The organism is Ornithinibacillus scapharcae TW25, from assembly GCF_000190475.1.
Lineage (GTDB): Bacteria > Bacillota > Bacilli > Bacillales > Amphibacillaceae > Ornithinibacillus > Ornithinibacillus scapharcae.
This window is the reverse complement of sequence record NZ_AEWH01000012.1, coordinates 57,672-115,342: the sequence shown is the minus strand read 5'-3', so window position 1 is coordinate 115,342 and position 57,671 is coordinate 57,672. Positions and strand designations below refer to the sequence as shown.

The window sequence follows — 57,671 nt, the reverse complement described above, 5'->3', positions numbered from 1 at the left end:
TTTCAATTGGATGTTTCTCAATAAGTGATAATGCATCCCGTCCTGTGTGGGCAGTATAGATTTGGTGAAATCCTTCTTTTCGTAGCATGGTTTCTAGCATGGTGACTATTGATTTTTCATCATCTACAATTAATATCGGTGTATTATCCATCTCATTTCCCCCCACTTTATCATACCACCTGAAGTTTACGAACAGTTGAACAAATTTCCTAGAAATTAAGAAAATGGTAATGTTGTGTTCAATTTGCCGAAAGCTTTCCTTGATAATCTAGTAATAGAACATACAGGAAGGAAGCATAAAGGATGAAAAGAATAGAGACTATTGATGGTTTAAGAGGATTTAGTTTAATAGGGATATTAATGGCAAATATGCTCATATTCCAATATGGGATGTTTGGAAAGGATTCGATAGACAAGTTTTCATTATCCACGATAGATAGTTCGGCATATATTTGGCTGAAAATCTTTGTGGAATCAAGTTTTATGCCAATCTTTATGTTTCTATTTGGTTATTCGATGGTATTACTTCGAAATAAGTTAGAGTCGCGTGGGCAGAAAGTGAAACGGCACTTAGCTAGAAGGTTCTTCCTATTAATGCTATTCGGTGCTCTTCATGCTGCTTTTATTTGGGAAGGTGATATTTTACTAGCATACGGACTTATTGGCTTTCTTGCATTAGCCTTTGTCAATCGAAAGAAGAAAACTATCTTAATATGGGCAATCGTCTTCTTTACATTAACAGGCCTCTTGAGTTTGGGAGAAGTGGAATTAACATCTGAAGATATAGCAATCATGAATAATTATGTGGAAAAAGAAACTATTATCTATTCGGGAGGCAGCTACGGAGAAGTACTCGAATTTCGAAATAGTGGTGAACTTCCGTTTAACTTACCAGACTATATGTATGTAGTAATGCTACTGATGGCACCAATCATTACATGTCCGATTTTGTTGTTTGGTATGTATGCAGCGAAAAGTGGTTGGTTTACAAATCCAAATGTGGAAAGAAAGATGTATTTACGATGGGCGATTATTTTACTGCCTGTAGGTATTTTCCTAAAAACTATCTCGCAGTTATTCCCAGATTTCTCTCCAGGGGAAGGTCTTTATATTATTGGTGCACCATTACTATCTGTTGGTTATATATTTTTGTTTAGTTTGTTTTATACGAATGGAGCGCCAAAGCTATTCTTCTATTTTGAAAAGGTTGGGAAGTTATCCTTAACCAATTATTTAGTGCAGAGCATGATTTGCACTACCATTTTCTATGGATATGGATTAGGTCTATTCGGAAAAATGGGAGTGTTTTACGGAATATTACTCGCAATACTCATTTACACCATGCAATTTATCATCAGTCATTATTATTTAAAAATCTGGAGAATGGGACCATTTGAAAAAGTACTAAGGACATTCACTTACCTGTCATGGAATGGCAGGGTTAAAACGAAGGTGAACAATGGCAAGGATAACCAATTCAAAGCTGTATGATTCAGCTTGATAGATATAATATTAAAGAAATGAGGAGATTTTTTGTCAAAGCAAGCAATGAAACTGATTAATCTAAAGAAAACAATTGGAAAAAAACAAATCATTAAAGGGTTAGACTTTGAAATTAATTCTGGGGAGGTGTTTGGATTCCTTGGACCCAATGGAGCAGGGAAAACAACCACAATCCGGATGATGGTCGGTTTAATGAAAATTACCGAGGGCGATGTACAGATTCTGGGGAAAAGTATAAGAAGTAACTACAAGGAAGCAGTAAGAGAAGTAGGGGCAATTGTGGAAAACCCAGAAATGTATCCATTTATGACTGGTTTACAAAATCTAAATCATTTTGCCCGAATGATTCCTGGAATAAGTAAGGAAAGAATTCAAGAGGTGATTGCGCTAGTTGGGCTAGAAAACGCAATTAGGCAGAAAGTAGGTAAGTATTCATTAGGGATGCGACAGCGTCTAGGAATTGCTCAAGCATTATTGCATAAGCCATCTGTTTTAATTTTAGATGAACCAACGAACGGTCTAGATCCAGCAGGGATAAGAGAGATACGTCAATATATAAGAAAACTAGCTACGGAACAAAATGTGGCTGTAATTATTTCTAGTCACTTGTTATCCGAGATTGAACTAATGTGTGATCGGATTGGAATTATTAAGGATGGCGAATTAGTTGCCATACAATCTGTTAATGAAATCTCAGATACAGAGGTCGAAAAAGAGCTACTAATCCACGTTCAGATGGAAGTTAAACCACCAAAGAGTGCCATCGAACTTCTAAAAAGCGAATTCGAACTGGATGCAGAATTTGAGAGTGGTTTGGTCCGTTTTCAATGTCCAAAGGAGAGAATACCTAGTATCATTCAAACCTTTGTTCAAAACGGAATTTCTGTTTATCAGGTCGAAGTATCCAAAGCTAGATTAGAAGATAAATTTTTTGATTTGATAGGGGAGAATTCAATTGGTTAATTTCTTGAAACTAACGCAAAATGAAATAAAGAAAGTCTATATTCAAAAGTCAACTTGGGTACTGTACATGTTACTTGCTCTAATTATTATCGGTGGAGGTATCCTTACTGTTACAACAGATGTCATCACGAAGGAGTATGGTGAAGATACATGGAAAGAAGAACTACAAGAAGAGAATCAAAAACTCACCAAAGAAATGGAAGAGGAAGGACTATTTGCAGATTATAACACTAGTTTAATCGAAATAAATAATTATTATATCGAGAACGACATCCGTCCATTAGGATATAATGCTTGGCAATATGTTCAAGAGAACGCCATGCTTGTTTCATTAGTAAGTTTATTTACGATTATTATTGCTGCGGGAATTGTAGCAAATGAGTTTAGATGGGGAACTATTAAACTTTTATTAATACGCCCGATTTCTAGATTTAAAATATTACTATCAAAATTTGTAGCGGTATTGCTATTTGCTTTTTACACACTTCTATTCTTAATTATCCTTTCCTGGATTGTCGGAGCAATATTCTTCGGCATCGATAGTTTTAATCCGCATATGGTAATGGATAAACATGGTGGACTTGAATATGTGTCAGTCATCAAAGAAATTATATTCGACTATGGTTTCAAATTGGTTAATCTGTTCATGATGGCGACATTCGCCTTTATGATCTCGAGCATTTTTAGGAGTAGCCCTATTGCAATCGGTACAGCTGTCTTTTTAATGCTAGCAGGAAACTCCATTGTTATGTTTTTTGCAGAACATAGCTGGTCGAAATATATCTTATTTGCTAACACGGATTTAACTCAGTATGTCGGTGGTAATGAACCACTTATAGAAGGAATGACGTTATCCTTTTCCATTACCGTGCTAGTTGTTTATTTTGTCGTCTTTGTTTGCGCTTCATGGGGAGTATTTATGAAGCGGGATGTTGCTGGGAACTGATAATCATGCATTGCACCTGTTTATCGTATATATTGGGCATTACTGGAAATAATAATTCTTACGATATGGCGAATTTGCCTAAAGAGGACAGACTGGATGTGGGGATAACATTTCCCATATAAGGATTAATCTTTGATAAATAGGTGTGGTGATGGAAATTAAATTATTCGTGAGACTGTCTATCATATTTGGGATACTGATCGTGTTTGGAGTCCCATCTGCATTTGCAGAGGTTAAGATTTTAGAGAGGGTACCGACTACAATTGAGAAGCATAATTGGAAACAATCCAGTGTTCATTACGATGTAGTTGAAGTTGGAGAGCATGAATATACTTATTGGAAAAACTTTATTAGGCAAAGTCGTACTTGTCAGATATCCCATCGCATAAAGACCATTGTTTACTATTGTGAAGAGCATAATCACACCAAAGTAGAAACAGTAGTTGATGAGGTAATTCATAGTAATAAACATGGTGAGCATTAGTGAATGATATATGGAAATAATTAAGAGCTATAAGGATTAGTCTCCTTATAGCTTAACACATTCTCTCCCTAGCCTGATAGCGCCCATGCAAGAAATAATATAGGATCATTGTTGCAAGGATTACAAAACCTAATAAGAAATAAAGATTGCGATAACCTAATAGTGGAATAATTAGTCCAATCAGATAAGGACCAAAGCCTAGTCCGGCATCTAGAAAAATATAATAGGTTGAAGTTGCTAGGCCTACTCTCTCAGGTGGTGTTACTTTTACAGCAATTGCTTGTGAAGCGGATTGCATATTCCCATACCCTAACCCGATGAGCACACCTGCAATTAATAGCGATATACCGTGTTCAACTACGCTTAAAAGTAGTAAGCCAGCACCAAAAAGAATGAAGGTTGGATACATGACAGAATTTGCTCCTTTTATGTCCATTAACCTCCCTGTAAAAGGTCGTGATACGAGTATGGCAACAGCATAGATCACAAAGAAGAGACTAGCAGCATCTACAAGATTAACTTCTATCGCATAGAAATTAATGAAGGATAATACACTAGCATATCCTAGGGAAACAATAAATACGATCAATGCAATTGGAAATGCCTTTGGTTCAATAAAGTCGGATAGCTTTAGGTTGCTATTATGGGCTTTATTTTTTTGTCTTTGAATCGCTGGAAAAGTGGCAAATAATGTGATGACGAGACTAATCACTCCTAAAATAAGGCAAAAGGTAAAAATAGCTTGAAAGGTCGTATGTTGGCTCATGAATAATCCAATAAAAGGACCGATTGCTGTAGCTAGTGTAACACTCATACTATAGTAACTAATTCCTTCTCCTTTTCGGTCAGTGGGAATAATCTCTGCAACAATTGTACCGGTAGCCGTACTTGCCATACCGAGTGCAATACCATGTAGAAAACGGGTTACAAAGAGAAAACCTATCCCAAGATTGATGAAATACAAGAGGGATGTGAGAATAAAAAAGAGCAGTCCAATGTATAACATGCGTTTATTGCCAATTGTTGTGATCATACGTCCGATGAACAGACGACCGATCAGTGCACCGATGATAAATATACCTGTAACGAGCCCAGCTTCACTTTCAGTAACATCAAATTGTTGTACTGCATAAACCGCTATCGTTACTAACAAAAGATAAAAGACCAAGTATAAGAAAAAATTGGCGGACGAAATAATCATAAAATCTTTCGTCCATAGTTTTGTTCTGGATGTTTTCACAAATATTACTCCTTACTTCATGATGTTATTTCGTATCTCTCCTAGAATACGAATTATTTCTAGTTGTTCTTCTTCGGATACTCCACTTAAAATATCCTCTTCATATTGATCAATAGTCAAACGTACTCGTTCATAGACTTCAAGGCCAAGTGTTGTTAATTTCATCCGTTTTTCTCGTTTATCATTTCCCGTTGTTTGTTCTACATAACCTAATTCTTCCAGGCTGGCCATAGTTCTGGTAATCGTAGGTTTCTCAACACCTTGGTAAAGGGAGATTTCAACATTTGTTGCAGATTCTTGATGATATAAATAATACAATATTGTCCACTGAGCTCGGTGTAATTGATGTTTTTTTAATTCAATATTTAGCTGGTTTTCAAATGGGCGATATAGCAAAATAAGCTGATGAAAAAATCTTTGACTAGTTTTAATAGGATGACCTCCTCTATTATAGTTATCTAAGGTAATGGTTAGTGAAGGTAACTAAATAAGTATAGCAGAAAATTTTTATGAGGTGAAATTCTTAGCTAGCGTGAGGTAGTATGTTTTGGTAGTTACAGTGACGAAATATTGATGAGCGGGCCTATGATACAAGGAATTATGGACGATATTATGGGATTGGGCACAAGTTATTAGAATGCAGAACGATATTTCAGTAGATTGGGCTCATGTTATAAAAAAACGGGACTATATCTTAGTGTATCGAGCACATACTGGAAGGTCTTGTTGCTAGGAGAACGCAACCAAAAAAAATGCACTTGAATTTCCAAGCGCATTTTAGAATTTATTGTGTGGGATCCCTTCTAGGGTCCTTCTTATTGTTAGCTGGATCTGTATCCGATTCCTCTGCAAACTCCGTTTGAAAGTTACCCATTTGCCGAATCGGTGTTGGTCGGTCGTCCTTAACTGCAGAATGTCGATCTGTCATGTAAACATGCAATAATGGCTCTGTTAATGTAAGCAAAAATGCTGCAAAGAGTGAGGCTAAAACAATGGGCATATCTGTTGCAATCAGCAGCGCTCCAAGAACAGCTAAGGTTAAAAATGCTAAAAAGAAATCAGCTATACTTGCTTTGACATTGCCAAATCTTTTTAATAAATATCTGTCCCCGACTACATAAGCAACTGCAGTTGTGATAAGGCTAATTAACAATAAACTCACAAGAGAAGCATCATAAAAAATCCCAAATATAGAGAACACTACGATCAGATTAATGATTAGTTTAATTCCAATAGCTTTAACATTCACGTTCATCCACCTTAACATCCTTTCAGGGCCTTGAAGTTCTATTTTTGAATAGTATTTGGCATTTTCCCTGAAATTATGATATTTTCACAAGAGGATTAATTCCATATTCTGGAGGGGATAAAATGAAGTATTTCGCGGTTTTTTTGCCAATGAAGGATGAAGAAAAGAGTAAACAGCATAGACCGGAACACTTAGCATTCTTACAGGGAAAGTTGGAGGAAGGCTATATTTTTGCAAAAGGTCCGTTCGTTGATGGGGCAGGTGGCTTGGTCATTTATCAAGCAAACAGCCTAGAGGAAGCTGAAGCAATAGTGAAACAAGACCCGTATGTTATTATCGGAGCTAGAGGATATGAAATCCATGAATGGCAGATGACTCAGTAAACAAAGGGGCCAAAACGATCGAATAATCGATTTGGCCTCTCTTATTTTATGTTCAGAATGAATACCGACTATTCTAATATCCACGGGCAGCAACACGCTGGTTTTCTAACATGGTGTCAATAACCGATTCGGTTAACCGTTTAGCGGTTTTCGGAATTACTGTTTTTAGAACAGGATTAATGACAGGACCCATCATTCCCCTTGCCGTCACCTCTAAATTACCAGTCATTTTCGTTTGATATTCTGTAATGCTTTTCGCTTCAAAGTAACCATCACCAGAAATCTTTTCACTAATTCCGGTAAGTGTGAATTTAACAGTGGTCGGTTTTTTCCACTCGGTAATATCGATCCGCATATTGACTGTTTTTTGGATTTTACCTACATCCCCTTTGAATTTCCATGTAGATTGTCTTTCATTTAGAATCTTATGTTCGATATAACCTGGTACGAGAGGAGCCCATTTATTCATATCACTAACAAAATCCCAAATGGTCTCTATTGGTAAATCTACATCTTTTGAAAATGAACCTCCAGGCATTCAAAAACCTCCTTTAATTCATGTTAAAAAGTATATTATCAACATCGGATTTTATTCGTTAAAAAACAAACACAGGAATCTAATGAAATGAAGCAGATGTTATTTATTGAAAAAAAGATAAAAAATAAATTTTTCCTGATTTAAGCTTGAAAATAATAGGATTTCCATGAAAATAGCTTCGGAATAATGTTAGTTTCCTGCAAATAGTGTGTCGAATCGAGTCTAAAACAATGAAAATGGAAATTTGTGTTCATATTAGAAATATGATTATGTTAGTAATGAAAGGGGGCTTTCCGAATGAATTCAAAAGAACTTATGGAATTAAAAAGGAAGGTGGATCAGCATGAAAAGACGATTGTACAGTTAATGGAAATCATTGCGGCAACCAATCGTCGTCTATCTGACTTAAGTATATCCTTTCCCTAAGCGAAACCACACATAAAAATCCTCTTGTATCCTCGCTTGACCTCCACTCTCCATGGAAATAGATAAGGAATAATTCATCCCCGGATTATTCCTTATTCCTCACAAAAATAAGCAGACAAAAAAAGTGTCATATTTTGACGAAAGATATTGTCATTCCTCTTGAGATTGTACCTTGAAATTGATAAAATTAATTGGTATGAATTTAATGAGATAATAGTATAAACTACTAGTTAGATAACTTAGTAGTTGAATTTCTTTAGAACAGTGTGTATAGACTATATTTCATGCCTGAATACGATATTTATTCGCGAAGAGATAAGCGAATCTATAAATTATTTCCAATCCGAACTTAAGAGGAGAACGAGTTATGTGTGGTTTTGTTGGTTTTGCAACTAAAAATAATCAAATAGATAAAGCAAGTATCATACAAGATATGATGAATACAATTGGACACCGTGGCCCCGATAGTGATGGCTACTTTGTTGATGACGAGGTTACTTTAGGTTTTAGAAGATTACAAATCATCGACTTAACGCCAGATGGAAGCCAGCCAATGTTTAATGAAGATGATTCGATTTCTTTAATCTTTAATGGGGAAATCTATAATTATCAATCATTAATGGACGATTTAAAAGAAAAAGGTCATGTGTTCAAGAGTCAAAGTGATACTGAAGTTATTATCCATGGGTATGAAGAATATGGTGTAGACATATTACAAAAGCTTCGTGGAATGTTTGCATTCGCTCTTTGGGATAGAAAAAATGAATCAATATTTATTGCTCGTGACTTTTTTGGAATTAAACCACTGTATTATACACAAAATACTACTGATGATTCATTACTGTTTGGTTCCGAAATAAAATCTTTCTTGAAATATCCAGAATTCAAAAAAGAGCTTAATAAAGAAGCTCTAAAGCCTTATTTAACTTTTCAATACTCTGTTTTAGATGAAACATTCTTTAAAGGGGTTTATAAACTAAGACCTGGGCATTATATGATATATAAGAACGGGAAAATGGAAATAAACCAATATTGGGATGTTAAATTTGAAACCGAAGAAAACACTCTGGAATATTATGTACAACAAATTAAAGAGACGATGGAAGAATCGGTGAAGTACCATCGAATTAGTGATGTGAAAGTAGGTTCTTTCCTGTCAGGTGGGGTAGATTCTAGTTATATTACAGCACTTTTAAAACCTGATAAAACATTCTCAGTTGGTTTTGAGGACTATGAAGGTATCTTTAATGAAACGAATCTTGCTGAAGATTTATCGAAACAGCTAGGAATTGAAAATCATAAAAAAATTATTAGTGCCGATGAGTTCTTTGATGTCATTCCAACAGTTCAATATCATATGGATGAACCACAGTCTAACTTATCATCTGTACCATTATACTTTTTAGCGGAGCTAGCAAGTAAGCATGCAACTGTACTATTATCAGGTGAAGGTGCCGATGAAATCTTTGGTGGATATGCTTGGTATACTACATCAAAGGAAATGCGTGCATATGAAAAATTACCATTCTTCCTACGACGCATCGTATCCAATATGGCTAAGAAACTTCCGGAAAACCGAATTTCAACTTTCCTTGTAAAAGGTGGCCAAAAGGTTGAAGAAAAGTTTATTGGACAAGCTAAGGTTTTTGAGGAAAATGATGCATTAGCGGTATTGAAGGACGATTATAAAAATTCTCCAACACCTGTTGAAATCGTTCGTGAGTCCTATGAGAGAGTTGCTGGTAAAGATAATGTCTCTAAAATGCAGTATGTCGATATGAAGCATTGGTTACCAGGAGACATCTTGTTAAAAGCAGATAAAATGAGTTCTGCTCATTCTATTGAATTACGTGTACCTTTCCTTGATAAAGAAGTTATGGAAATGGCAGGAAAGATTCCGGCACATTTGAAAGTGAACGATATCGATACAAAATATGTGCTTAGAAAAGCAGCGAATGAAGTACTACCAGATGAATGGGCAAATCGTCCAAAAGTTGGTTTCCCAGTTCCATTCCGTGACTGGATTAAACAGGCAAAATACTATAATCAGATTCGTGAGGTATTTGAATCTGATATGGCAAAACAATTCTTCCATGTCGAAGAATTAGTGAAGTTCTTAGATGAGCATTATCATGGCCAAGCTAACCGTGCACGCTATATTTGGACAGTTTATGTATTTCTAGTTTGGTATAAACGTTTCTTTGTGGATATGGAAAACTAGAAGATTGCTACTATAAGATTCTGATGGAATCAAAATAGGGAGTAGTTCACAATGAAATTAATATTTCGTAACTCTTTCTTCTTTTTTCTAATTTTTATCGGTGTGATTCTTGTTGCAACACAAGGTGACAGGATTTATGCGTTTGTTTCCGATATGTTAGTAAAAAAGGAAGGTGTTCTCACAATTGTTAGTGTTGACGCTGAGAATGGGTATCCGATTAAGAATACCCAATTCCAGCTATTAGACATGGAAACAAATGAGGTTGTTGGCGAATATGTATCATCTAAAGATGGTCATATAAAGATTGAAAACCTTCCTCAACATAAGAGCTTCAAAGTTATTCAGACGGCTGTGAATAAGCCTTTCCAATTGAATAAAGAAACTAAAATTGTTGAGTTATTGACGGAACATACATTAGTTACGATAGAAAATGATGTATATCCTGCAGTTACGACCTATAAGCGTGCTGATAACGAGATTGTAGTAACGGAAATGAATCTTCCGATAAAAGAAGTTATGCAAATACCGGAGCTGCCAAATGGCTGTGAAGTAACTTCACTAGCATCAGTCCTTCATTATTACGGCTATGATGTTGATAAGACGGTTCTTTCAGATAAATACCTGCCAAAGGTGCCCTTCGAAGTAAAGAATGGAAACCTCTATGGTGGAGATCCATCTAAAGCATATGCAGGCGAACCAAGAAGTAAAAATCAAGGATTCTATAGTTATGTACCTCCGATTATAGAAACTGCTAATCGGTATTTTAGTAAGGTTAATGGGAGTCATCAGCCTAGAGATCTTACGGGAAGTACCCCTGAACAGTTACTGGAATATGTACGTGAAGGGATACCAGTAATTATTTGGACCACAATTAATCAAAAGGAACCATTATTTAATTACTCATGGTATGTAAGTGGTACGGATAAGAAGATTGATGTTATCAGAAACTCGCATACGGTTGTATTAAGTGGTTATAGTGAGGATAAGGTTTATGTTATGGACCCATTAAAAGGTAATGTAGCATATCCAAAGCAACGCTTTTTCGATATTTATAAAAAAGCTGGTAGCCACGCTATGATCATAAATTAGAAATTATTAGTCCCAAGAAGAATCAGATTCTTCTTGGGACTTTTTAGTTTATTAACTAGAGTATCAACGACAAAATTCCGTGAATTCAATTAAAATGCACTTGATATTGTATCTCAACACCAAAATCTAAATAAATCTACTGAAAAACACACTTTATACCAGCTTATGCAAAAGATAAGTTGAATTAAAAGAAAAAACTCACTGCTGGGTCAACATACACTCCCACAATGAGTCTCCTTGATTCGCGTATTTACCGAACGATAACGGAAGCTTTATCCTTCATAATTGCAGTAATCATTAATACGATTGCTGTAATAGAGTGCATGAGCCAGCCTAAGCCTGGAATCCAAGCTATACAGGATGTAACGATTCCTAGTATACTTCCGGCTATGGCTCCACCATCCCTGATGGTCAAAATTAATGTAATGATATGTAATACAAGCATAATAACAAGTGGAGTATAGACGAACAAGATTACGGTAAAACCACCCAGGAAAGGAATAGCAAGAAAAGCCTCCAGTCCACAAGTAACCCATTTTAAAATTCTCGAAATTGACACTGTTTCACCTCCTAACAGTAAAGATAATATGTAGTTTTATTATACCAAAGTTGAATTACTTATATTTAGCTTTTAATTGGAATAGTAATAATAGTAGTCCAATGAAGGAAGAAGGTTCCTGAGATGAAACGAAACAAAGGCTCAAAACTGTACATTCTTCTTTTCCTAAGTATTATCCTATGTTTGGTAATATATTTTATTTACTCTTTTATCCTCAAATCTCCATCCAATCAAGCAGAGGAGGCTGTGGAAGAGTTTTATTCATATGAAGCAAAAGGAGCATATGCAGAATCATGGGAAATGTTTCATCCATTTATGAAGGAACGATTTGAAAAGGGAGACTACTTACAGGATCGCCCACATGTATTTTTAAATCATTTTGGGGTGAATACATTTACCTTCCAAATTGAGGATGCTGAAAAAATAGAAGGATGGCAGATTGAAGAAGATAGTGAAACAATTGAAGTCGTATATAAAGTAACCGTCTCACAACGATTTGAAGGGAGATATGGTAACTTTGAAATTGTGCAAGATGTTTTTACAACGGATATAGATGGAGAATGGACAGTACTTTGGGATTATAAGAAATCGGAAACATCAAGTGTTTCCCAATAAAATTAGGTAATCTAGACCTTACGATTGGCTTTTTCATCGACTAAGATAGAACAAATAGCTTGTCTTCATGTTATTTGGTAAAAAGGAGGAAATGTAATGAGTCAAAAAATTGCCGTTTTGATTCTACATGGTGCAGGAACTCCAGAGGAAACATTTGCAGATAAGTTGATTGATAGATTAAAAGCTAGTTTTGCGAAGCGATTATCGATTGAGCTTGCGGAAACTGAAATTGTATTTGAACCTGTATTTTGGTCAGAGATATTTGCTCCTGAGCAGGTAAAGCTTTGGGAGCAACTTCGTGAATATCGAGATTTGGATTATGGTAGTCTTAGAAAGTTTGTCTTAGAATTTCTTGCAGATGCGGTAGCTTATCAGCCTACTCGAATTGGAAATCAAAATTATGATAACGTTCATTCCCTTGTGGCAACATCCATTCAAAACTTGCGGAGAAAAGCAGGGGATTTAGCGCCATTATGTGTCATCAGCCATAGTCTGGGAACCATTATTGCTAGTAATTATTTTTATGATTTTCAGTTTAAGCATAACAATATTGGCCCGGAAACAAAGTTATGTACGGGTAATGCTCCAATAGAGCAGTCTCAGACGCTAACTCTCTTCTATACGCTAGGTAGTCCTATCGCTATGTGGTCCCTACGCTACATTGATTTCGGATCTCCTATTAGAGTTCCATCTCCATTCTTAAAACATCATTACCCAGAGCTTCAAGGAGAATGGCTTAATTTCTATGATAAAGATGACATACTTGCATTTCCGTTAAAAGGGATTAATGATGCTTATAAGCAAGCAGTAACGAAAGATATAGAAGTAAATGCAGGAGGTTTACTGACAGGGTGGAATCCTGCTTCTCATACAAAATATGACACCGATCAGGAGGTCATTATGCCGATTGTGGACGGGCTAGTAAGAACTTGGGAGTGTATTAATAAAATAAGCTAATAGATGGTATCGGGAAATTACAATCAGACATTATCAGGAGAAAATACCCATTAAACGTTAGGATTTCTAGTAGAATCACGTGTTTTAAGAAAAAAATATACTTTGGTATACATTACATTTTTCCTACTATATGGTAGTCTAACTCTTATAAAAAAGGTTGATAGTTTTACTCTGTTACACTTAAATGTACGGTCCCAGCCAAATAATAAGGATAATGGAGGAATATTCATGGGTCATGAAGTTGAAATAAACAAGCTTGGCCAAAAAATTGAATGGAATCATCCTTTGTATCATTTTAAGCGAAAGGTATGGAATTCACATATTGATCAGTATCCTGCTATTATTTTTGACTGTAAGTGTGAAGAAGATGTTATAGCGGCAGTTCAATATGCTAAACAAAATGGTTATCATATTACGGTTCGTGGTGGTGGTTTCCACCCAGCAGGAAAGTCGGTTAAGAATGATGCTGTTTTGATTGATTTAACAAACATGAATCAAATTTCTATTGATGAAGTTAGTAAAATTGCTGTAGTTGAAGCGGGAGTAAAGACTTATGAAGTTGACGAAGTGACACAGGAATATGGATTAGCAGTTCCACTAGGTATGGTTTCGAATATTGGTGTTGCTGGTCTTGCTTTAGGTGGTGGCATAGGTTACTTAAGGGGAAAACATGGTTTGACGAGCGACAATGTAGTAGGTGTTCATCTAGTAACTGCTGATGGAAAACTTCTATATGTTAATCAGTTCGAGCATCCGGAATTGTTTTGGGCAATTCGTGGAGCAGGATCTAACTTTGGAATTGTGACTAAGTTCGAATTAAAGCTTCATCAAACTGGTCCTAATGTGCTAGCTGTTGATGTTTCTTATGATTATAACGATATACGGCAAGTATTAAATAAGGCTGATAACTATCGGAAGCAAGCACCGGATGATATAGCCTTTAACCTCATAATAACCAATATGAATCAGGAACAAAAAGTGTCTCAACCAGCTGTTCGCTTAATAGGCATGTATGATGGTCAATTGAACCTACAGGTAGAAAAGGAAATAATTCAACCACTGCTAGAGCTAGCCACACCTACGAAAGATGATACAGAAATTACGACTTATTTAGACATGCAGAAAAAGTTTGATTCGTTGGTTAGAGAGGGATTTGCAATTGAAGGAATTTCCCTATTCTTGAATCAACTCACTCAAGACCTTATTGAGATGTTATTAGAGGAACTGGAGAAAACGATGATTCCAGCTACCATTCATCTTATAGAGCTACATGGAAAAATTAATCGTATCTCGAAATTTGATACAGCATTTAATATACGAGACGCCAGTTATCTATTAGTCATTGATGCAGAAATCGCTTCACACCCGGAAGAAACAAAAGAATGGATTCATTCTATGTACGAAAAGCTGCTTCCACATTCTTATAATCAAACCTCTTATTTGAATAGCTCTCTTGTCTGTGAGGAAGTAATTCGTAATACATATCAGTGTATTCATAAGCAATTAGTAGTGTTAAAAAAGGAATATGATCCAGATAACTTATTTTGTCCGGAGCATAAGTTAATAGATTAACAGAAAAGGATGTTTCACAGGATGGTTGAATCCTTTGAGCATCCTTTTTAGGTGGAAAGGTAAGTACAGTAATCAGTTGTAAAAGCGAATCATGAAACAGCTATAGTAGTTCCATAATTCGCTTGAATAACTGTATACGATTTTTAACATTGGCTTTTTGATATATTCTGGTTAATGCCTTCTTAACCGTGATCTCGGCTAGAAATAACTCCTTTGCAATCTCTGCTGTCTGCTTTTCTTCTAATACTAGCACGATAATATCTTGTTCTCTTTTCGTTAGTGAAAATTCTTCTGCAATAATGTCAATATCATTTTTTTTCTTATATCTATTTAGAAATTGTGCTAGGTATGGGAGGAGATTGGGTCCACTAAGATCTAAGATAAATGTGGGTGATTCTACACCTGGTAAATAATCATCATGTGTCGCGCCTTCAACAACTTGAAAGCCTAACATATAAAGTAAATCTTGAAACATTTTTAATGGCGTTGAGGCAATGATTTTTCCACCATAGAACATTAAGGGAAATAAACTATATAGTAAAAATGATCGGGCAGAACGATTAGAAGGATCTTTGTAATCCAAATGTCGAATGAAATAACCTACAGGCTTGTCTGGTGGCGAACAATATAATCGCATCTCATCCTCTGATAAGGTGGAAAAATAAGCTCTGGATACTGGTTCCTCAGCTAAATGGGTCAACGTGTTTTGATGAATCGGAACAATAACGGATATCCCTATACTTTCTCCTAGGCTATTTTTTAGTAAGGTAGTCCCTTCATAACCCATTTTTTTATATATTCTGGACTTATTAACTCTATCTCACGTCGGTTGTGTTCTGCTGAAACATCGAAATGATAGGATGTATTTGTTTTACGGTTATAATAAGAGGCTGAACTAGGGATTATATGAGATAGTTGATACTCGATATACTCCTCTACCTCATGAAAATTATATGCACCAACAGGCTCTAAATACATGGAAGTGTCCATAATGGAATCCTGAAAGAATACGGATTGTAAGAAATCATTACCAATATGATAGAAAAACGATGCAATATCATCTACAGTCGGTGCCTTTTTGATGCGCTGATAATAATAATTAATTATCCGATTTGTTAAGTAATCATATCTGTCAGGGTTTCTTTGCTGTAATTCTACACGTAATGCATCCCGAATAAGCTCATGAAATGTCCATCCATTCTGGGTCTTCCGTATGAAAGACAGAGAAGTTAGTTGGAGAAATAATCTGTTCGAGACTTCTTGCTCTAAGACTTCAGAGATGTTGTTTTGATCAAACTGATGAAATAAAGCAGCAACCTCGATAATATTTAATAATGTTTCATTCCGAACTTCATTTAACCATCGACTTGTTAGAGTTCTCAATATTTCAGTGTTATTGGAAGGGCAATTTTCCTCTTCCTCATTGTATTGACTAATGGCTGCTAGTGTTAATAGCAACGGATTTCCTTTTGTAAATTCCCAAATAACTTGGGCCTTTTTCTCCTCTGAAACTAGACCGTTTTCTACTAGAAAACGATAAGTTTCAGTAAAACTAAAGGGTTCTAATTTGATTTGTTTTGTTATCGATCGCCAAGCAGGAGATTCAATCCACTCACCAGTTAATCTTTTTCTACCTGCAAGAATGACACTAATTCTGGGATGTAATTGACGAAGGAATGCATTACGAAACCATCGATCTAGATCTTCCATTTGTTCATATGTATCCATTACAATAATTATCTTTTTCCCGTAGTGATTCAGGATATTAAGGCACTCCATCAGGGTTGCTTTCGAGTCAACATTTTCTTCCAGATGGATATGCGAAATTACAATGTTATAAAGATAGTCGACGAATTCTGTTGTTGTATGTCTAAAATCCTCACTATCTAATGAAATAAATAATATATCTTGGCGTGCAGCTACCCTGGAAAATTCATGTAGTAAAAAGGTCTTTCCGATGCCGCCTTCGCCATAAAAATAAATAATTTTATGGGTAGGATTTTCTTCCTGTAAATGCTCAAGAAAAAACTTCACTTCATTATGTCTACCAACAAAATAAGATTCCTCTACTTCTGCAATAACCTCACTAATCCGAACAAGTGATTCTGAAGAATTATCACGCAACTTCAAGGACTTATCCTCCTAAATGTTAAAAAATTAAAATAGTTTAATTGTTTAAAATATAGGATAGTAATAGGCATGTGTCAAGGTGCAAAGAGAAATTTGTAGTCTAGGATAGAAATAGCAATTATTCCGTAAGATAATGGAGAACAGTATTCACTGTTCAACTTCCCACAAGGAGTGATCATTCATGGCTAGGAACAATAACAAGTTGTTAGTGCCAGGTGCAAGAAATGCAATGGAACAAATGAAAGAAGAAATTGCAAATGAACTAGGTGTTCAGCCAGGTGCTGACACGACTGCACGTGAGAACGGATCTGTGGGCGGCGAAATGGTGAAACGCATGATCCAAATCGCCGAAGAGAACATGCAAAATAAAAATCAATAGTATGTTCTTAGAGAAGGAGTCCTGTTATCAGGGCTTTTTCTTTTGTTTACTGTATGTTATTTGCTATTGACATAATCTCTAGCTTGGAATGACAAATCTTTTGCTAAATAACAACAATTTTAGCGAAGTTCATTTAAACTTTAGCAATTCTCCTGAATAATGTTTTTGGTAGTTCCAACATATCGTATAGTAACGTACCAATAAGGAGGAGTTAACGTTGAAACCATTAATCGGTGTTATAACATCAATGGAATTGGAACAAGATTCCTATTATACAACAACGGAAAATGTAAAGGCGATATTAGGTGCAGGTGGAATCCCAATCATGCTTCCGTATTTTCAGGATGAGCTTGATTTGCATACAGTCGCTGAAACAATAGATGGGCTCTATGCAACGGGCGGCTATGATATCGATCCAACTATATTTGGTGAAGAACCACATCCCATGTTAGGAACAATTATTCCAGATAGAGATTCGTTTGAGATTAAGTTAATGAAGAAGATGCTCGAGGCTGATAAACCGATATTAGGGGTTTGTCGTGGTAGCCAGACTTTGAATATTGCACTTGGTGGGGATATGTATCAGGATATATATGCCCAGAAGGAAGGAGACTTGTTGCAACACCAACAAGGGGCTCCAAAAGAACATGGTTCCCATTTTGTAGAGATAGTAGATGGCTCCCTGTTGAATGGTTTAGTTGGAAAAGCTAGACTAAAGGTTAATAGTAGACACCATCAAGCAAATCAAAAAGTTGTTGAACCACTCCAAATATGTGCCAAGGCAGCAGATGGCGTCGTAGAAGCAATTGAAAGTACGGAACATAAATTTGTATTGGCCGTTCAATGGCACCCAGAAAATATGTTGGTTACGGGAGACGAGGCTTCAAAGGCTATCTTTAGAGGGTTTATTAATGCGTGTAAATGGAATTAGAATAGCAGATTATGTTTAAGACTGACTATGGAGTGGGTTCCAAATAACCCATTTGATGCCACGCAACAGAACTGAAATCTGCCGCGAGAAGTTGTCCCAACCGCGCGTAGTTTATCTATTGTCACGCGAAGTATTAGAAAAGTTACGCGTGGAGAGTCACTTCGCGCAATAATGGCATACAGTGGCGTGATAAACTCACTGTCTCGCGTAAGAGTAGTTCTCTCTCATGGCAAGTATCAATTCCCCACGACATACCATAACAGCCACTCATCCCAATCCAAGAAAGGAAAGTTCCTATGAGAATTATCGATACACATTGTGACGCACTATATAAGTTGCAACAATCTAGAAGGAATTCTAGCAAATTTCCCCTTCGATTTAAGGATTCACCAGAACTTAATACAAACCTCGAATATCTAAAGAAAGGGAATATACAAGTACAATTCTTCGCTATATTTATCATGCCAGATGTACCATCAAATGAGAAGTGGCAGCATGCACTGGAACAAATTGATATTTTTTATCAGGAGATTCTTGCGGGAAATCCAGAGATGAGACATATCAAACAATGGAGTGATCTAAACGATTTGCAAGAGGGTGAAATTGGCGCTGTTCTTACACTTGAGGGAGCAGATGCATTTGGCAATGATTTCATGAAGCTTCGTCTTCTTTATCAGCTAGGGGTCCTGTCAATAGGGTTAACATGGAACAATGCCAATTTATGTGCAGATGGTATAGAAGAACCGCGAGGAGCTGGATTAACATCCTTTGGACACGAAGTAGTGGGCTTAAACAATATACAAGGTGTATTAACGGATGTATCTCATTTATCCATAAAAGCATTTTGGGATGTAATGGAGGTGGCTAAATATCCAATTGCCAGTCATTCCAACACATTTGCATTGTGCAGTCATCCTCGCAACCTTAGTGATGAACAATTAAGAGTAATGTTTGAAAAAGAAGCAATGGTACATGTGGTGTTCTATCCACCGTTTATTAACCACGACAAAAATCATGCGACAATTACGGACTTAATCAAGCATATTGATTATCTTTGTGGCATTGGGGGAGTCCACCATATTGGGTTTGGATCCGATTTTGATGGAATGGGCTATTTTGTAACTGGTTTGGAGAATGCATCAATGTATCAAAACCTAATAAATGAACTCCTAAAACATTTTAAAGAAAAAGAAGTAAAAGGCTTTGCCAGTCAAAATTTCCTTCGATATATACGAAAAATAAGCACTTCGTAATACCTCTTATTGGACACTATTTACATATTCATTTTTTCCAATCATATACTATTACGTTACCTGTGTTGTCCTTCTTAGTAGTTGCATATAATGATATGTAGCCTATTTTTCCTGGAATTAGCAGGGGGAATACCGGTGCAATTACTTTACACAAACTATTGTAGAAAGGAAAAAATGCGATGTGTGGAATAACCGGTATTGTGAATTGGAATAAGTTTGTCCGTGAGGAAAGAGAAACGCTTCAAACGATGACAGAGACCTTATCATTAAGAGGACCAGATGATACGAATCTTTGGTTTGATACGTTTGTAGGATTTGGTCATAAACGTTTGGCTGTTGTTGACCTTGAGGGTGGCAAACAGCCCATGCAAAAGAAAGCGAATGGAAGTGTCTATACCATTGTCTATAATGGAGAACTATATAATACAGCAGAATTGAGAAAGGAATTAATGCAAAGAGGACACGTATTTAAGACTTCCTCCGATACAGAGGTGCTTCTAACCTCCTATATCGAATGGAAAGAAAATTGTATAGATTATTTAAACGGCATATATGCTTTCGGAATCTGGGATGATGCTCGACAGCAGCTCTTTATGTCCAGAGACCGCCTAGGGGTTAAGCCATTATTTTATTTAGAAAATGCGGCAATGTTTCTATTTGGCTCTGAAATAAAAGCAATATTAGCACATGATAATGTGGAAGCGGAAGTAGATAATGAAGGGTTAGCAGAAATATTCGGGCTTGGACCTTCCAGAACGCCAGGACATGGAATATTTAAGAATATCCATGAGTTACGACCGGGGCATTCATTACGTTTTTCAAAAGACGGATTACACATATGGCGATATTGGAATGTGGAAAGTAAAGAACATAAGGACTCCGTGGAAGAAACGATAGAAAAGGTTCGTACATTATTTGTGAACGCGGTTGAACGACAATTAGTTGCAGATGTTCCGGTATCCACTTTTCTATCAGGTGGAGTGGATTCTAGCGCGATTACCGCTATTGCATCAGAATATTTCAAGCGTGAGGGAAGAGGAGCTCTTACCACATTCTCGATTGATTATGAGGGTAATGACCAACATTTTAAGGTGAGTAAATTTCAGCCATCCAATGATAAACCTTTTATTGATAAGATGGTCGAGGCATTCAACACTAATCACCATGACGAAATTATCACTGGAGATGAACTAGCACATTACCTTAAAGAGGCGGTTATTTTACGTGACCAACCAGGTATGGCAGATATTGATTCATCCTTATTATGGTTTTGTAAACAGGTAAAACAACATACGACAGTAAGTTTATCAGGAGAATGTGCTGATGAAATTTTTGGCGGATATCCATGGTTTCACGACCCTGAAGCCTCTGTTAATACATTTCCATGGGTGCGATCTCTTGAATCAAGGATAGACTTATTACGACCAGAATGGCAGAAAAGACTAGATTTAAAGACATATGTTCAAGGACGATACGAGGATACAATTGCCGAAACTCCATTACTTGAGGGAGAAAGTAAAGAGGATGCAAGAAGAAGAGAGTTATTTTATTTAAATATGCACTGGTTTATGCAACAGCTTCTTGACCGGAAGGACCGTATGAGTATGGGAGCAAGTCTTGAGGTTCGTGTTCCATTTGCAGATCATCATCTAGTAGAATATGTATGGAATATTCCTTGGGAAATGAAAATGTACGGTGGGCGAGAAAAGGGAATTCTTAGAAAAGCTTTGGAAGGAATTTTACCAGATGAAATTCTGTACCGTAAGAAGAGTCCTTATCCGAAAACGTTTCAGCCGGAATATACGAATCATGTTATCAGCTGGATGAGGGAAATTTTAGCTGATAGGAATGCACCACTATTTGAGTTTTTATCAAGAGATAAAGTGCAAGCAATTGTGGAAAGTAAGGGGAATGAACTGAGAGAACCTTGGTATGGTCAGCTCATGAAAGGCCCGCAACTAATCGCGCATCTTTGTCAAATTAATTATTGGTTAGAGACATATGATATTAAGGTGCAAAATTAATACAAATTCTATAAACAAAAGCCCGAACTCATTTTATCAATAGTTCGGGCTTTTGTTTCATTATTTATAATTCTTGTATCGAGCTACTAGCACAAGATTAATAAGGTAAGAATTCCTCTGAGTTCTCATCAAAATAATACCATAAACCATCTAGTTCATTGAAGAAGGTCCAGGCGTCTAAATCATCATCATAATAGAACCAACGGTCTGTTGCTTCATCATAATAGCTCCATTCTCCTGTTTCCTCATCAAAATATATATTATTATCTGCATTGGAATCATGGTTCTCGTAGGAATTTCCATTCTCCTCACTGTACCATTGCTCATAATAAGAATCTTCCGCCATATATTCCCATAAGGCGTCACCGAATTCCGACCAAAAATCTTCATAGCCATATTCCCAGTAGTTATAATAATCTTCATCCTCTGCATATTCCCCACCATCAAAGTATCCTTCGCCTGAAATATCAGTAGTATTCGAAAATAATGCGAGAATCTCTTCTTCATTCATTGGTTGATTAATCCAGGAATCAATAAGAGAATGAACGGTATATAACGGTATGCTAAAGCCGATTGAAGCGTCTTCTATACTTTCAGCAGAATTAATCGCGATAATTTTCTCGGAAGTTTTGGATATTAAAGGACCACCGCTACTTCCTGGAGAAATAGGTGCAGAAATTTGATACAAGTTTTCATAAACATAAGGATCAATCACAAAGTTACGGTTTTTTCCTGTGACGTATCCCATCGTGGCAGTATTTTCGAGTCCGAGTGGACTACCTAGTGCTATAATCTCTTCGCCTATTTTAGTAGAGTCTGAGAGTTCTAAGGGGAAAGGTTCTTTTCCAATAAGGTCTGGTACCTGGACTACAGCAATATCCGTTTCATTAGAGTATCCAATCACTGTTCCAGGGTATTCCACTCCACTAATGGTTTTAATAGAAACCTCAGTTGCACCTTCCACGACATGTGCATTCGTCACAACAGCACCATTTTTATTATATAGGAACCCAGAACCCTGACTGAATGGAGTGAAAACTGTATAGACTGTTTCCTGTGCTGTCGCAATAATTTCCGTTAATTCTTGTTTTTGTTCTTCTTGTAGGTTTTGTTTTTCTAGAACAGGAGAGGTCGTTTCTAGGACTTCTGGTTCTTCTTTTAGTTCGTTTGTTTCGGTGTCAGAAGCCAGCATATTAGAAACATCGGAGTAAAAATTAACCACTATTAAAATACTACCCACAATTGTCCCAACCAAAAGTAATGATAAGAACACTACTGTGAACGGGCTTAGTTTTGTATTATTTTTTTGTTTTGTCCCACAATGAGGACAATAAATTGAGTTTGGCCGTCTTTCTCCTCCACAAGAATGACAGTACATATAGGACTCCTCTTTTCACATCATCATACTACTATTATATCACGAAAGAATATGTCCTAATCTTGATAATTATAATTTTATAGTTAGATAGATGTTTGGGAGAGTGGTATTCCTGTGAAGTAACGAAAAGAAGAAGTTGCGCGAAACTCATCAGATTTCACGTGGAATCCCCAATAGTCGCGAGAGTATTATTAAACTCACGCGACCATATGATACTCGTGCGAGAAAGAATTAAGTTGGCGTAAGATGAACTGACACTAGCGTTACTTTTCATACAAGTCGAGCGCTTCGAGTACACTCTGGCACAGCATTCGACCTTCTCTGTAGAACCATTTATCCATACCACACCATTATTCTACAACTTATAGCCTGTCCGACTCTTAAATCGCTTCAAAATAACGGAGCTTTCCACTCGCGTAATACCTTCTACTGAATAAAGCTGTTCATTAATAAAGGTTTCTAGCTTTTGGAAATCCTCCACTAACACATGCATATGTAATGTACTTGGTCCTGTCATTTGATAGATACTAGCTACGTTTGGATTGTCTGCTAAATTTTGCGCAACAGTCTGTAACCGTCTTGGCTCTACATCAACTTCAAAGAATGCAGAAACCTTTTTGCCCATCTTTTCTGAATTGATTACAACAGAAAACTTCTCAATAATACCCTTGTCCTTCATAGCTTGAATTCGATCTTTTACAGCAACTCTTGATAGGCCAACCTTTTCGGCTAGCTCTACATAAGAAATACGTCCATCCTCAGACAATAGCTCTAATAATCGCTTATCAACATCATCATATTTCACTTGAAACCAGCTCCTATGATTACTTTGTGTTTATTAATTATAAAAGAAAATCAAACAAAATGAAAGTAAACGATAGCAAATAAAACTAATAGTTAAGTAATAAGAGTAAACTGCTTTATTTATGTAATTTCATTGATTGACAGATAACTAGATATTTCGTATGATGAAATAAATTTTGAAAAGACTGACTAGGGGGGAATATAAGATGCTTTCATTTAATCATCAGTCATATCCATATGCGAATACAAGACATTCTACATACGGGAAAAGAGGAATGGTTGCAACATCACAACCACTTGCTGCACAAGCAGGTTTAGAAATATTGAAAAAAGGTGGAAATGCAATTGATGCTGCCATTGCAACAGCTGCCTGTTTAACAGTTGTGGAACCAACATCAAACGGAATTGGTGGAGATGCTTTTGCCTTAGTATGGACAAAAGGAGAGTTACACGGGTTGAATGCTAGTGGTAAAGCACCAAATAATATCTCCATTGATGCCATTAAGGAAGCAGGATACGAAGAAATACCAACCCATGGTTGGATCCCAGTGACTGTACCAGGTGTTCCAGGGGCATGGGCAGAACTATCGAAGAAATTCGGAAAGCAACCACTTGAAGAAGTGTTGGAACCGGCCATTAAGTATGCAGAGGAAGGATATCCAGTATCGCCAACTCTAGGTAAGTACTGGAATTACGCTTACAAAAGCTATAAAACAAAACTAACGGATAAGGTATTTAAACCTTGGTTTGATACATTTGCACCAAATAATCGTGCACCAAAAGTAGGTGAAATTTGGTCTTCCAAAGGTCATGCAGAAACGCTTCGTTCCATTGGAAAAACTAATTCAAAATCCTTTTATCAAGGCGAATTGGCTGAAAAAATAGTGCAGTATGCGAAAGAAACTGGTGGCTATCTAACGAAAGAAGACTTAGCAGAATTCCAAGTGGAGTGGGTTAAGCCAATTAATGTTAACTACCGTGGCTATGATGTGTGGGAAATTCCACCAAATGGTCAAGGTATTATCGCTTTACAGGCTTTGAATATATTGAAGGGCTTTGAATTTCCTGAGAAAGAAAGTGTTGATACCTATCACAAACAGATAGAAGCCATAAAATTAGCATTTGCAGATGCCGAGAAATATGTAACAGACGAAGGTCATATGAAGGTTAGCTCCGAGCAATTACTTAGTGATGCATATGGTGAAAAACGTAGAAACCTAATTGGGGAAGAGGCATTACTTCCAGAAGCGGGTGACCCTTCATTAAGTGGTACAGTATATCTCGCTGCAGCGGATGGAGAAGGAAATATGATTTCTTATATACAGAGTAACTATATGGGATTCGGTTCCGGTGTTGTAATACCTGATACAGGAATTGCTTTACAAAACAGAGGACATAACTTCTCGATGGACCCTGAACATGTGAACGCGTTAGCAGGAGGAAAACGTACCTATCATACCATTATTCCGGGCTTTATGACGAAAGGCGACCAGCCTGTTGGTCCATTTGGAGTAATGGGTGGGTTTATGCAACCTCAAGGGCATGTTCAAGTGGTAATGAATACAGTTGATTTTGGATTGAATCCCCAATCTGCATTAGATGCTCCTCGTTGGCAATGGATGAAGGAAAAAATGATTGAGGTAGAAAATCGTTTTCCGCATCATCTTGCACAAGGTTTAGCGGAAAAAGGGCATCATATTAAGATAGCATTGGAACCAAATAGCTTTGGAAGGGGTCAAATTATATGGCGTGACCCCGAAACTGGCGTGTTAGTTGGAGGAACAGAATCACGAACGGACGGTTCCGTAGCAGCTTGGTAATACAACTAACAGAAAGGTGAAGTTCGAGTAATGAAAACACAGTGGCATTTATTTTTAGCTTTTTTTCGAGTGGGAATTCTGGGGTATGGTGGTGGTCCAGCCTCCATTCCACTTATTCATAAAGAAGTCGTCGAAACATATAAGTGGATGAAGGACGAAGACTTCGGTGACATGCTTGCCTTAGCAAACACCCTCCCAGGACCAATCGCAACAAAGCTCGCAGGCTATATTGGCTACCGAGTGGCAGGTGTGGTAGGGATGCTAAATGCCGTTATAGCAACCGTGCTTCCGACCATTTTATTATTAATTATTTTACTATCAACCCTTTCTTCATTTAAGGATATTGATTGGGTAAAAGGAATGACCGCAGCCGTCATTCCAGTTGTGGGAATGATGATGGCTACATTGACTTGGCAGTTCTTTGACAAGGCAAGAGAAGGAATGGGTTGGATCCCTACAGTGATTATGACGCTTGCTGTATTTATCATTATGCAACTACTAGGTGTGCATCCGGGAATTATCATTGCTATCCTAATCACGTTTGCCTTACTAATTCGAGACAAACAACGTGATAAAGGAGTGAAAGCCTGATGATGACATATTGGGAGATTTTCCTTGCCTTTTTCATTCCTGGGATATTGGGCTATGGTGGTGGTCCAGCTTCCATACCGCTAGTTGAAAATGAAGTTGTTGGTAGATATGGTTGGATGACCGTACAAGAATTTAGTGAAGTATTAGCGGTAGCTAATTCACTTCCAGGACCAATTGCAACGAAAATGGCAGGCTATATTGGATATGAGGTCGGAGGAGTACTTGGAGCTGTTATTGGTGTTTTCGCAACCGTGGCTCCTTCCCTCATCATTATGATCGCTTTATTAGGTTTATTGTATAAGTACAAAGATTCACCAAAAGTAAAACGAATCACATTATTTATTCGTCCGGTAATAGCCATTCTCTTAGGACTCATGGCATGGAGGTTTTTCTTTGAATCATATGAAGGAATAGGGATTATCCATACGATAGTATTAGGAGTCGGTAGTTATCTATTAATAGAACGAAGGAAAGTTCACCCAGCATTTGTCATACTCGGTGCCTTTGTTTATGGTGGTTTGTTGTTATAACTAAATACATGACCTTTACTCTTAAAATTTTGAGTAGAGGTCTTTTTTGTTGTAAGACAATTAAGAAAATATGCTTAGTTTATGATAAAATGATGATATAAAATGTTCGTGTAAGATAGAGGTTGGGTCAATACCATTACCTACATACCAAAAGCCTAGGAGGGGTCCTATATGAATATCGAAAATCAATATTTAAAAGTAGTGATTGAACGATTTAAAGGAATAAAAGTACTAGGTGATAAAACGATCGCGCAATTATCAGAAGCAGAGCTGCACTGGAAGTATAACAATGAATCCAATAGTATTGCTGTCATTATGAAACACATGGGTGGTAACCTAGTGTCGCGATGGACTGACTTTTTAACAACAGATGGGGAAAAAGAAGATCGAAATCGTGATGGAGAATTTATCGATGATAAACTATCGAAATCAGAGACCTTGGCCATTTGGGATAAAGGCTGGAAAATTGCATTAGATACGTTACATTCTTTACATCCTGACGACCTCTTAAAGACAGTATATATTAGAGGAGAAGCACATAATGTCATAGATGCCATTGAAAGACAACTAGCTCATGCAGCCTATCACATTGGGCAGATGGTCTATATAGGAAAACAAATAAAAGATAGTCAATGGACAAATCTAAGTATTCCAAAAGGGAAGTCACAAGAATACCTAAAATCAATGCTTGATGAGCAAAAAGAAAACTAGGTTTAAATATGGCATTGTGCAGGTGGAGAAGAGGGATTTCAAGTGAATAATTGTGAATTATGTAATTTAGAGTTAATACCTGAACAGAATATCATGCTTAGTAATGAGTACTGTATGTTTTTACAGCTCGATCAGTCCAAAGTCAAAGGGAGCCAACTTGAAGGGGCAGGCTTAATTGTGCCAAAGGAGCATCGTGAAACTGCTTTTGATCTAACGTTAGAAGAGTGGAATGCAACCTATTCACTTCTTCGCGATGTAAAAGCATTTTTAGATGAAAAATACCACCCGCAAGGCTATAACCTCGGTTGGAATTGTGGAGAGGTTGGTGGACAGCATATTTTTCATGCCCATTTTCATGTGATACCTAGGTATGTAGATGAACCACTGGCGGGAAAAGGAATACGTTATATGTTTAAAAGCGAAGAAAACAAACGAAAAGGAACAAGCTAGATAACGTTAAAAGATAGGAGGAGAATGAATAAAATTTTAACAAAGCTACATGGTTACCAATTTTTCGTTACTATCATTGAGAAACATATTAGATAAAATTTGTATGTAGAGGGTAGGAGGTTAATGATGGATGTTTTTATTATTATTATTATTATGTCTCTCGTCTGTTCCACTATATCTTCTACCCTTGTCTTGAAAAAGCAACAACATAAACCTATCAGTATGTTAGCAGCCTTCATCATAAATGCCGTTTTATTAATTGGAGCGTTTTGTTTTTTAACCAATCTGAATGATGAGTCAAAATTATTCGGGGCAGGAACTACCTACCTTTACATAATGGTTTTTACTATACCAGTGAATACATGGATTAACTTTTTGCTACTAATTGTTATTCAAACTAAGCTAACAAAACAATCATAAAAAGCAAAGCACAAATACTCCGGCTTTGCTTTTTGTCTTTTATTTCACCAATCCTAAATCTTTTAACCCATAATAAACCCCTGCTTCGGATACTGACTTCGTTTGATATTTGGCATAGGATAATAATTCAGGGTTTGCATTACCCATGGCAAAGCTTGCGCCGACAGTTTGAAGCATTTCTTTATCATTCATTCCATCACCAAAAGCTACAGCATGTTCTTTGTCTATTCCTAAATGAGCTAAGATAGCTTTTACTGCCTCACCTTTATTTACTGATTTACGGATTACATCATAGCAATCCTCAGCACCACTGACATTCACTTGAGAAAGGTGAATGTCATCATTGATCTCGTATAAAGGTACCTCGTCTGGCCTAATATTCAAAACAGTTGCACCTAATACATAATTAGTCAGTTCTTCATGAATTGGGTTGAGCGTTAACAATTGAAACATCTCTTGAAAGTCTTTAATGCGTGATGACTCGATGTCTTGTACATAGTTATCTTCACTTGTATAGAGCACGATATCGTGATCATGCTTTTTGATAATCTCCAAATACTCCGTTATGATCTCTTTTTTCATCGGTTCATCAACGATAGTTTCTCCCCGATAAATAGCCAGTGCACCGTTATATCCGATAAAAGAATTTATTTGTAAATCATCAGCAAGGTCACCTAATTCGTGGATAGGCCGACCAGTTGCAAGGAACACTTGAATCCCCTGTGCTTGAGCTTGCTTTATGGCCTCTTTTGTCTTTGGGTGATAGGTATGATCTGGTCTCAAAATAGTTCCGTCAATGTCAAGAAAAAGTATCTTATATGTCATATAAACCTCCTAGTAAATCACTTTTATATATAGTGTAACAAAATTTTTCTTGATTATCGCTTGAATATAGTTTTTAATTATGTGTAATTTCGGTAAAATAGATGTGTTAGTATATGTTTGAGGGGTAATCTAACAACTCTGCTATCGGGGATGACAACCAAGCTAACAGGAAAATAGATTTCTAGATAACTATATTTTTCTATAAGGTAGGAGAAAGGGCATGCAAATACGAAAGCTAAGAAAAGATGAAGTTCCTCCGATTGACTTATTGTTACACGCTGATCCTTCAGAGGAAATGATTATGGGTTATTTACAAAGAGGCGTTTGCTATGTTGCGGAGATGAATCATGACATAATAGGGGTCTATGTATTACTACCTACAAGACCAGGAACAATGGAAATTGTTAACGTTGCTGTATCGACACACTATCGAGGTAAGGGAATAGGAAAAGCACTTGTACAAGATGCAATTGAAAATGCTAGATTAAGTGGCTATAATGCAGTGGAAATAGGTACTGGAAACTCTAGTATAAATCAATTAGCTCTGTATCAGAAATGTGGATTTAGAATCATTGGGATTGATCCAGATTTCTTTATACGAAATTATTCAGAAGAAATCTTTGAATTTGGAATCCAGTGTCGAGATATGATTCGATTGAAATTAGACTTATAATCCATAAAAAACTCGCATTTCTAAAATGAGAAATGCGTAGTTTTTTTAATTTTGTTTATAGTGCTTTATCGTCTACGGAATCCAACCATTCTTCAATAGTTTTTACAATAGATTCTACAGTTCCTTCTTCAAATGGTGATAGAAGATTTGCTGCTTCTACTAAGCCAAGGAATGACTTGGAACCACCAAGTTTACAAAGGTTTAAATAATCTGCCCATGCCTCTTCATGATTTTCTCTGGAACGTTTCCAGAATTGGAATGCACAGATTTGTGCCAATGTATAATCAATATAGTAAAAAGGCACTTCATAAATATGTCCTTGACGCTGCCAAATAGCACCAGCTCCCCAATAAGGAATATCATCGTAATCACGATGTGGTAAATATTTAGCTTCAATTTGCTTCCATGCATTGCGTCGTTCTTCAGGAGTCCAGTCTGGATTTTCATAAACTAAATGCTGGAACTCATCTACAGCAACACCATAAGGTAGGAATATCAGTCCACTTGCTAAGTGAGAGTACTTGTACTTATCTGTATCTTCCTTAAAGAAAAGCTCCATCCATGGCCATGTGAAGAATTCCATACTCATGGAATGGATTTCGGCCGCTTCATGTGTAGGCCAATTATATTCGGGAATTCCAATATGACGGCTTTCGTAAACTTGAAATGCATGGCCTGCTTCGTGTGTTAATACATCAATATCTCCAGAAGTGCCGTTGAAATTAGAGAAGATAAAAGGAGATTGATAGTCATCGATATACGTACAATAGCCTCCAGATTCTTTTCCTTTTTTAGCTTCCAAATCCATTAAGTTGCGATCAAGCATGAAATGGAAGAATTCGTTTGTCTCAGGAGATAATTCTTCATACATTTTCTTTCCGTTTTCAATTATCCACTCTGGAGAACCTTTTGGTGTAGCGTTTCCTGTTTTATATTGGAAGCTTTCATCATAAAACTTTAAAGAATCTACTCCAATTCGCTCCGCTTGTTTTTTGTAGAGCTTAGTAACGAGGGGAACAATTGATTCTTGAACCTGCTTACGATACGTTGCCACCATTTCTGCATTGTAATCAATACGCATCATACGTATGTAGCCAAGTTCTACGAAGTTTTTATATCCAAGCGTAGTAGCGATTTCATGACGTACTTTTACTAGTTGATCATAGATAGTATCGAACTTTTCACCATTCGCCTCAAAAAATCCTGCTGAAGCTGCAGCCGCTTTTTTACGCACATCACGATTCTTGTCTTGTAGGAAAGGTCCGAGCTGTGCAAGTGTATAAGTATTCCCGTTAAACTCAATCTCAGCAGATGCTACTAACTTAGAGTATTCCGATGTTAATTTGTTTTCTTTCTGTAGTAATCCGATAACTTCGGGTGCGAAAGCCTTAATGGAATAATCTGCAATTTCGAAAAGCTGTGAACCCCATTTTTTCTCCAGTTCATCCCGGAAAGGGGTCTTGATTAGCTCCTTATAGAAATCTGTGCTAAGCTCTTGAACTTCAGGCGATACTTCGTCCCAGAAGTCCCGCTCTTTCTGATAGAATTCATCATTCGTATCAATAGAAGCACGAACATATACTAAATTAAATAATGTAGAAAAACGATTTCGAACCTCGTTTATTTTAGCAATTGCTTCATCCTGTGCTTTAACTGAGGTTGCATTTTTAAATGCATCTAGTAATTCGGCAAACTTAGCTTTTTCTTGTTCAAGATTAGGTCTTTCGTATGTATACTGCTCAAATGTTTGCATCCTTTTTCCCCCTTAAAATTAAATGAAAGGATTCTTTCTATTCCAGTTTACACTATTATTAGAAAAAATAAGATTATTTTGTTATAGCAAAATAATAAATTTTTCAGGACGTGAATTTTAAGCATTTGTAACAAAGAAAAAGTGAACTGGTTCTTAAACCAGTTCACTATAATTAAGCAGCAATAGATTCACTCTTTTTCTCGGATTTATCGATAACAACCGCTGCTGCTGCGTCGCCCATAATATTTACAGAAGTACGCATCATATCTAATATACGGTCTATTCCAGCGATTAGAGCTATTGCTTCTAAAGGTAAGTTAACAGCAGCTAATGTCATGGTCAACATAACCATTCCAGCTCCAGGAACACCTGCTGCACCTATAGAAGCAAGTGTTGCAACTAGAGCAACCACAATGAGTTGTGCCAAGGATAAGGATTCTCCAAAATATTGTGCAGTAAACATGACAGCTATTCCTTGATAAATGGCTGTACCATCCATGTTGATGGTTGCACCTAGAGGTAAAACGAAGCTAGTAGTTTCCTTGGATACACCTAGATTTTCCTCTGTGTTTTTCATTGTAACGGGAAGCGTACCTGAACTACTACAAGTAGAAAAGGCAACTGTAGCTGCTGGAAGAATACCTTTGAAGAACTCCAATGGGTTCATTTTCCCTAACGTCCTTAAAGCGATGGAATACACGAGTGCGACTTGGATTAAACAGGCTATGAGAACGGCGAGGATTAATTTCATTAGTGGCATCAATACATCAAGACCATATTGACCGACTATTGGTGCGAGTAGACCGAATATCCCAAGTGGAACAAGCTTCATCACAGCAGAAGTGATCTTATACATGATCTCCGATAAACCATCAAAGAAACGTTTAACCGGTTCTGCTTTTTCACCAACCATTGTAATTCCAAGGCCTAAGAAAATTGCGAAGAAGATAATCTGTAGAACATTTGCTGTAGCGAGGGATTCAATAGGATTAGTCGGAATAATATTTAATAATGTGTCGATTACACTTTGCGTTTCTCCGGAAGGTACGTTTTCTTCATTTAACGTGACATCCACACCTTTGCCAGGGGATAGAATGGAAGCAACAGTCAAACCAATGGCAACAGCAAAAAAACTTGTTATTAGATAAAATGCAATCGTCTTTCCACCCATTCGTCCAAGCTTCTTTAAGTCCCCAGCATTTGTTACACCTACAATAATAGTGGCTAGTATTAATGGGACAATGATAAATTTAATAAGTCGTAAGAATAGATCTCCGAGCGGCTGAACATACTTCGCGTTCTCACCAAGAATTAAACCTACAATGAGTGCTAATACAAAGGCCGCGAGTATTTGCCATAAAAAACTCTTTTTCATAGATAAAACTCCTTTCTTTTGGTATGATAAAACTAACTATGTTTTCAATAGGCAGTTATCAACCCCTTTTTATCGTAGTAACTGAAAGCACTTTCAAATATAGCGGTTGTTTATTTTTATTCGCTTCACACGAAAATTATATTAGTATATCAAAAAACTTTTGATATTTACTATAAATACATGATAAAGCGAGGTGTAAGCATGTTAGTACAGCATGTAATACAAATTGGGGCTATCCTTTCTGTAGCAGCTATTATTTTGGGCTTTATTTTTCTTAAGGCTACTCGTGGTAAAGGTTATTTACCATACGTAGTAAGTGCCATCCTATTTGTTGGTGGAATCGTTCTTGTTTGTGCCGCAACTCCTAAAAAAATTGAGATTATGGAAGTTGGACTTGGTGGCTGGGGAATTGCTAGCCTATTCGCTGCAGGAATTAGCTTCATCGTGACAGCAGTAAGTCATGCTTATCAAGTACATGATCAAAAAGCGTAACAAAGAAGTAAGGGCATCGCACAGTTTAAGGACTGTGCGATTTTTATCTTTAAGATGATGTTCATATTGGTGCGTAATTCATAAAGGGATTATGTATAAAGTAAAGTCCGGTATTTTCTATAGGTATTTCTGCGCACTTTGTTGTGCTCTAGCTATAATCATAGAAATCAAATAAACGCTTAGGAACGAAGCTACCCCTACAAATAGTAAATAAATTGGTGAAAATTTATTTGGATTTTCTCCTATGAAAAAGGCAATGAACGTAATTAATAAGGAAACGCTGACTGCTTTTTGAATATACTTGTTCTTTTTATTCATAATAATCTTCCTCCTATACGTAATGAATTATAATATAGTAATTATACCATTTGCTTCCATTTCCAGAAACCCAGTAAGTTCATTTTTATATGTTTTTTCTGTCTACCTATAAAAATGCCAACCTTTTTTACTTGGCAATATTGTAAAACAAAACAATCCACCTTTATCAATAGGATGGATTGTATCAATCAACTATATTCTTAAGAGAGGCAGTGCTGAGAAACTATTTTAAATATGTTTTCCCATCACGTTGCTCAATTTTTCCTTCTCTCATCAATTTCCCTAATGCTCGCTTAAATGCTGCCTTACTAATATTAAATGTTCCTCGAATATCGTCGGGATCACTTTTATCACTAAAAGGCATCATCCCATCTTGCTCTTCCAAGTGCTCTAATATCATTTCAGCATCATCATGCATACCATGTTGCTTAAGTGGGCGAAGAGATACGTTTAACGTGCCATCATATTTAACTTCGATTACACGTCCTTGCACTAGTTCACCAAGACGAGGTTCGGTTTTTCGTTCTGTATGGTGAATAAAGCCTCGATATTCTTCTTCGGTAATTATAGCAGTTCCTTCTCTGCTTGTATGATAGACTCTTCCACTAATCATTTCGTTTAATAATGAGTCTGGAGCTCGTTCGATTTCTCGCAGTATGACACCTTCTGTAGCAGGTAGAGCGAGTAGTCGTCCTTTTCTGTCTTTGCCTAATGTTACATAAAGCATATCATCTTCTTTAGGCCATACATTCTCAAAAAGAGGTAGGTCATCTTTTGAAACTAAAAATTCCTTGGTTGTCCCAATATCAACAAATGCCCCTAAATGTGGGAGAACATTCACGACCTTTGCCCAGCCATATCGGTCGATCACGACATTTGGTAGTTTCGTTGTTGCCGTAAGATTTCCCTTTTTATCTTGGTATAAGAACACATCTATTTCTTGTCCGGCTTCTAACTCCATATCCGTTTCGTTATGATGGAGTAGTGCTTCTGTCATATCCGCTTTTAAAACATATCCCGTATCAATTTTTCGGTCGACCATCATGGTTTGAATGGTTCCAATTTCAATCATTATTCAACCCTCTTTCATTTTATGTATTGGAAAAGGGATATCCTATCTGTTAGGATACCCCTTACAATTCTAAAGTAACACATCGTATATTTATTAATCCCCGAATGACATTTCGGGTGGGAAATTCATTATTCATAAGTTGCTTATAACTTTTGTGTCGTAATTTATTAACTCGGTTTTGGAATCGAGCTATTGAATTTCACTTAAACCGCGGTAAATCTTCCACGAAGACCAACTTGCATCAGTGGCTAGCAAGTAATTTGTCTCGGATGTCTTCTAACCTAAACAACGTAAGCCCTACCTGCTCTTACGTCCTTGCGACCCTATAGTCGCGCCAGTGTGAATAAGCATCAACAAAAACACTGTAGAATGCCAGATTCGTATGTCACTTTAGTAACTTATGTATTATCGCATGGATTCTGTTGTGTGTCAAGCTAGCTTTGAAAATGGTAATACTTATGTAATTAACAATGTAGGGAGGAAGCCGTAATCCATCCAAATGGTCGAACATTAATTGGTGACAATATTCCTGATAATTCTACAAAATATTTCCTGGGCAATAACCAGCATGATATATGCCGTAATCCGTTATGTCATATATTTCTACTGTATATGGCGATAATCATTTTCTGAATATTGACATTATATATTATTTCCTATACTATTATAGTATTATGATGATAAAAGAAAATAAACAACAAAAAGTCTACCGTATATTAAAAGGCAGAATTATTGAACGTGAATATGTACCAGGTCAACGAATCGTAATCGATCAGATTGCAAAGGAATTGGAGACGAGTTCCATTCCTGTACGCGAAGCAATTCGTCAGCTTGAAGCAGAACGATTAGTAGTGTATAAGCGCAACGTCGGACCCGTCGTTGCGGAAGTCAATGAATCGGATTACTTAGATACAGTACATGTATTAGCCTTATTGGAAGGGTATGCAGCTTCACTAGCAGCTAATAATTTCCCGAAAGATAAGTTAAAAGAGTTGGTTCAATTGAATGAACGAATGGAGGAGGCCTTAGAAGACTTCGATATTATCCAATTCAGCAAGTTAAATGCCACATTTCACAGGATTATTTGTGAACAATGTGGGAATAACTTTTTGCTGGAATCAATCCAAAATACATGGAATCGGATAGAATCTATTCGCGGTGTGGGTTCAACATTATATTCCAAACGAGTAAAAGAATCGATACGAGAACATCAACAAATAATAGCTCTATTAGAAACTGGTGCTTCAAAAGAAGTAGAAGTATTAGCTCGGGAGCATAAAGTGAAAACAGCTGAGAATTTTGAGAAGCGACGCAAAAATCTAATGGGAACCAATTCGAATTGATGAGCTAGAACATAAGCACTATGAATATATACTGCATTGTCACGCCTTGACGCAGTTTGTTCATGGTGTTTTTAAATGTAATCATGTTAAAGGGACATTAGGAAGAATGCTAGCTTCCTGAATGAAATTTTTACTGGCCCATTCACCTTCTCTTTGAAATAATTGGATCACCATCTGGCGATCGGTAGGTGGTTCGTCTATCCAATGGAGGAGGTCGAGCAAAACAGGCTGCTTTTTTGGAAAGTAGTGTATGAAAACATCAGCTTGTTCCTTCAATCTTGTTGTCCAAATCTGAGAACGAACCATAACCATGGAATAGAAAGTTCGGATAAGTTTACGAGCAAAATTTTGAGTTAGTAGTTTAAAGTCGCTTTCTGTGGCCTTATCAAAATTTGTTAAGACCCTGGATAAAGACTTATTGATATCACCATTGAATCGTATAGGTATTTCTTTTGTTAATTTATAGGGACCAAAGCGTTCTCCTAAATCCTCACCATAGAGACAAACACTAAGCTCACTAATAAATGCATTCTCATAGTAATTGGCCGGATCGAGTGTATAATCGTAAAATGCGATAGCTATTCCTACTTCTCTAATTAAGGTAGTGTACTTTTCCGAAAGGTCATTTCCTAACTTCTTTACCGTCGCAATACTATCGGCATCCAAATTCCCTTTAAACATAGCAATTAAATCTAAATCGGATTTACGAACTATCGCTTCTCCTCTTGCAACACTTCCATATACGTATACACTGTGCAATTGTGCCCCAAAGAGACTTTTAAGCCTTTCAATCGAATCTTGTATACAAGGTTGAAAGATATCACTTATCTTTTCTTTGTAAGCATCACTTATGATATACCCATTTCCGTCTAAACCATAGCCTGCTCTTAGTGTCTCCATTTAGTAACCTCCTTAACTCCATAAGCTAATCTCATTATATCGTCACATACCACTTTTCATCACCGGTAATTTACTTCTACATATAATTCCTTATTGACATGACATATGAAATCATATATGATTTAATTGTTCAGAAAATTATTATTAGTTAAAAACAATTGGTTGGAGGTAATCAAATGGCTTTTGAAGAGGCAAAAGAAAGATTACGAGGCTCTATCGCACCTGTGATTACACCGTTTCATGAAGATGAGAGCATTGATTTTGAAAAGTTTCAGGAATTAATCAATTGGCAAATAGCAAGTGGCAGTCATGGCATTTCCTGTACAGGTACATCCGGTGAACCAAGCTCGATGTCAATTGAAGAAAGAATAAACGTGATGGAAGTTGCCTGTAAAACCGTAAATGGAAGAGTTCCTTTTATACCAGGAACAGGATCAACCAACCACCAAGAAACACTCCGCATGACAAAAGCTGCTCAAGAAATGGGTGCTGACGCTGCAATGGTCATTGTCCCATACTACAACAAACCAAATCAACACGCATTATACAAACACTTCAAAGCAGTAGCAGATTCAGTAGATATACCAATCATATTATATAACATCCCAGGACGAACGGCGATAAATTTGGAAGCGGTTACAATAGCGAGACTTTCAGAAGATTGTCCAAATATCATTGGAGTCAAAGAATCGAATAAAGATTTTGAACATGTAAATAAAGTATTACTGAAATGTGGTCGAGAATTTAATCTTTATTCAGGTATTGAAGTATTATGCTATCCAATGCTTGCGATCGGTGGAGCAGGACATATCAGTGCAACTGCAAACGTAGCTCCACGTGAAGTCGCAGAGGTTTATAACCGTTGGGCAGAGGGAGATGTAAAGGGAGCACAGGATTTGCATTATGAGTTAATGCCACTTAATGATGTGCTTTTCCGAGATACCAATCCGGCACCAGTAAAAGCTGCTCTAGGAATGATGGGGAAAATCAAACCAATTCTTCGAAAACCATTAGATGTCCCATCATCCGAAATTCAGGCGGAAATTAGAGAAGTATTACTAGATTACCAGCTTATTACAGAAGATGTGGAAATCTAAGGAGGGTCTAAATTGATTGAGAAAATAGAGGATGTAAAGCTCTACATAAATGGTGAATTTGTAGATGCAACTGGCAAAGAAACCTTTGAAAATATTAATCCTTTTACCAATGAATCGATCAATCTAGTTTCAAAAGGTGATCAAGCAGATATTGAGAAGGCTGTCACTGCGGCTAAGGATGCTTTTGAGAATGGACCATGGGGTTCCATGAAGATAAAGGAACGTATGAAATATATTGAAAGAATTGCAGATTTGATCGAAGAGGAAGCAGAAACAATTGCACATCTTGAGTCGATGGATTCTGGTTTGCCGATAAGTCAAACTCGTAAAATGGCTGCCCGTGGTGCAGAGAATTTTCGTTTTTACTCCCGGATGGTACAGGCAAGAATGCATGGGGATGCATATCAGGTGGATGATGAATTTATTAATTACACTGTTTATCAACCATTAGGGGTTGTTGGTTTAATCACTCCTTGGAATGCTCCATTTATGCTATTAACTTGGAAGGTCGCACCGGCACTGGCAACGGGAAACACAGTAGTGTTAAAGCCAGCAGAGCTGTCACCGTTATCAGCAAACATTTTAGCCAATGTTATGCAAAAAGCTGAGTTGCCTAAAGGCGTATTTAATGTTGTTCATGGTTTTGGAGAAACAGCAGGAGAGTCGCTAGTGAAACATCCAGATGTTAAAGCTATTTCATTTACAGGAGAAACAACGACTGGAAAACGTATTATCAAAAATAGTGCGGATTCTTTGAAGAAAACCTCGATGGAACTAGGTGGAAAATCACCACTAATTGTCTTTGAGGATGCGGATTTTGAAAATGCACTGGACGCTGCTGTTTGGGGAATCTTTTCCTTCAATGGGGAACGCTGTACAGCGAACTCTAGAGTATTTGTTCATAAGAGCTTAAAGGAAAAGTTTACTGAGGCTTTAAAGCAACGTGTACAAAATATTATAGTTGGTGATCCAAAAGAAAATGATACAGAAATCGGACCGTTAATTGATAAAGGTCATTTCCAAAAGGTTACGGGGTACATTGAGCTTGCAAAAGAGGAAGGCTGCGAAGTGTTTCAAGGCTCAGTACCTGAACAGTTTTCTGCAGGGAATTATGTACCACCTACCCTTTTATTAAATGCAAAAAATGATATGCGGGTTTGCCAAGAGGAAATTTTCGGACCGGTAATGGCTGTTATCGAATTTGAAACGGAAGAAGAAGTTGTCCAAATGGCTAATGATATTGATTACGGTCTTGCCGGTTATGTATGGACAAGTGATATTAAGCGAGCACATCGAGTAGCACAATCAATTGATTCGGGAATGATCTGGGTTAACTCACAAAATGTTCGAGACTTACGGATTCCATTTGGTGGAATGAAGGCAAGTGGTATCGGTCGTGAAGGTGGTCATTTTGCAATCTTTGAATTCTACACGGAGCCTAAAGCAATTCATGTCGCAATCAGCGACCATCATATACCAAAATTTGGAATGAAAAAATAAGGAGGGAACCAATATGCCAGCTAAAACGGGAAAAGAGTATATCGAAGGGTTAAAAAAGGCGAATAACAATATTTATATTCATGGAGAACGAGTAGATGATGTAACAGAACATCCTGCATTTAAAAATGTCATTAAATCGATGGCTAATCTATATGATTTACAGTATGAAAAACCTGAAAAAATGCTTTATACTTCTCCAACTACAGATAATAAGGTAGGAATGACGTTTTTACAACCTAGGTCAATTGAGGATCTAATTAAACGTCGTGAAGCTATTCAGGAGTGGGCACGGACATCAGGGGGGATGATGGGACGCTCTCCGGATTATTTGAATGCAGAGGTAATGGCAATGGGTGTTAATAACAGCCTTTTCGCTGAGGGTGATCCTCGTTTTGCGGAAAATGCCCGCAACTATTATGAGTACGCTCGTGAAAATGATATTAGCCTAACACACACATTAATCCATCCGCAAGTAAATCGTGCCAAGGCACAGCACCAACAAAAAGATGCTAATGTTGCTCTTCACCTGGTGGAAGAACGCCCGGATGGGATTATTGTAGATGGCATTCGGTTATTAGCAACGCAAGGGGGAATTACGGATGAAATTCTAGTATTCCCATCTACCGTCAAGAAAGCAGGAGAATTAGATGATCCGTATTCATTAGCATTTGCAATCCCTAACAATACTCCGGGATTAAAGTTCATTAGCCGTGAATCATTCGATTATGGCAAAAGCGAATGGGATCATCCACTTGGTTCTCGTTTTGATGAAGGAGATGCTATTGTTTCCTTTGAAAATGTCTTCGTTCCATGGGAGCGTGTATTTGTTTGTGGGAACTCATCTGTATGCAACCGAACATTTAAAGAGACAAATGCTGTTGTTCATATGTCTCATCAGGTTGTATCGAAAAACATTGTAAAGACCGAGTTTGTTTTAGGTGTTGCACTTAGTATAATGGATGCTATTGGGATTGATCAGTTCCAGCATGTCCAAGATAAAGGTACTGAAATCATGTTGTCATTAGAGACGATGAAATCTCACTTATATCGCGCAGAGCATAATGCAAAGCTAGATAGCTCTGGCACAATGACACCTGACTTTGCGGCACTTGACGCGGCACGCAATTGGTACCCGAGGATCTTTCCTCGCTTAACGGAAATTGTGCGTATTTTAGGTGCTTCTGGCTTAATGGGAATTCCTACAGAGGCTGACTTTAATCATGCTGAAATTGGACCAATTATTCATCGCGGTTTACAAGGGAAGAATCTCGAAGGTTATGAACGTGTCCAGTTATTCCGTCTAGCTTGGGATTTAACGTTAAGTGCGTTCGGTAGTCGTCAAACACACTATGAGTACTACTTTTTCGGTGACCCAATACGTATGGGAATGACTTATTTTGATAACTACGATAAAGAACCGTTTAAGCAATATGTACAAGATTTCTTGAAAAAATCCAGTGGCGTGAAAGCTTCCAATTAAGGGGGAAAGAAGATGGACTATAATGTGATTCGATGTGCGAGAGCCATACTACGTGTGACAGATCTAGAGGCATCGCAAAAATTTTATGTGGATGCACTCGGCTTTATCGAAACGGAATCAAATGACGAATATATTTATCTTCGCGGCTTAGAAGAACATAATCATCACAGTTTAGTGTTAAAAAAAGCTGATTCTCCTGCAGTAGAAGCGTTAGGCTATAAAGTATCATCAGAACAGGATTTGGATGCACTGTCACGTATGTTTGAAAGGGAAGGCTACGCGACAAAATGGATGGAAAAAGGTAGTCAGCACGCCCTTGGGCGCTCACTCCGTGTGAATGATTTATCGGGATTACCACTTGAATTTTTTGCAGAAATGGAAACAGTGGAACGTTTATTACAACGCTATGATTTATATAAAGGCTCTAGAATGCAGCGGATTGACCATTTTAACTGTGCTGTGCCTGATGTGGAGGCAGCATATGCATTCTATAAAGAAAAGCTAGGATTCGCTTGCTCAGAATATACCGATACACCAGAAGGAAATACATGGGCAGCCTGGCTTCATCGAAAGCAAAATGTGCATGATGTTGCCTTTATGAATGGAAAAGGTCCTAGAGTGCATCATATTGGCTTCTGGTTACCAGATCAATTAGCACTTATCCATACCTGTGATGTGCTTGCATCAATGGGTTATGGTGAAGCAATTGAACGAGGTCCAGGTAGACACGGACTTTCTAATGCTTTCTTCTTATATTTGCGTGATCCCGATGGACACAGAATTGAACTATATAGTGGGGATTATTTAACTAGTGACCCTGATTTTGAGCCGATTCGTTGGGATATTAATGATCCGATGCGTCAAACATTCTGGGGACACGCTGCACCGGATAAATGGTTTAATGAAGCATCAAATGTTCTAGATGTGTTCACACAAAAAGAAGTTGACTTACAGGCTGCAAAGCTAGAGCAGCATAAGCCTACCTTTGTGATTTAAGCTGAATTTTCTAGAAAAGGGGGGTTCATAAATGGATGATCGTTTGTTCCGTAATGCAATGGGAAAATTTGCAACAGGTGTCACGGTAATTACCACGAAGCTTGGGGAGGAGATTCATGGAATGACGGCAAACGCCTTTGTGTCTGTTTCCTTAAATCCGAAGCTCGTACTAGTATCCGTTGATCATAAAGCAACGATGAAACGATACATCGAAAATGCTGGTAAGTTTGCGATAAGCTTTCTAAAGCAAGATCAGAAGGACTTATCTGCTTATTTTGCAGGACAAATCGATGAGATTCGTGAAATAGATTTTCACTGGTTCCATGAAATGCCAACGATAAAAGAAGCATTGGTGAATATCGTATGTGAGCTTCATAATTCAATTGATGCAGGAGACCACACGTTATTTATTGGGAAGGTAGAAGGATTAGAGGTTCGAGATGGAGAGCCACTGGCATTCTTTGAAGGAAAATATCGTGAGTTAGGTAACAGTGAGCGTATAACATAATGTAATAGAAAATGAGAATAACTACTAGTATTCTCTGGTGTTGGAGAATTGTAAGTGATGCTTGGCTAGTTAGAAAAGCTTTGGAATAAGAGTTTCATAATCTTGCTGATAGGGGGTTAAACCATGAAACAGCAATTAGATAAGTCACCCGAGATGTCAATGGATATATTTGGAAAGATAAGTGGGCATGAACAAGTTGTATTCTGTAATGACCCAAGTACAGGGTTACAGGCTATTATTGCAATCCATAGTACAACACTTGGACCAGCACTTGGTGGAACGAGGATGTACCCGTATGCCACTGTTGAGGAAGCGTTGGAGGATGTTTTACGTTTATCGGAAGGAATGACTTACAAGTGTGCTGCAGCTGATATCGATTTTGGTGGAGGAAAAGGTGTCATTATTGGTAACCCAAAAACAGATAAGTCTCCAGCGTTATTTAGGGCTTATGGCCAATTCGTCGATTCACTAAATGGTAGGTTCTTTACTGGAACAGATATGGGAACGACGATGGACGATTTTGTGCAAGCATCAAAGGAAACAAATTTTATTAATGGCATACCGGAAGAGTTTGGCGGTGGTGGAGATTCCTCGGTTCCAACTGCACAAGGTGTTATGTATGGATTAAAAGCTACTAATCTCTATTTATTTGGCGATGAGTCACTTGCAGGCAAGACGTTTGCCATTCAAGGTTTAGGTAAGGTTGGATTCAAAGTAGCGGAACAATTACTTGAAGCTGGTGCGAGTTTAGTCGTAACTGATATCTCGCAAGAATCGATTGAAGGTATTCAATCGAAGGCAAACGCCTACGCCGGAAATGTAACGGTTGTGTCTAGTGAGGAAATCTATGAAGCGGATGCAGATATCTTTATCCCATGTGCAATGGGTGGCATCCTAAACGATGATACGATTGAGAAGCTAAAGGTAAAGGCTGTTGTAGGATCAGCAAATAATCAGTTAAAAGAAGAATATCATGCAAAAATCCTTCATGAACGTGGAATCCTATATGCTCCTGATTATATTGTAAACGCTGGTGGATTAATCCAAGTAGCAGATGAATTATATGGAGCAAATAAGTCTCGTGTCTTATTGAAAACCAAAACCATCTATCAATCTATTTTAGATATTTACAAGCAATCAGAGTTAGATGCCATCACGACATTAGAAGCTGCCAATCGTAAATGCCAGCAGCGTTTAGAAGAACAAAGACAACGAAATAATTTCTACTCCAGACAAAAAAGCCCGAAGTGGACATTTTATAAATGAGGTGTAACCTATGGTCGAGGTAAAATTTCATGATATTGGCGAAGGAATGACAGAGGGCGAAATTGTTAGTTATTTAGTTAAAGTAGGGGATGCGGTTAAGGTTGATCAGCCTCTTGTAGAAATGCAAACCGATAAGATGGTTGCAGAGATTCCATCACCAACTGCTGGGGTTATAAAAACTCTTAACTATACGGAAGGAACTACTATTACAATTGGTTCCGTTTTACTAGAAATCGATGATGGTAAAGAAGAACCACAGCCCCTTAACTCAGAAAAAGAAGTTTCTGCTGCGGTGATGACAATGGAGAAAAAGGAAATAAATGCTGATTCACCCAAAGATAAGCAACCACCAAAACGAATTATTGCGGCACCTCATACGCGAAGAATTGCACGGGAAAATAATGTGAATATCGAAGAGGTTGTTGGATCTGGTCCGGCTGGTAGAGTAACCGATGATGATATTTTCAGGTTCATTCGCGAACGTGAGGGAAATGTGGAGCCGACTAAACTAGAAGAGGCAGAGTCTATACCTGTTATAGAAGAATCTAAAACTATAGTTGGAGATACAATTCCATTTACCGGTATCCGTAAACAAATAGCGATGAAGATGACGGAATCCCTTTCTACCATTCCACATGTTACACATTTTGATGAAGCGGATTTATCAAATTTATTGGCTTTCCGTCAAGAACTGAAGGAAACTGGTACCAATATCTCTGTAGTGGCATTTTTCCTAAAAGCATTAGTCATAACGTTGAAGGAGTTCCCGTTATTTAATGCACAGCTTGACGAGGAAAATCAGGTAATTCGTCTTTTGAAAGACTATCATATTGGTTTGGCGACGAATACAGAGAAGGGACTGCTAGTGCCGGTACTTCGTGAGGTAGATAAGAAATCCATTCATGAAATTCATGATGAGATGAAGACATTAACGAAGAAAGCACAGGAGCAGAAGCTATCAGCTGCTGAAATGAAAGGTGGCACCTTTACCATCAGTAATGTTGGTCCACTTGGGGGAATAGCAGCAACACCAATTATTAACCATCCACAAACAAGTATAATAGCGTTTCATAAGACAAAGAAAATGCCAGTTGTCATGGAAAACGATGAGATTGCTATTCGTTCCATTATGACGATGTCGCTGTCTTTTGATCATCGTATCATTGATGGGGCAGACTCGGTAATGTTTACGAATCGTTTTATTGAACTGATAGAGCAACCGAAAAAACTATTATTATATTTGCGCTAGATATTCATTACGGGCAGGGTACCAAAAATGGTTCTACTGCCCGTTAACCTATGAATAAATTTATAAAACAAATGACACATTCTCGAATAAATAGGGGGATGGCACTATGCTATACCATGCAAAAGCAAGATTCTCTTCCACCACTGGACTAGAAGATATTTATATTGGTCCTTCTCATATAGAGTGGAAAGGGGAGAAATTAACAGAGGATGCCTTCACTTGGCAGTCCCCAGTATTAGGAACTGTTTATGGAACGTTACTAAACTTTAGAGAACAGGTAGATGCCTTAAAAGGAGAATTTAAGAAACCTCCTTATCAGAATGAACCAGTACGACCAATACTCTATATAAAACCTAGAAATACAATCAACGCGCATCTAAAGGAAGTAGCTATTCCTAAAGGAGTAGAAGAAGTTGAGATTAATGCGACATTAGGAGTAGTAATCGGAAAAACAGCTACGAATGTAAAAGAAGCGGATGCTTTTGATTATGTGGATGGATATACGATCGTGAATGACGTTACTGTTCCACATACTAGCTTTTATCGACCAGCAATCAAGCAAAAAGCTCGAGATGGTTATTGTCCAATTGGACCTTGGATTGTTCAAAAGGACAATGTACCTTCCCCAGACAATCTCATGATTTGGACATTTAAAAATGACGAATTAATATCAGTCAACAGCACCAAAGATTTAGTTCGCTCGATACCTCGCTTAATTCAAGATGTAACCAACTATATGACGCTAGCAAAAGGGGACTTACTTCTTGTGGGTGTCCCACATAATCCACCTACTGCTAAAGCTGGAGACACGATTCGAATTGAGATTGATCATATCGGTAGTTTAGAAAATAGATTTGTATTGGAAAATGTTCAAGTAGCTGGAGGTGAAAAAGCATGAAGCATGCTCGAGTAGCTTGCCATGGAGCCATACATGATGCGGTGGAAGAGAATGGAGTACTGAAGCTAGCGGACGGTCGTCTAGTTAATTTTGATGATGTAATATGGTTACCACCAATTAATCCTGGGACTATATTTGCTCTAGGGTTAAATTATGCGGACCATGCAAATGAAATTAGTTTTAATGCCCCAGAAGAGCCACTTGTCTTTTTAAAAGGCCCTAATACACTAATTGGTCATAACGGTGTAACAAGACGACCAGCTAATGTTGAAATGATGCACTATGAATGTGAGTTAGTAGTGGTGATTGGTAAAAAGGCACGAAACGTGAAGCGTGAGGATGCATATGATTATGTCTCCGGCTATACAATTGCTAATGACTATGCGATACGTGATTATTTAGAAAACTATTATCGTCCGAATTTAGCGGTGAAAAATCGCGACACATTAACACCAATCGGTCCTTGGTTTGTAGAGAAGCATGATATAAAGGATCCAATGAATTTAAAGTTATACACATACGTGAATGGTGAATTGAAACAAGAAGGTTCCACTAAGGATATGATATTTGATATTCCATTTTTAATTGAGTACTTAAGCAGTTTCATGACGTTGAACGAAAATGACCTGATTTTAACCGGTACACCAAAGGGAACGGTCAATGTCGTGGAAGGCGATGAAGTTGTAGTAGAAATAGAAGGAATCGGATCGTTGCAAAATACGATTGTTGGCGATAAAGAGTTTGCTAGATAAGGAAGTGAGTTTATGCCACATATAACCGTAGAATACACAGATAACCTAAAGCAAGACGGTAATATTGTAGGGTTATTGAAGAAAATTAATAAAACGCTTATCGAAGGGGGAGATGCCTTTCCCATTGGTGGTATTCGATCTCGTGCAATTGCGCTACATGATTATGTTGTAGCTGATGGAACAGGAGAAGAAGATGCCTTTGTTCACGTGACTATAAAAATAGGGAGTGGAAGGTCAGAGGATGTGAAAAAAAGGGCTTGCGACAAGGTGTTTGAGGTGGTGGAGAATCATTTCGAGAACCAGTTTAACACCCGTCCCCTTGCTTTATCTTTAGAACTATTTGAATTTATGTATCCGACCTATAAAAAGAATAATATACACCAACGTTATCGTTAAAAAATCTGGACCTGAGATAGTAAAAGCAGGTCCTTTTTCTATTCTTTTTATAACAACTACCTTAAAGTGGTAATGAGTAAATGGTATAATTCGTAAAAGGAAACGTAGTTGTGAAAGGCGGGGGAGCATGGGTCATCAAGAAAAACAAGAAACCAAGAAAAAACGGGCTAGTTGGTTTGTTCATCTTATTGTATTTGTTTTGGTTCAAATTGGTTTCATGATGAGGGAAACTTTCGATTGGGAGATTTTTAATTTAAATAATGTTGGTTTGTGGTTTGAGGAAACAGTGGGACCAATAACATGGTTGCAATTATATGATCTTCAAATACTTAACTATGTAACTCTTATTTGGGGAGCACTACTACTAATAGATGGTATGTTGTCCTTAAGGAAATATGTCATTTCATGAAGAAGGAAAACCTCAGTTAATAACCTCTTAGATAACTCATCCAGAAATCTGGATATTACTTTATCCGGTATAATCTTTAACCCGAAATCAGAACCTGATTTCGGGCTGCTTTATTTACATCAAATTAATAACCCCTAATGTGATTAAGATGACAGGTGGTAAAAAATTCATTCGTTCTAGTCGCTTGTTTCTAGCTAGAACGACACCAACCTTTATCCCATAATGAACCAATACCCCACTCATAACCGCGATTAGAATTGGTGTATAGATAACCGAATAACCTAAAACAGCTGCCCCAATACCAGCTCCAAAAGCATCTAGGGCAAGAGCTGTTCCAAGCAAAATTGCTTCACCAATGGAGATTGTGCCAGACTTATCAAGGTCTGCCCGATCTGGAGTTGCCATAACGGTCTTGATATTTTGAAAGTTATTTGGGGATGTAAATGGTGGGCTTATCTCTTCTTCCTTTTTTAATTGCCCACGTATCGAATTGAACAAAGAAAATAATCCAATAAAGATTAGAATGGATCCCCCAAGTATTTTTGCTAATTCAACTGATAAAAAAGCGTGAAGCATAGTTCCAATCACCATGGACAGAAGAACAACAATTCCGGAACATATCATAATGACAGTTAAAGCAGTCTTGGGAACAAGTATTTTTCTCATTCCATAGGAAATTCCAACACCAAATCCATCCAAACTTACAGCGACTACTAGAAGCAATAATCCTGTGTAAAACAGCATAGCACCATATCCTTTACTTGTTCTAGGGTATTGTATGGTGAAAGGGAATATTGTGTGCGTTTTATACATGAAGCAAAGCGGACAATCCGTTATAAAACTCTTTCAAATTTTGTAAAAATATGGTTAGCTATTAGTAGAAATGAATGACCAATATTAAGAGGGTGCTTCCGTGAAAAATTTTATCGAATTGAAAAATATTACAAAGAAATACGGTAATAAAACAGTACTGAACGATATTAATTTTTCCATTCCATCCAATCAAGTGGTAGCTTTATTAGGTGGTAATGGTACAGGGAAAAGTACATTATTAAGGCTAATTGCTGGTATTGAAAAACCTAGCTCTGGAAATATTCAGTATGCTTCTAACGAGATTGTTATTGGATATGTACCTGAGAGGTTCCCAAAAAATCTCCGCTTTACACCAAGTGAGTACCTATCTTATATGGGGAGTATGGGTGGAATTCCAAAAGTTACGCTCGAAGCGAAAATGAGGAGATTATTACTTCTTTTTCAATTGGAACAGTTTAAAGACATCCGTATCCATGAATTATCGAAAGGAAATATCCAAAAGGTTGGTATTATCCAGGCACTGTTGCAACATCCTGATATATTAATTTTAGACGAGCCTTTATCAGGGTTAGATAAAGAATCACAAGAAATGTTAATGGAAACTATAAAGGAATTAAAAGATCATGGTTCCACCATCATCCTAACGTACCATGAAGCGAATCTATTAGAGCCAGTGGTTGATAAGACTTACTTTTTAGTAGATGGAAAACTTACTAGTACAAAAGTTAATGATAGTGCTAGGAAGCTTCTAATCATAAATTCAATGAATAAATCGTATGTCAAAGATTGGGAAGGTATTCTTCAGATAGAGGATAGAGAGAATCAATTGTATTTATACGTATCCCAACAACATAGTGATGAAATTTTGTTCAAGGTCTTGGAGTTAAAGGGTAGTGTAGAAGCTGTATCTCCCATAGACTCTATGGAAGAGGGGAGGGAAGCATAATGAAATACGTCATTCAATACAGTATGAGGGATTTTTTGCGTTCACAAAAATATTTTCCTCCATTATCAACGTTTATTCTGTTAATGGTCGTCTTCTATTCTTATAAACCGAATCCTGTGATTGATAGTTACGCAGTTACTTCATTAATGATGTATGTCATTTCGGCTTGGCTCTGTACAAGCTTTTTGGCGCTTGATTCACCTGTTCAGAGGCAACTTATGATTTTGCATGCTGGTGGCAAAAACCATTATTATATAGGGAAATTCATGGCTATTGCCATAACTTCCACCATCTTTACGCTTTTTGCTTTTATGTACCCAATCATATTTGGAATGTTTCAGGAAAATGTTTCCCTATCTGTTGGCTTTATTTCCTTGATGAATCATTTCATGCTATCCTTACTAGGAATAGGTGTAGCGAGTTTATTTAGTAGAATATTCATGAATAGTACCGTGAATTCTTACGGGGGACTTGCACTGACTATTACGATTTCTTTTACAACCATAGGGCTTTACGAGGTATTACCAACTATGTTCAAAAATCTTGTATGGGTAATTCCACCAGCTATTATGACACAAAAGCCTCTTATGAATTGGAATGGACAAACCTTATCAAATATAGAATGGTTCCCATTTGTTTGGATCCTAATCTATGCTTCGCTATTAATTAGTATTTTCTTTATATTAGTCAAGAGAAAATCCTAAGGGATTTTAGTTACCTAGGAGGTAAATTATGTTAAAAAGATTTCTTACTGCTATTGTTTCTTCGATAGTGTTCAGTGGATTGATGGGGCTACTTAATTATATGACAACTTCTACGAGTAGTTTTGATAGTTTTTGGTTGCCGATGCTCTTTTTCTTAATGTATTCGACACCTGTCTATTTAATCGGGGGAATACCCATTTCCTATTTAATCGATAAATTAATCGAGAAAAAGAATTTCTCCTCTCCAGTGACGCGACACTATACACGCTATGGCTTTTATCTATTAGCAGGGATCATAGTAGCAGTTATCTATATTATTATCTTGGCAATATCCAATGGTGGCTTTGAATCTATTTCACAACTTTGGTTGATGTACTTAGTAGGAGGAGTCATCGCTTCACTAGTATTTTATTATGTATCACTTATTTTTCAGAAGAAGCCGATTGACGAAAGGTAATTTATGTACGAGGCTAAGACAAAACTGACTTACTCAACTATAAAACGAGCGATACATCACTTTCACTGGAATTGAACGTGAAGTATATTTCCGGAGCGGGGGTTTACGCCAATCCCTAATTGTTTGTAATTTACTAGTTGGGTAATACGTATGTCCTAGTCTGTTTTTTCATGCCGGGCACGATTTTCTTCAAATTATGCTATAGTTATAACTAGATGTTTTGTAGAAAGGAATTAAAACGATGAGTAAAACACTAGTACTAGCAGAAAAACCATCCGTTGGTCGTGATATTGCTCGTGTATTAAAATGCACGAAACAAGGAAACGGCTTTATGGAAGGTTCTAATTATATCGTAACCTGGGCTTTAGGTCATTTAGTCACCCTAGCAGACCCTGAGGCTTATGATGATAAATATAAAACATGGAGACTAGAAGACCTTCCAATGCTTCCATCGAACCTGAAGCTTGTTGTGATGAAACAGACAGGAAAACAATTCAGTACAGTCAAGACACAAATGAATCGTAAGGATGTAAATGAAATTGTAATTGCAACCGATGCTGGACGTGAAGGGGAGCTAGTTGCAAGATGGATCATAGAAAAAGCTCGTGTCGAAAAGCCAGTAAAACGCTTATGGATTTCATCTGTAACGGATAAAGCAATTCGTGATGGATTTAAACAATTAAAGCCAGGTAAAAACTATGAGAATCTTTATGCATCCGCTGTTGCTCGTTCTGAAGCAGATTGGTATGTAGGACTAAACGCGACTCGTGCGCTTACAACGAAATTTAATGCGCAGTTATCCAGTGGACGGGTACAGACACCGACATTAGGCATGGTTGCAGCAAGAGAACAAGAAATCAAGGAATTTAAGCCACAAACCTATTACGGTATTCAAGCAAAATCCAAAAATGGTATTATATTTACTTGGCAGGACCAAAAGAATAATACACGTATGTTCTCTAAGGAAAAAGCGGATGACCTACTTGGTAAATTAAAAGGTAAGCCTTTAAAAGTGGTGAAAATTGATACGACAGCGAAAAAGAAATTTGCACCACAGCTATATGATTTAACGGAATTACAACGAGATGCTAACCGGATATTCGGTTTCTCTGGAAAACAAACGTTATCTCTTATGCAGAAGCTATACGAACGACATAAGGTATTGACCTATCCTAGAACAGATTCTCGCGTCATCTCTACGGATATTGTGCCAACACTAGTTGATCGCTTAAAGGCTTGTGGAGTGGATCAATATGCAAACTTTGCCCAGTCTATTTTGCGAAAAGGAATTGGTAAACTTCCCAAGTCTGTCGTAGATAATGCAAAGGTAAGTGACCACCATGCGATTATTCCGACAGAAGAGCCAGCCATTTTGGAGGACCTAGACGATAAAGAACGTCGAATTTATGATTTGGTTGTGAAGCGATTCCTAGCGGTACTAATGGATGCTTATGAATATGAACAAACAACCATTCATGCTGAGATTCAATCGGAATCGTTTACAGCTAGAGGAAAAGTAGTAAAGCAACAAGGTTGGAAGACAGTATATGATCGTCAATTTGATGAAGAAGAGTCTGATGATCAACGCTTGCCTGTAATCAAACAGGGTGATGAATATACCAATATAAGTGTTAAGCAGACAACTGGAGAAACTAAGCCACCTGAGCGATTTACCGAGGGTGCATTACTACAAGCAATGGAAAATCCAGTCCGCTATATGAACCCAGATGAAAAGCACCTAGCAGGTACCCTACAAAAGACAGGTGGAATTGGAACGGTTGCTACACGGGCAGACATCATTGACAAGCTATTCAATGGTGGCTATATGGAGCTGAAAGGAAAGCACATCTTCCTTACATCAAAAGGTAAACAACTATTAGATTTAGCGCCAGAAGACTTGCGTTCCCCAGCTTTAACTGCGGAATGGGAGCAAAAGCTTAGCTTGATTGCAGAGGGTAAATTAAATAAAAATAAATTCATCACTGAAATTAAGGATTATACAAAAGAGATTATCCGGGAAATAAAGAACAATGATACAACCTATAAACACGACAATATGACAGGTACCAAATGTCCAGATTGTGGAAAACTTATGCTCGAAGTCAATAACAAGCATGGCAGAATGTTAGTCTGTCAGGACCGTTCTTGTGGTCATAAGAAGAACATTGCTAAAAAGACTAATGCGCGCTGCCCGAACTGCCATAAACGTTTAGAACTACGTGGTGAAGGTGAAGGGCAGATGTTCACTTGCTCTTGTGGGCATAGGGAAAAGCTTTCCACCTTTAATAAACGTAAAGAACAAGAGAAAAAACATAAAGTATCGAAAAAAGATGTGAACAAATATTTGAAGAAGCAAGATGATGGGTTCACGAATAATGCTCTGGCAGAAGCGCTAGCGAAGCTGAAAGATAAAAAATAATAGATATATACTTTGAACTGTCTAGGTAGTACTATCTTAGGCAGTTTTTTTGTCGAGATTTTGTGAAGATTTCGCAGGAAATTTAGCCTAGAAAATAGAATATAATAGTATGGGGGATTTTTAGTTGATGGGGGATTGAGCTTATGCTAGAAGTGAAAAGAATAAAACCGGAGGATACCTATCATTTAAGACATACCATCCTACGTCCAAGCCAGCCTTTTGAAGCATGTAAGTATGATGCAGACTACGCGGAGGATACCTTTCATGTTGGGGCATTCTATCAAGGTAACTTAATTACTATAGCTTCATTTTATAAGGAAAAACATCCCGACCTCCTCGAAGATAATCAGTTCCGTTTACGTGCAATGGCCACGGATGTAGCGTTTCGTAAGTTAGGAGCAGGTAGACTAGTGGTAAGTTTTGCAGTGGAAATAGTGAAGCAAAAGAATCATACTATTCTATGGTGTAATGGTAGAACCTCTGTACAAGGGTATTATGAAAGGTTAGGATTCCAGGCACATGGTGAGGTTTTTGATTTACCACCGATTGGAGAACATATCGTGATGGTCAAGCGATTAGAATAGAGTCAAGTAGAAATGAACATTTCGTGAAGCGGTTTACTTGAAGTGAAACAAGTTGTATCATTAAAATATAGATATACCTTGGCAGAAAGATGTGAATCACTATTTTCCTGCCTATAGAATAAAACGAGCGCATTTAACAAGGATTTGAAAATGCGAGTTTCTTAAAATTACCGTATTAGGGGAGGGTTAAAATATATGGCTTTTGTTATCTTAGATCCATGCAGACAAGAAAAGGCAGCAGAATGTGTTAGTGTATGCCCAGTTGATTGTATAGAGGAAGGTCCAGATCAATTTTACATAGATCCTGATATTTGTATCGACTGTGGAGCTTGTAAAGCAGCTTGCCCAGTTGCAGCGATAGAAGAGGAATATGATCTAACACCAGAACAAGAAATTTTCTTAGAAAAGGCAGAGGAATTCTTTGCGAATCGTTAATTGATAGAGTAAAACTCCCGTCAGTGTCTACACAGCTAACGGGAGTTTTTTAATATCCATTATTCTCTCAACATAATAAAACTACTCTTCTTCAACAGCAACAGCTAATTTACTAGCAATCCAACGTTTTGCTGTTGTTTCATCTACTTCATATACTTTTCCCGCTCGGAAAAGTTCTCCATGGTAGGCAGTTTGCACATTCATTTTCACTTTAATCATATTACATAACCCCTTCCTATTTCTATTATATCGGACTGCTATAAATGTCGCTAATGATACGAAATGCCTAAGAATTTACCTGGTACGCTTGGGCTTTATTCAAATTTTGAAGGTAATTTCAATATCTTTCCATAAAGTCAAGAGTACTCTTCCAAAAATAGCTCATACTATATTCGAAAATAGAAAGTGAATGGAGATGAATTTTAGTGGAAGCTAGAAACATAACAGAAGAAGCACTAATGGATTATAAAGAAGGAATTGGTACTTTTACGAAGAAAATGCCCAAGCTTGCAGAGCTCTATAATGCGTTTACGGAAGAATGTTTTAAAGAAGGGGTATTATCCCAAAAACAAAAACAACTTATCGCACTAGCTGTTAGTCTATATGCACAGGATGAATATTGTATTATTTATCACACGAAGGGTTGTTTAGACCAAGGCTGTTCAGAAGAAGAAATTCTTGAAACTATTGGTGTAACCGCAGCATTTGGTGGAGGAGCAGCAATGAGCCAAGCGGTAACATTAGTACAGGATAGTATTCAGGATTTACAGGAGTTAAAGCATTAAAGAGGTGCAAATGCACCTCTTTACTTTATTCCTAAAGAAGCTAACGCAGCAATAATATCATTGGTTGGTTGCTGACAAGCAAAGTTTTCACATACATAAATGGTTGTTTGATTATTAACCATTTTGTAATTAGCAGCAAAAGGAGCAACTTCTATTAACTGCCCCGGTGTAACAGCAACTAGTAAAGCAATATTAGGGGCATATTTATCCTGAACATGATTTAGAAACTCTTGTACATTTTCATCATGACCTAGTACAACCACTTCTTTTGTCGGGTTCTCAGTTAACAGCAAGCTTTGTAGGAAGAAAACACCAGCTGAAGGTTGCTTCATCATGTCTTCATAGAAGGTAGAATACATTTCATTTATTTTGTCTAAATAATCTACCTCGCCAGTTAAACTAGCCATCTGACCTAACATGAGTGCTGCCACACTATTACCTGAAGGAGTTGCACCGTCGTAAATTTCTTTATCATTGGAGATAAGCTTTTCATTATTTTTTCCGCTGAAGAAGAAACCACCATGATGTGGATCCCAGAATAACTCTATCATGATATTTAATTGTGCTTTTGCTTTGGAGAGATAGGTTAGGTCAAATTCCAATTGATACAATTCTATATAGGCCCAAATTAGATAAGCATAGTCATCAAGATAAGCATGATATTTCGTTTCTCCCTCACGATACCGGGCCATCAAATCGCCATCTACTACTATGTTTTCCTCAAGAAAAGAGAGTGCTCTTTTTGCCAAAGTTACATAATCTTGATTTTGAAAAACACGGCTCGCCTTTGCTAAACCTGCAATCATCATGGCATTCCACGACGTGAGGACTTTGTCATCTACATGTGGATACACTCGTTTTTCACGTTCCTGGAGTAATGTCAGACGAGCAGTTTCTAATTGGGATGTTAGTTCACTTAGCGTGAGGTCAAATTCTTCTGCAACACTTTCAAGGTTAGCACGAATTAGATTTGGGATATTCTTTCCTTCAAAATTACCAAAAGGGGTAATCCCATAAGTGGTGGTATAGATCTCACCTAAATCTTCACCCAGAATATCGTAAATCTCCTCATCTGCCCATACATAATACTTTCCTTCTACCCCTTCAGAATCCGCATCAATTGCAGAGTAAAATGCACCATCTTTACTAGTCATTTCGCGCTTAATAAAGGTAATTATTTGTTCTGCAATATTTTTGTAGAATGGTTTTTTCGTGATTTGATAGCATTCTGTGTAAACCATTAATAATAAGGCATTATCATACAGCATCTTCTCAAAGTGTGGGACAAGCCACTTTTCATCAGTCGAATATCGAGCAAAACCATAACCAATATGGTCCCAAATACCACCTGCAGCCATATTTTGTAACGTGCTTTCGACCATCTTAAGTGCTGCGGTTTTTCCGCTGAAGTGATAATACCTCATCAGGAATAATAGATTCTGTGGTTGTGGAAACTTAGGCGCTTCCCAAAATCCCCCGTAAGTAAAATCAAACCCTCTTCCAAGTTGTTGGAAGGCTTGATCAACCGTTTCAATTGTTAGGCGATTGTTGCTTTTTTCTCTAATCGTGTTATCTAAGGCTTCCCGAACACTTTCCGTTACATCAGCAATATGTTCTGGATCGGTCGTATATTTTATATGTAATTGCTCTAGAGCTTCCTTAATGCCTGGACGTCCATATTTGCTCTCCTTTGGAAAATAAGTTCCCGCATAGAAAGGAATCTTGTCTGGAGTCATAAAAATGGTCAGTGGCCATCCACCATGACCAGCCATCATCTGACAGACCTTCATGTAAATGGAGTCGACATCTGGCCGTTCCTCCCGATCTACTTTTATGGCGATATAGTGATCATTAATTAGTTTGGCTACTTCTTCGTCTTCGAATGATTCATGGGCCATGACATGGCACCAATGGCAAGTGGAATAACCGATTGATAGAAAAATTGGTTTGTTTTCTTGTTTTGCTTTTTCAAAAGCTTCTTCCCCCCAAGGGTACCAGTTTACTGGATTGTAGGCGTGTTGGAGTAGGTATGGTGACTTTTCAGTAATTAAGTTATTGGCTTGTTGGTTTGGTGTCATTCATATCATCTTCTTTCAGTATTTACATCATGTATTATACTTTACCATAAGTATCCAATTATACTAGATTGTAAATTATTTTACGCTTATGAAAGAACCATTCGCTATGTATGTAGCGAATGGGTTTGGATGTTCTTCATTTTATGCGATTCCTGCTTCTTCTTGGTTGTTTTTCACAAATTGTTTTTTGTGTTTCCATATAAAGTATCCAATTGTAAGGATAATGGAAACTCCCATAAAGGCAAATAAAATACCGGCATTATGCCACATAAAGTTGTAATCTCCGTTAGAAATAACAGCTTTAAACCCTGAAACCGAATAAGTCATCGGTAGTAGTGGATTAAACCATTGAACCGCCTTTGGAATTACTTCCAATGGGAAAGTTCCTGCACTACTTGTTAATTGTAAGATTAATATAATAATCGCAACAAATCGTCCTGGATTGTTGAATGTAGTTACTAAAAACTGGATTAATGTAATAAAGGTTAAACTTGTCATCATGCTGAACAAGAAGAATAACGGAACACTTTGAACCTTAATATCTAATCCATACAGAATAATAAAGTCAGTAAGAATAGCCTGAATAATACCTACCAATGCCATGACACCGAATTTACTTAAAAACCAGCTAATTCCAGTCTTTGGAATTCCTGCTGTATCATTTAATGGGAAAATAATAGTTAATAACAAAGCACCAACGAATAATCCTAGAGATATGAAGTATGGTGCAAATCCAGTACCATAATTTGGAACCTCGTTAGCGTGATGGATTTCCAAGTCAATTGGACTAGCCATCATATCATACGTGCTGTTATCCGTGTGAATGCTTCCCACTTTTTTAGATGCATCTGCTAATTTAGTAGCTAACTCTTCTGTACCATCTTGAAGCTCATTCGTACCTTCTGAAAGCTGTGTTGCACCATCTGTTAATCTTTCAGATCCATCGCTGAATTGAGTAGCACCTTCCATTAATTGATTCATC

The 57,671-nt window shown here is 37.3% G+C and carries 62 protein-coding genes (2 of these 62 cut by a window edge); 42 read left to right on the top strand and 20 right to left on the bottom strand.

The features are described 5' to 3' along the window. On the bottom strand, nt 1-151 hold the beginning of the coding sequence (locus G5W_RS0103770) for a response regulator transcription factor (RefSeq protein WP_029191005.1). 575 nt of this gene lie to the left of the window's left edge; the window shows 151 of its 726 coding nt (coding positions 1-151); it begins with the start codon at nt 149-151; its stop codon lies beyond the left edge, outside the window. A 152-nt stretch (nt 152-303) separates the two neighbouring features. Here G5W_RS0103770 and G5W_RS0103765 point away from each other — a divergent pair, with 152 nt between their 5' ends. The 4 genes from G5W_RS0103765 to G5W_RS0103750 all read left to right on the top strand — a co-directional run bounded on the left by G5W_RS0103765 (nt 304) and on the right by G5W_RS0103750 (nt 3,896). Then, entirely contained in the window at nt 304-1,491 is a 1,188-nt protein-coding gene (locus G5W_RS0103765) for a DUF418 domain-containing protein (protein WP_010094356.1), read from the top strand. A 42-nt stretch (nt 1,492-1,533) separates the two neighbouring features. Continuing rightward, nucleotides 1,534-2,466: an ABC transporter ATP-binding protein gene (locus tag G5W_RS0103760; RefSeq protein WP_010094355.1), complete on the top strand. Its 933-nt coding sequence runs from the start codon at nt 1,534-1,536 to the stop codon at nt 2,464-2,466. Beyond that, nucleotides 2,459-3,412: an ABC transporter permease gene (locus G5W_RS0103755; RefSeq protein WP_010094354.1), complete on the top strand. Its 954-nt coding sequence runs from the start codon at nt 2,459-2,461 to the stop codon at nt 3,410-3,412. The genes G5W_RS0103760 and G5W_RS0103755 overlap by 8 nt, the downstream gene beginning before the upstream one ends. Nucleotides 3,413-3,563: 151 nt before the next feature. After that, complete coding sequence (locus G5W_RS0103750) at nt 3,564-3,896, top strand: hypothetical protein (protein WP_010094352.1); 333 nt, start codon at nt 3,564-3,566, stop codon at nt 3,894-3,896. Between the two features lie 52 nt (nt 3,897-3,948). On the opposite strand, the gene G5W_RS0103745 is transcribed toward G5W_RS0103750, so the two are convergent. From G5W_RS0103745 to G5W_RS0103735, 3 genes are all read right to left on the bottom strand, one after another. Then, nucleotides 3,949-5,136, bottom strand: a complete 1,188-nt coding sequence (locus G5W_RS0103745; RefSeq protein WP_010094351.1) for an MFS transporter — start codon at nt 5,134-5,136, stop codon at nt 3,949-3,951. 12 nt (nt 5,137-5,148) lie between these two features. Next, entirely contained in the window at nt 5,149-5,532 is a 384-nt protein-coding gene (locus G5W_RS0103740; RefSeq protein ID WP_337445651.1) for a MarR family winged helix-turn-helix transcriptional regulator, read from the bottom strand. Between the two features lie 388 nt (nt 5,533-5,920). Further along, entirely contained in the window at nt 5,921-6,385 is a 465-nt protein-coding gene (locus tag G5W_RS0103735; RefSeq protein WP_029191002.1) for a DUF2512 family protein, read from the bottom strand. Nucleotides 6,386-6,507: 122 nt separating this feature from the next. Between G5W_RS0103735 and G5W_RS0103730 the strand changes: the two genes are divergently transcribed. Further along, nucleotides 6,508-6,768, top strand: coding sequence for a YciI family protein (locus G5W_RS0103730; protein ID WP_010094348.1), 261 nt, complete (start codon nt 6,508-6,510; stop codon nt 6,766-6,768). A 73-nt stretch (nt 6,769-6,841) separates the two neighbouring features. On the opposite strand, the gene G5W_RS0103725 is transcribed toward G5W_RS0103730, so the two are convergent. After that, on the bottom strand, nt 6,842-7,306 hold the full coding sequence (locus G5W_RS0103725; RefSeq protein WP_010094347.1) for an SRPBCC family protein: 465 nt from the start codon (nt 7,304-7,306) through the stop codon (nt 6,842-6,844). Nucleotides 7,307-7,603: 297 nt separating this feature from the next. Here G5W_RS0103725 and G5W_RS24445 point away from each other — a divergent pair, with 297 nt between their 5' ends. From G5W_RS24445 to G5W_RS0103710, 3 genes are all read left to right on the top strand, one after another. Then, on the top strand, nt 7,604-7,732 hold the full coding sequence (locus G5W_RS24445) for a hypothetical protein (RefSeq protein WP_010094345.1): 129 nt from the start codon (nt 7,604-7,606) through the stop codon (nt 7,730-7,732). A 367-nt stretch (nt 7,733-8,099) separates the two neighbouring features. Continuing rightward, on the top strand, nt 8,100-9,953 hold the full coding sequence (asnB, locus tag G5W_RS0103715; RefSeq protein WP_010094344.1) for an asparagine synthase (glutamine-hydrolyzing): 1,854 nt from the start codon (nt 8,100-8,102) through the stop codon (nt 9,951-9,953). Nucleotides 9,954-10,004: 51 nt separating this feature from the next. Continuing rightward, on the top strand, nt 10,005-11,042 hold the full coding sequence (locus tag G5W_RS0103710; protein WP_010094342.1) for a C39 family peptidase: 1,038 nt from the start codon (nt 10,005-10,007) through the stop codon (nt 11,040-11,042). Nucleotides 11,043-11,292: 250 nt separating this feature from the next. On the opposite strand, the gene G5W_RS0103705 is transcribed toward G5W_RS0103710, so the two are convergent. After that, the gene (locus G5W_RS0103705) at nt 11,293-11,601 is read right to left on the bottom strand and encodes a hypothetical protein (RefSeq protein ID WP_010094341.1); all 309 of its coding nucleotides are present in this window, start codon (nt 11,599-11,601) and stop codon (nt 11,293-11,295) included. A 123-nt stretch (nt 11,602-11,724) separates the two neighbouring features. On the opposite strand from G5W_RS0103705, the gene G5W_RS0103700 reads away from it, so the two are divergent. The 3 genes from G5W_RS0103700 (at nt 11,725) to G5W_RS0103690 (ending at nt 14,745) form a co-directional block, all read left to right on the top strand. Then, nucleotides 11,725-12,216 (top strand): hypothetical protein, encoded by a 492-nt coding sequence (locus G5W_RS0103700; RefSeq protein ID WP_010094340.1) that lies wholly within the window; start codon nt 11,725-11,727, stop codon nt 12,214-12,216. A 96-nt stretch (nt 12,217-12,312) separates the two neighbouring features. Next, entirely contained in the window at nt 12,313-13,173 is an 861-nt protein-coding gene (locus G5W_RS0103695) for a hypothetical protein (RefSeq protein WP_010094339.1), read from the top strand. A gap of 228 nt (nt 13,174-13,401) precedes the next feature. Continuing rightward, nucleotides 13,402-14,745, top strand: coding sequence for an FAD-binding oxidoreductase (locus tag G5W_RS0103690; protein ID WP_010094338.1), 1,344 nt, complete (start codon nt 13,402-13,404; stop codon nt 14,743-14,745). Between the two features lie 100 nt (nt 14,746-14,845). Here the strand turns inward: G5W_RS0103690 and G5W_RS20325 are convergent, their stop codons facing one another. Next, entirely contained in the window at nt 14,846-15,532 is a 687-nt protein-coding gene (locus G5W_RS20325; RefSeq protein WP_033445554.1) for a helix-turn-helix transcriptional regulator, read from the bottom strand. Continuing rightward, entirely contained in the window at nt 15,505-16,875 is a 1,371-nt protein-coding gene (locus G5W_RS0103680) for an ATP-binding protein (RefSeq protein ID WP_029190999.1), read from the bottom strand. Before G5W_RS0103680 ends, G5W_RS20325 begins: the two co-directional genes overlap by 28 nt. 181 nt (nt 16,876-17,056) lie before the next feature. On the opposite strand from G5W_RS0103680, the gene G5W_RS0103675 reads away from it, so the two are divergent. The 4 genes from G5W_RS0103675 to asnB (G5W_RS0103660) all read left to right on the top strand — a co-directional run bounded on the left by G5W_RS0103675 (nt 17,057) and on the right by asnB (G5W_RS0103660) (nt 21,462). After that, nucleotides 17,057-17,254, top strand: a complete 198-nt coding sequence (locus G5W_RS0103675) for an alpha/beta-type small acid-soluble spore protein (protein WP_010094337.1) — start codon at nt 17,057-17,059, stop codon at nt 17,252-17,254. Nucleotides 17,255-17,471: 217 nt separating this feature from the next. Beyond that, on the top strand, nt 17,472-18,185 hold the full coding sequence (locus G5W_RS0103670) for a gamma-glutamyl-gamma-aminobutyrate hydrolase family protein (protein ID WP_010094335.1): 714 nt from the start codon (nt 17,472-17,474) through the stop codon (nt 18,183-18,185). Between the two features lie 296 nt (nt 18,186-18,481). Continuing rightward, a complete protein-coding gene (locus G5W_RS0103665) occupies nt 18,482-19,438 on the top strand; it encodes a dipeptidase (protein WP_010094333.1) in 957 nt (318 codons plus the stop codon). 179 nt (nt 19,439-19,617) lie between these two features. Next, entirely contained in the window at nt 19,618-21,462 is a 1,845-nt protein-coding gene (gene asnB / locus G5W_RS0103660) for an asparagine synthase (glutamine-hydrolyzing) (RefSeq protein WP_010094332.1), read from the top strand. Nucleotides 21,463-21,559: 97 nt separating this feature from the next. Here the strand turns inward: asnB (G5W_RS0103660) and G5W_RS0103655 are convergent, their stop codons facing one another. Both G5W_RS0103655 and G5W_RS0103650 read right to left on the bottom strand, forming a co-directional pair. Further along, nucleotides 21,560-22,840, bottom strand: coding sequence for a trypsin-like peptidase domain-containing protein (locus tag G5W_RS0103655; protein ID WP_010094331.1), 1,281 nt, complete (start codon nt 22,838-22,840; stop codon nt 21,560-21,562). 355 nt (nt 22,841-23,195) lie between these two features. Then, on the bottom strand, nt 23,196-23,645 hold the full coding sequence (locus tag G5W_RS0103650) for an Lrp/AsnC family transcriptional regulator (protein WP_010094330.1): 450 nt from the start codon (nt 23,643-23,645) through the stop codon (nt 23,196-23,198). A 205-nt stretch (nt 23,646-23,850) separates the two neighbouring features. On the opposite strand from G5W_RS0103650, the gene ggt reads away from it, so the two are divergent. The 6 genes from ggt to G5W_RS0103620 all read left to right on the top strand — a co-directional run bounded on the left by ggt (nt 23,851) and on the right by G5W_RS0103620 (nt 28,166). Continuing rightward, on the top strand, nt 23,851-25,464 hold the full coding sequence (gene ggt / locus G5W_RS0103645; protein WP_010094329.1) for a gamma-glutamyltransferase: 1,614 nt from the start codon (nt 23,851-23,853) through the stop codon (nt 25,462-25,464). A gap of 30 nt (nt 25,465-25,494) precedes the next feature. Further along, complete coding sequence (locus G5W_RS0103640; protein WP_010094328.1) at nt 25,495-26,055, top strand: chromate transporter; 561 nt, start codon at nt 25,495-25,497, stop codon at nt 26,053-26,055. A 2-nt stretch (nt 26,056-26,057) separates the two neighbouring features. Continuing rightward, nucleotides 26,058-26,585, top strand: coding sequence for a chromate transporter (locus tag G5W_RS0103635; protein WP_029190998.1), 528 nt, complete (start codon nt 26,058-26,060; stop codon nt 26,583-26,585). A gap of 171 nt (nt 26,586-26,756) precedes the next feature. Further along, on the top strand, nt 26,757-27,296 hold the full coding sequence (locus G5W_RS0103630; RefSeq protein WP_010094326.1) for a DUF1572 family protein: 540 nt from the start codon (nt 26,757-26,759) through the stop codon (nt 27,294-27,296). Nucleotides 27,297-27,338: 42 nt separating this feature from the next. After that, on the top strand, nt 27,339-27,746 hold the full coding sequence (locus G5W_RS0103625; RefSeq protein ID WP_010094324.1) for an HIT family protein: 408 nt from the start codon (nt 27,339-27,341) through the stop codon (nt 27,744-27,746). Between the two features lie 126 nt (nt 27,747-27,872). Next, a complete protein-coding gene (locus G5W_RS0103620; protein ID WP_010094322.1) occupies nt 27,873-28,166 on the top strand; it encodes a hypothetical protein in 294 nt (97 codons plus the stop codon). Between the two features lie 39 nt (nt 28,167-28,205). Here the strand turns inward: G5W_RS0103620 and G5W_RS0103615 are convergent, their stop codons facing one another. Continuing rightward, nucleotides 28,206-28,991: a Cof-type HAD-IIB family hydrolase gene (locus G5W_RS0103615; protein WP_010094320.1), complete on the bottom strand. Its 786-nt coding sequence runs from the start codon at nt 28,989-28,991 to the stop codon at nt 28,206-28,208. Nucleotides 28,992-29,211: 220 nt separating this feature from the next. On the opposite strand from G5W_RS0103615, the gene G5W_RS0103610 reads away from it, so the two are divergent. Next, nucleotides 29,212-29,664, top strand: coding sequence for a GNAT family N-acetyltransferase (locus G5W_RS0103610; RefSeq protein ID WP_010094318.1), 453 nt, complete (start codon nt 29,212-29,214; stop codon nt 29,662-29,664). Nucleotides 29,665-29,719: 55 nt separating this feature from the next. Here G5W_RS0103610 and G5W_RS0103605 read toward each other — a convergent pair whose 3' ends face one another. Then, a complete protein-coding gene (locus G5W_RS0103605; protein WP_010094316.1) occupies nt 29,720-31,417 on the bottom strand; it encodes a M3 family oligoendopeptidase in 1,698 nt (565 codons plus the stop codon). A 172-nt stretch (nt 31,418-31,589) separates the two neighbouring features. Then, nucleotides 31,590-32,792 carry a dicarboxylate/amino acid:cation symporter gene (locus tag G5W_RS0103600; protein ID WP_010094314.1) on the bottom strand — a complete coding sequence of 401 codons (1,203 nt, stop codon included), beginning with the start codon at nt 32,790-32,792 and terminating at the stop codon, nt 31,590-31,592. A gap of 201 nt (nt 32,793-32,993) precedes the next feature. Here G5W_RS0103600 and G5W_RS0103595 point away from each other — a divergent pair, with 201 nt between their 5' ends. After that, on the top strand, nt 32,994-33,284 hold the full coding sequence (locus G5W_RS0103595) for a hypothetical protein (RefSeq protein WP_010094312.1): 291 nt from the start codon (nt 32,994-32,996) through the stop codon (nt 33,282-33,284). Between the two features lie 117 nt (nt 33,285-33,401). Here G5W_RS0103595 and G5W_RS0103590 read toward each other — a convergent pair whose 3' ends face one another. Both G5W_RS0103590 and G5W_RS0103585 read right to left on the bottom strand, forming a co-directional pair. Next, nucleotides 33,402-33,602 carry a hypothetical protein gene (locus G5W_RS0103590; RefSeq protein WP_010094310.1) on the bottom strand — a complete coding sequence of 67 codons (201 nt, stop codon included), beginning with the start codon at nt 33,600-33,602 and terminating at the stop codon, nt 33,402-33,404. A gap of 223 nt (nt 33,603-33,825) precedes the next feature. Beyond that, nucleotides 33,826-34,674, bottom strand: coding sequence for a CvfB family protein (locus tag G5W_RS0103585; RefSeq protein ID WP_010094308.1), 849 nt, complete (start codon nt 34,672-34,674; stop codon nt 33,826-33,828). A 677-nt stretch (nt 34,675-35,351) separates the two neighbouring features. Here G5W_RS0103585 and G5W_RS0103580 point away from each other — a divergent pair. After that, nucleotides 35,352-36,017 (top strand): GntR family transcriptional regulator, encoded by a 666-nt coding sequence (locus tag G5W_RS0103580; protein ID WP_050801643.1) that lies wholly within the window; start codon nt 35,352-35,354, stop codon nt 36,015-36,017. An 81-nt stretch (nt 36,018-36,098) separates the two neighbouring features. On the opposite strand, the gene G5W_RS0103575 is transcribed toward G5W_RS0103580, so the two are convergent. After that, nucleotides 36,099-36,917, bottom strand: coding sequence for a nucleotidyltransferase domain-containing protein (locus G5W_RS0103575; protein WP_010094306.1), 819 nt, complete (start codon nt 36,915-36,917; stop codon nt 36,099-36,101). Between the two features lie 176 nt (nt 36,918-37,093). Here G5W_RS0103575 and hpaI point away from each other — a divergent pair, with 176 nt between their 5' ends. The 11 genes from hpaI to G5W_RS0103520 all read left to right on the top strand — a co-directional run bounded on the left by hpaI (nt 37,094) and on the right by G5W_RS0103520 (nt 47,468). Then, nucleotides 37,094-38,014, top strand: a complete 921-nt coding sequence (gene hpaI / locus G5W_RS0103570; protein WP_010094305.1) for a 2,4-dihydroxyhept-2-ene-1,7-dioic acid aldolase — start codon at nt 37,094-37,096, stop codon at nt 38,012-38,014. A 12-nt stretch (nt 38,015-38,026) separates the two neighbouring features. Beyond that, complete coding sequence (gene hpaE, locus G5W_RS0103565) at nt 38,027-39,514, top strand: 5-carboxymethyl-2-hydroxymuconate semialdehyde dehydrogenase (protein WP_010094304.1); 1,488 nt, start codon at nt 38,027-38,029, stop codon at nt 39,512-39,514. A gap of 13 nt (nt 39,515-39,527) precedes the next feature. Then, nucleotides 39,528-40,994: a 4-hydroxyphenylacetate 3-monooxygenase, oxygenase component gene (gene hpaB / locus G5W_RS0103560; protein WP_010094303.1), complete on the top strand. Its 1,467-nt coding sequence runs from the start codon at nt 39,528-39,530 to the stop codon at nt 40,992-40,994. A gap of 12 nt (nt 40,995-41,006) precedes the next feature. Continuing rightward, the gene (gene hpaD, locus G5W_RS0103555; RefSeq protein ID WP_010094302.1) at nt 41,007-41,990 is read left to right on the top strand and encodes a 3,4-dihydroxyphenylacetate 2,3-dioxygenase; all 984 of its coding nucleotides are present in this window, start codon (nt 41,007-41,009) and stop codon (nt 41,988-41,990) included. Between the two features lie 31 nt (nt 41,991-42,021). Next, nucleotides 42,022-42,498 (top strand): flavin reductase family protein, encoded by a 477-nt coding sequence (locus G5W_RS0103550; RefSeq protein ID WP_010094300.1) that lies wholly within the window; start codon nt 42,022-42,024, stop codon nt 42,496-42,498. A gap of 123 nt (nt 42,499-42,621) precedes the next feature. Beyond that, nucleotides 42,622-43,764: a Leu/Phe/Val dehydrogenase gene (locus G5W_RS0103545; protein WP_010094299.1), complete on the top strand. Its 1,143-nt coding sequence runs from the start codon at nt 42,622-42,624 to the stop codon at nt 43,762-43,764. 10 nt (nt 43,765-43,774) lie between these two features. Further along, nucleotides 43,775-45,013, top strand: coding sequence for a dihydrolipoamide acetyltransferase family protein (locus G5W_RS0103540; protein WP_010094297.1), 1,239 nt, complete (start codon nt 43,775-43,777; stop codon nt 45,011-45,013). A 106-nt stretch (nt 45,014-45,119) separates the two neighbouring features. Beyond that, entirely contained in the window at nt 45,120-45,911 is a 792-nt protein-coding gene (locus G5W_RS20320; protein ID WP_010094296.1) for a fumarylacetoacetate hydrolase family protein, read from the top strand. Beyond that, entirely contained in the window at nt 45,908-46,663 is a 756-nt protein-coding gene (locus G5W_RS0103530; RefSeq protein WP_010094295.1) for a fumarylacetoacetate hydrolase family protein, read from the top strand. The genes G5W_RS20320 and G5W_RS0103530 overlap by 4 nt, the downstream gene beginning before the upstream one ends. A gap of 12 nt (nt 46,664-46,675) precedes the next feature. Continuing rightward, nucleotides 46,676-47,059, top strand: coding sequence for a 5-carboxymethyl-2-hydroxymuconate Delta-isomerase (locus G5W_RS0103525; protein ID WP_010094294.1), 384 nt, complete (start codon nt 46,676-46,678; stop codon nt 47,057-47,059). Nucleotides 47,060-47,186: 127 nt separating this feature from the next. Continuing rightward, nucleotides 47,187-47,468 (top strand): hypothetical protein, encoded by a 282-nt coding sequence (locus tag G5W_RS0103520; RefSeq protein WP_010094293.1) that lies wholly within the window; start codon nt 47,187-47,189, stop codon nt 47,466-47,468. A 114-nt stretch (nt 47,469-47,582) separates the two neighbouring features. On the opposite strand, the gene ytaF is transcribed toward G5W_RS0103520, so the two are convergent. After that, on the bottom strand, nt 47,583-48,212 hold the full coding sequence (gene ytaF, locus G5W_RS0103515; protein WP_010094292.1) for a sporulation membrane protein YtaF: 630 nt from the start codon (nt 48,210-48,212) through the stop codon (nt 47,583-47,585). A 169-nt stretch (nt 48,213-48,381) separates the two neighbouring features. Between ytaF and G5W_RS20315 the strand changes: the two genes are divergently transcribed. The 6 genes from G5W_RS20315 (at nt 48,382) to G5W_RS0103485 (ending at nt 53,826) form a co-directional block, all read left to right on the top strand. Beyond that, entirely contained in the window at nt 48,382-49,227 is an 846-nt protein-coding gene (locus G5W_RS20315; protein WP_010094291.1) for an ABC transporter ATP-binding protein, read from the top strand. Continuing rightward, entirely contained in the window at nt 49,227-49,931 is a 705-nt protein-coding gene (locus G5W_RS0103505; RefSeq protein ID WP_010094289.1) for a hypothetical protein, read from the top strand. The genes G5W_RS20315 and G5W_RS0103505 overlap by 1 nt, the downstream gene beginning before the upstream one ends. A 28-nt stretch (nt 49,932-49,959) precedes the next feature. Continuing rightward, on the top strand, nt 49,960-50,388 hold the full coding sequence (locus G5W_RS0103500; protein ID WP_010094287.1) for a hypothetical protein: 429 nt from the start codon (nt 49,960-49,962) through the stop codon (nt 50,386-50,388). Between the two features lie 241 nt (nt 50,389-50,629). Next, nucleotides 50,630-52,807 (top strand): DNA topoisomerase III, encoded by a 2,178-nt coding sequence (locus tag G5W_RS0103495; RefSeq protein ID WP_010094284.1) that lies wholly within the window; start codon nt 50,630-50,632, stop codon nt 52,805-52,807. A 143-nt stretch (nt 52,808-52,950) separates the two neighbouring features. After that, nucleotides 52,951-53,391 carry a GNAT family N-acetyltransferase gene (locus G5W_RS0103490; RefSeq protein WP_010094282.1) on the top strand — a complete coding sequence of 147 codons (441 nt, stop codon included), beginning with the start codon at nt 52,951-52,953 and terminating at the stop codon, nt 53,389-53,391. Between the two features lie 195 nt (nt 53,392-53,586). Beyond that, nucleotides 53,587-53,826 (top strand): DUF362 domain-containing protein, encoded by a 240-nt coding sequence (locus G5W_RS0103485; protein WP_010094280.1) that lies wholly within the window; start codon nt 53,587-53,589, stop codon nt 53,824-53,826. An 81-nt stretch (nt 53,827-53,907) separates the two neighbouring features. Here the strand turns inward: G5W_RS0103485 and G5W_RS23935 are convergent, their stop codons facing one another. After that, a complete protein-coding gene (locus G5W_RS23935; RefSeq protein WP_010094278.1) occupies nt 53,908-54,045 on the bottom strand; it encodes a hypothetical protein in 138 nt (45 codons plus the stop codon). A 200-nt stretch (nt 54,046-54,245) separates the two neighbouring features. Between G5W_RS23935 and G5W_RS0103475 the strand changes: the two genes are divergently transcribed. Further along, nucleotides 54,246-54,611, top strand: coding sequence for a carboxymuconolactone decarboxylase family protein (locus G5W_RS0103475; protein ID WP_272941562.1), 366 nt, complete (start codon nt 54,246-54,248; stop codon nt 54,609-54,611). Between the two features lie 20 nt (nt 54,612-54,631). On the opposite strand, the gene G5W_RS0103470 is transcribed toward G5W_RS0103475, so the two are convergent. Both G5W_RS0103470 and G5W_RS0103465 read right to left on the bottom strand, forming a co-directional pair. Then, nucleotides 54,632-56,689, bottom strand: coding sequence for a thioredoxin domain-containing protein (locus tag G5W_RS0103470; RefSeq protein ID WP_010094274.1), 2,058 nt, complete (start codon nt 56,687-56,689; stop codon nt 54,632-54,634). Between the two features lie 141 nt (nt 56,690-56,830). Continuing rightward, nucleotides 56,831-57,671: the end of a YhgE/Pip domain-containing protein gene (locus tag G5W_RS0103465; protein ID WP_010094273.1), read on the bottom strand. 1,622 nt of this gene lie beyond the right edge of the window; only the last 841 of its 2,463 coding nucleotides appear in the window; its start codon lies beyond the right edge, outside the window; the stop codon is at nt 56,831-56,833.

Bases quoted from the DNA above. Each gene is read 5' to 3' on its own strand.
- G5W_RS0103595 (WP_010094312.1), top strand. From the start codon at position 32,994: ATGTTAGTACAGCATGTAATACAAATTGGGGCTATCCTTTCTGTAGCA.
- G5W_RS0103635 (WP_029190998.1), top strand. From the start codon at position 26,058: ATGACATATTGGGAGATTTTCCTTGCCTTTTTCATTCCTGGGATATTG.
- G5W_RS0103615 (WP_010094320.1), bottom strand. From the start codon at position 28,991: ATGACATATAAGATACTTTTTCTTGACATTGACGGAACTATTTTGAGA.
- G5W_RS0103690 (WP_010094338.1), top strand. From the start codon at position 13,402: ATGGGTCATGAAGTTGAAATAAACAAGCTTGGCCAAAAAATTGAATGG.
- G5W_RS0103485 (WP_010094280.1), top strand. From the start codon at position 53,587: ATGGCTTTTGTTATCTTAGATCCATGCAGACAAGAAAAGGCAGCAGAA.
- G5W_RS0103545 (WP_010094299.1), top strand. From the start codon at position 42,622: ATGAAACAGCAATTAGATAAGTCACCCGAGATGTCAATGGATATATTT.
- G5W_RS0103590 (WP_010094310.1), bottom strand. From the start codon at position 33,602: ATGAATAAAAAGAACAAGTATATTCAAAAAGCAGTCAGCGTTTCCTTA.
- G5W_RS0103710 (WP_010094342.1), top strand. From the start codon at position 10,005: ATGAAATTAATATTTCGTAACTCTTTCTTCTTTTTTCTAATTTTTATC.
- G5W_RS0103700 (WP_010094340.1), top strand. From the start codon at position 11,725: ATGAAACGAAACAAAGGCTCAAAACTGTACATTCTTCTTTTCCTAAGT.
- hpaD (WP_010094302.1), top strand. From the start codon at position 41,007: ATGGACTATAATGTGATTCGATGTGCGAGAGCCATACTACGTGTGACA.
- G5W_RS0103620 (WP_010094322.1), top strand. From the start codon at position 27,873: ATGGATGTTTTTATTATTATTATTATTATGTCTCTCGTCTGTTCCACT.
- G5W_RS0103520 (WP_010094293.1), top strand. From the start codon at position 47,187: ATGGGTCATCAAGAAAAACAAGAAACCAAGAAAAAACGGGCTAGTTGG.
- G5W_RS0103640 (WP_010094328.1), top strand. From the start codon at position 25,495: ATGAAAACACAGTGGCATTTATTTTTAGCTTTTTTTCGAGTGGGAATT.
- ytaF (WP_010094292.1), bottom strand. From the start codon at position 48,212: ATGCTGTTTTACACAGGATTATTGCTTCTAGTAGTCGCTGTAAGTTTG.
- G5W_RS0103605 (WP_010094316.1), bottom strand. From the start codon at position 31,417: ATGCAAACATTTGAGCAGTATACATACGAAAGACCTAATCTTGAACAA.
- G5W_RS20325 (WP_033445554.1), bottom strand. From the start codon at position 15,532: ATGGGTTATGAAGGGACTACCTTACTAAAAAATAGCCTAGGAGAAAGT.
- asnB (WP_010094344.1), top strand. From the start codon at position 8,100: ATGTGTGGTTTTGTTGGTTTTGCAACTAAAAATAATCAAATAGATAAA.
- ggt (WP_010094329.1), top strand. From the start codon at position 23,851: ATGCTTTCATTTAATCATCAGTCATATCCATATGCGAATACAAGACAT.
- G5W_RS0103695 (WP_010094339.1), top strand. From the start codon at position 12,313: ATGAGTCAAAAAATTGCCGTTTTGATTCTACATGGTGCAGGAACTCCA.
- G5W_RS0103500 (WP_010094287.1), top strand. From the start codon at position 49,960: ATGTTAAAAAGATTTCTTACTGCTATTGTTTCTTCGATAGTGTTCAGT.
- G5W_RS0103585 (WP_010094308.1), bottom strand. From the start codon at position 34,674: ATGATTGAAATTGGAACCATTCAAACCATGATGGTCGACCGAAAAATT.
- G5W_RS0103610 (WP_010094318.1), top strand. From the start codon at position 29,212: ATGCAAATACGAAAGCTAAGAAAAGATGAAGTTCCTCCGATTGACTTA.
- G5W_RS0103675 (WP_010094337.1), top strand. From the start codon at position 17,057: ATGGCTAGGAACAATAACAAGTTGTTAGTGCCAGGTGCAAGAAATGCA.
- G5W_RS0103540 (WP_010094297.1), top strand. From the start codon at position 43,775: ATGGTCGAGGTAAAATTTCATGATATTGGCGAAGGAATGACAGAGGGC.
- G5W_RS0103470 (WP_010094274.1), bottom strand. From the start codon at position 56,689: ATGACACCAAACCAACAAGCCAATAACTTAATTACTGAAAAGTCACCA.
- G5W_RS0103505 (WP_010094289.1), top strand. From the start codon at position 49,227: ATGAAATACGTCATTCAATACAGTATGAGGGATTTTTTGCGTTCACAA.
- G5W_RS20320 (WP_010094296.1), top strand. From the start codon at position 45,120: ATGCTATACCATGCAAAAGCAAGATTCTCTTCCACCACTGGACTAGAA.
- G5W_RS0103665 (WP_010094333.1), top strand. From the start codon at position 18,482: ATGAGAATTATCGATACACATTGTGACGCACTATATAAGTTGCAACAA.
- G5W_RS0103600 (WP_010094314.1), bottom strand. From the start codon at position 32,792: ATGAAAAAGAGTTTTTTATGGCAAATACTCGCGGCCTTTGTATTAGCA.
- hpaI (WP_010094305.1), top strand. From the start codon at position 37,094: ATGGCTTTTGAAGAGGCAAAAGAAAGATTACGAGGCTCTATCGCACCT.
- G5W_RS23935 (WP_010094278.1), bottom strand. From the start codon at position 54,045: ATGATTAAAGTGAAAATGAATGTGCAAACTGCCTACCATGGAGAACTT.
- G5W_RS0103580 (WP_050801643.1), top strand. From the start codon at position 35,352: ATGATAAAAGAAAATAAACAACAAAAAGTCTACCGTATATTAAAAGGC.
- G5W_RS0103550 (WP_010094300.1), top strand. From the start codon at position 42,022: ATGGATGATCGTTTGTTCCGTAATGCAATGGGAAAATTTGCAACAGGT.
- hpaB (WP_010094303.1), top strand. From the start codon at position 39,528: ATGCCAGCTAAAACGGGAAAAGAGTATATCGAAGGGTTAAAAAAGGCG.
- G5W_RS0103750 (WP_010094352.1), top strand. From the start codon at position 3,564: ATGGAAATTAAATTATTCGTGAGACTGTCTATCATATTTGGGATACTG.
- G5W_RS0103655 (WP_010094331.1), bottom strand. From the start codon at position 22,840: ATGTACTGTCATTCTTGTGGAGGAGAAAGACGGCCAAACTCAATTTAT.
- G5W_RS0103490 (WP_010094282.1), top strand. From the start codon at position 52,951: ATGCTAGAAGTGAAAAGAATAAAACCGGAGGATACCTATCATTTAAGA.
- G5W_RS0103765 (WP_010094356.1), top strand. From the start codon at position 304: ATGAAAAGAATAGAGACTATTGATGGTTTAAGAGGATTTAGTTTAATA.
- G5W_RS0103730 (WP_010094348.1), top strand. From the start codon at position 6,508: ATGAAGTATTTCGCGGTTTTTTTGCCAATGAAGGATGAAGAAAAGAGT.
- G5W_RS24445 (WP_010094345.1), top strand. From the start codon at position 7,604: ATGAATTCAAAAGAACTTATGGAATTAAAAAGGAAGGTGGATCAGCAT.
- G5W_RS0103530 (WP_010094295.1), top strand. From the start codon at position 45,908: ATGAAGCATGCTCGAGTAGCTTGCCATGGAGCCATACATGATGCGGTG.
- G5W_RS0103630 (WP_010094326.1), top strand. From the start codon at position 26,757: ATGAATATCGAAAATCAATATTTAAAAGTAGTGATTGAACGATTTAAA.
- G5W_RS0103495 (WP_010094284.1), top strand. From the start codon at position 50,630: ATGAGTAAAACACTAGTACTAGCAGAAAAACCATCCGTTGGTCGTGAT.
- G5W_RS0103575 (WP_010094306.1), bottom strand. From the start codon at position 36,917: ATGGAGACACTAAGAGCAGGCTATGGTTTAGACGGAAATGGGTATATC.
- G5W_RS0103525 (WP_010094294.1), top strand. From the start codon at position 46,676: ATGCCACATATAACCGTAGAATACACAGATAACCTAAAGCAAGACGGT.
- asnB (WP_010094332.1), top strand. From the start codon at position 19,618: ATGTGTGGAATAACCGGTATTGTGAATTGGAATAAGTTTGTCCGTGAG.
- G5W_RS0103725 (WP_010094347.1), bottom strand. From the start codon at position 7,306: ATGCCTGGAGGTTCATTTTCAAAAGATGTAGATTTACCAATAGAGACC.